This window comes from Corynebacterium canis, assembly GCF_030408595.1.
Taxonomy (GTDB): Bacteria; Actinomycetota; Actinomycetes; order Mycobacteriales; family Mycobacteriaceae; genus Corynebacterium; species Corynebacterium canis.
This window is the reverse complement of sequence record NZ_CP047080.1, coordinates 1,268,242-1,324,513: the sequence shown is the minus strand read 5'-3', so window position 1 is coordinate 1,324,513 and position 56,272 is coordinate 1,268,242. Positions and strand designations below refer to the sequence as shown.

The 56,272-nt window shown below is 60.7% G+C and carries 57 protein-coding genes and 1 riboswitch (2 of these 58 running past the window's edge); of the genes, 15 read left to right on the top strand and 42 right to left on the bottom strand.

Annotated features, from left to right (window positions below; translation table 11 throughout):
* The 3 genes from CCANI_RS05835 to CCANI_RS05825 all read right to left on the bottom strand — a co-directional run.
* A protein-coding gene (locus CCANI_RS05835) for a hypothetical protein (RefSeq protein ID WP_146323356.1) crosses the window boundary here: on the bottom strand, positions 1-1,605 show its start. 2,994 nt of this gene lie to the left of the window's left edge; the window shows 1,605 of its 4,599 coding nt (coding positions 1-1,605); it begins with the start codon at positions 1,603-1,605; its stop codon lies beyond the left edge, outside the window.
* 4 nt (positions 1,606-1,609) lie between these two features.
* Entirely contained in the window at positions 1,610-2,476 is an 867-nt protein-coding gene (locus tag CCANI_RS05830; RefSeq protein WP_146323355.1) for a DUF4132 domain-containing protein, read from the bottom strand.
* A gap of 188 nt (positions 2,477-2,664) precedes the next feature.
* A complete protein-coding gene (locus tag CCANI_RS05825; RefSeq protein WP_146323354.1) occupies positions 2,665-3,693 on the bottom strand; it encodes an ATP-dependent 6-phosphofructokinase in 1,029 nt (342 codons plus the stop codon).
* Positions 3,694-3,871: 178 nt separating this feature from the next.
* Here CCANI_RS05825 and CCANI_RS05820 point away from each other — a divergent pair, with 178 nt between their 5' ends.
* The gene (locus tag CCANI_RS05820; RefSeq protein ID WP_290211544.1) at positions 3,872-4,936 is read left to right on the top strand and encodes a serine hydrolase domain-containing protein; all 1,065 of its coding nucleotides are present in this window, start codon (positions 3,872-3,874) and stop codon (positions 4,934-4,936) included.
* 11 nt (positions 4,937-4,947) lie between these two features.
* Here the strand turns inward: CCANI_RS05820 and CCANI_RS05815 are convergent, their stop codons facing one another.
* The 7 genes from CCANI_RS05815 to CCANI_RS05785 are packed head-to-tail and all read right to left on the bottom strand — an operon-like array spanning position 4,948 to position 11,376.
* Positions 4,948-5,865, bottom strand: coding sequence for a sulfite exporter TauE/SafE family protein (locus CCANI_RS05815; protein ID WP_146323352.1), 918 nt, complete (start codon positions 5,863-5,865; stop codon positions 4,948-4,950).
* A gap of 14 nt (positions 5,866-5,879) precedes the next feature.
* Positions 5,880-6,581 (bottom strand): sirohydrochlorin chelatase, encoded by a 702-nt coding sequence (locus tag CCANI_RS05810; RefSeq protein WP_146323351.1) that lies wholly within the window; start codon positions 6,579-6,581, stop codon positions 5,880-5,882.
* Positions 6,582-7,778 carry a sulfate adenylyltransferase subunit 1 gene (locus CCANI_RS05805; protein ID WP_146323350.1) on the bottom strand — a complete coding sequence of 399 codons (1,197 nt, stop codon included), beginning with the start codon at positions 7,776-7,778 and terminating at the stop codon, positions 6,582-6,584. It lies immediately after the preceding gene.
* Complete coding sequence (gene cysD / locus CCANI_RS05800; RefSeq protein ID WP_146323349.1) at positions 7,778-8,695, bottom strand: sulfate adenylyltransferase subunit CysD; 918 nt, start codon at positions 8,693-8,695, stop codon at positions 7,778-7,780. Before cysD ends, CCANI_RS05805 begins: the two co-directional genes overlap by 1 nt.
* Complete coding sequence (locus CCANI_RS05795; protein WP_146323348.1) at positions 8,692-9,474, bottom strand: phosphoadenylyl-sulfate reductase; 783 nt, start codon at positions 9,472-9,474, stop codon at positions 8,692-8,694. The genes cysD and CCANI_RS05795 overlap by 4 nt, the downstream gene beginning before the upstream one ends.
* The gene (locus CCANI_RS05790; protein ID WP_146323347.1) at positions 9,449-9,697 is read right to left on the bottom strand and encodes a hypothetical protein; all 249 of its coding nucleotides are present in this window, start codon (positions 9,695-9,697) and stop codon (positions 9,449-9,451) included. Before CCANI_RS05790 ends, CCANI_RS05795 begins: the two co-directional genes overlap by 26 nt.
* Positions 9,694-11,376: a nitrite/sulfite reductase gene (locus tag CCANI_RS05785; protein ID WP_146323346.1), complete on the bottom strand. Its 1,683-nt coding sequence runs from the start codon at positions 11,374-11,376 to the stop codon at positions 9,694-9,696. Before CCANI_RS05785 ends, CCANI_RS05790 begins: the two co-directional genes overlap by 4 nt.
* Before the next feature lie 454 nt (positions 11,377-11,830).
* On the opposite strand from CCANI_RS05785, the gene CCANI_RS05780 reads away from it, so the two are divergent.
* The 3 genes from CCANI_RS05780 to CCANI_RS05770 all read left to right on the top strand — a co-directional run bounded on the left by CCANI_RS05780 (position 11,831) and on the right by CCANI_RS05770 (position 15,172).
* Positions 11,831-13,201, top strand: coding sequence for an FAD-dependent oxidoreductase (locus CCANI_RS05780; RefSeq protein WP_146323345.1), 1,371 nt, complete (start codon positions 11,831-11,833; stop codon positions 13,199-13,201).
* 39 nt (positions 13,202-13,240) lie between these two features.
* Complete coding sequence (locus CCANI_RS05775; protein WP_146323344.1) at positions 13,241-13,711, top strand: winged helix-turn-helix domain-containing protein; 471 nt, start codon at positions 13,241-13,243, stop codon at positions 13,709-13,711.
* Positions 13,712-13,840: 129 nt separating this feature from the next.
* On the top strand, positions 13,841-15,172 hold the full coding sequence (locus CCANI_RS05770) for an HNH endonuclease signature motif containing protein (RefSeq protein ID WP_186750027.1): 1,332 nt from the start codon (positions 13,841-13,843) through the stop codon (positions 15,170-15,172).
* 35 nt (positions 15,173-15,207) lie between these two features.
* Here the strand turns inward: CCANI_RS05770 and CCANI_RS05765 are convergent, their stop codons facing one another.
* From CCANI_RS05765 to CCANI_RS05745, 5 genes are read right to left on the bottom strand one after another with little or no spacing between them, the layout of a single operon-like run.
* Positions 15,208-16,557 carry a DHA2 family efflux MFS transporter permease subunit gene (locus CCANI_RS05765; RefSeq protein WP_146323401.1) on the bottom strand — a complete coding sequence of 450 codons (1,350 nt, stop codon included), beginning with the start codon at positions 16,555-16,557 and terminating at the stop codon, positions 15,208-15,210.
* 2 nt (positions 16,558-16,559) lie between these two features.
* Positions 16,560-17,735, bottom strand: coding sequence for an MFS transporter (locus CCANI_RS05760; RefSeq protein WP_146323341.1), 1,176 nt, complete (start codon positions 17,733-17,735; stop codon positions 16,560-16,562).
* A 39-nt stretch (positions 17,736-17,774) separates the two neighbouring features.
* Positions 17,775-18,836: an ABC transporter substrate-binding protein gene (locus tag CCANI_RS05755; RefSeq protein WP_146323340.1), complete on the bottom strand. Its 1,062-nt coding sequence runs from the start codon at positions 18,834-18,836 to the stop codon at positions 17,775-17,777.
* A 14-nt stretch (positions 18,837-18,850) separates the two neighbouring features.
* Entirely contained in the window at positions 18,851-19,612 is a 762-nt protein-coding gene (locus CCANI_RS05750) for an ABC transporter ATP-binding protein (RefSeq protein ID WP_146323339.1), read from the bottom strand.
* Positions 19,612-20,649, bottom strand: a complete 1,038-nt coding sequence (locus CCANI_RS05745; protein WP_425457306.1) for a FecCD family ABC transporter permease — start codon at positions 20,647-20,649, stop codon at positions 19,612-19,614. The genes CCANI_RS05750 and CCANI_RS05745 overlap by 1 nt, the downstream gene beginning before the upstream one ends.
* Positions 20,650-20,713: 64 nt before the next feature.
* Positions 20,714-20,892, bottom strand: a riboswitch (cobalamin riboswitch).
* Between the two features lie 51 nt (positions 20,893-20,943).
* Here CCANI_RS05745 and CCANI_RS05740 point away from each other — a divergent pair.
* The 4 genes from CCANI_RS05740 (at position 20,944) to CCANI_RS05725 (ending at position 23,340) form a co-directional block, all read left to right on the top strand.
* Complete coding sequence (locus CCANI_RS05740; protein WP_146323337.1) at positions 20,944-21,258, top strand: hypothetical protein; 315 nt, start codon at positions 20,944-20,946, stop codon at positions 21,256-21,258.
* A gap of 226 nt (positions 21,259-21,484) precedes the next feature.
* On the top strand, positions 21,485-22,687 hold the full coding sequence (locus tag CCANI_RS05735; protein ID WP_146323336.1) for an RtcB family protein: 1,203 nt from the start codon (positions 21,485-21,487) through the stop codon (positions 22,685-22,687).
* Positions 22,688-22,763: 76 nt separating this feature from the next.
* A complete protein-coding gene (locus CCANI_RS05730; RefSeq protein WP_146323335.1) occupies positions 22,764-22,964 on the top strand; it encodes a hypothetical protein in 201 nt (66 codons plus the stop codon).
* A gap of 202 nt (positions 22,965-23,166) precedes the next feature.
* Positions 23,167-23,340, top strand: coding sequence for a hypothetical protein (locus CCANI_RS05725; RefSeq protein ID WP_186750025.1), 174 nt, complete (start codon positions 23,167-23,169; stop codon positions 23,338-23,340).
* Between the two features lie 41 nt (positions 23,341-23,381).
* Here the strand turns inward: CCANI_RS05725 and gatA are convergent, their stop codons facing one another.
* Together gatA and gatC are read right to left on the bottom strand one after the other, a co-directional pair.
* Positions 23,382-24,863 carry an Asp-tRNA(Asn)/Glu-tRNA(Gln) amidotransferase subunit GatA gene (gene gatA / locus CCANI_RS05720; RefSeq protein ID WP_146323334.1) on the bottom strand — a complete coding sequence of 494 codons (1,482 nt, stop codon included), beginning with the start codon at positions 24,861-24,863 and terminating at the stop codon, positions 23,382-23,384.
* Complete coding sequence (gene gatC / locus CCANI_RS05715; protein ID WP_146323333.1) at positions 24,863-25,156, bottom strand: Asp-tRNA(Asn)/Glu-tRNA(Gln) amidotransferase subunit GatC; 294 nt, start codon at positions 25,154-25,156, stop codon at positions 24,863-24,865. The genes gatA and gatC overlap by 1 nt, the downstream gene beginning before the upstream one ends.
* Before the next feature lie 175 nt (positions 25,157-25,331).
* Here gatC and CCANI_RS05710 point away from each other — a divergent pair, with 175 nt between their 5' ends.
* The gene (locus tag CCANI_RS05710) at positions 25,332-25,991 is read left to right on the top strand and encodes an ACT domain-containing protein (RefSeq protein WP_146323332.1); all 660 of its coding nucleotides are present in this window, start codon (positions 25,332-25,334) and stop codon (positions 25,989-25,991) included.
* A gap of 79 nt (positions 25,992-26,070) precedes the next feature.
* Positions 26,071-27,066, top strand: a complete 996-nt coding sequence (gene galE, locus CCANI_RS05705; RefSeq protein ID WP_146323331.1) for a UDP-glucose 4-epimerase GalE — start codon at positions 26,071-26,073, stop codon at positions 27,064-27,066.
* Here galE and ligA read toward each other — a convergent pair.
* The gene (ligA, locus tag CCANI_RS05700; protein WP_146323330.1) at positions 27,063-29,099 is read right to left on the bottom strand and encodes an NAD-dependent DNA ligase LigA; all 2,037 of its coding nucleotides are present in this window, start codon (positions 29,097-29,099) and stop codon (positions 27,063-27,065) included. The genes galE and ligA overlap by 4 nt on opposite strands.
* Before the next feature lie 102 nt (positions 29,100-29,201).
* Between ligA and CCANI_RS05695 the strand changes: the two genes are divergently transcribed.
* On the top strand, positions 29,202-29,873 hold the full coding sequence (locus CCANI_RS05695; protein WP_146323329.1) for a 3'-5' exonuclease: 672 nt from the start codon (positions 29,202-29,204) through the stop codon (positions 29,871-29,873).
* Here CCANI_RS05695 and CCANI_RS05690 read toward each other — a convergent pair.
* Both CCANI_RS05690 and mnmA read right to left on the bottom strand, forming a co-directional pair.
* Positions 29,870-30,829 (bottom strand): uroporphyrinogen decarboxylase/cobalamine-independent methonine synthase family protein, encoded by a 960-nt coding sequence (locus CCANI_RS05690; RefSeq protein WP_146323328.1) that lies wholly within the window; start codon positions 30,827-30,829, stop codon positions 29,870-29,872. The genes CCANI_RS05695 and CCANI_RS05690 overlap by 4 nt on opposite strands.
* Entirely contained in the window at positions 30,823-31,920 is a 1,098-nt protein-coding gene (gene mnmA, locus CCANI_RS05685; protein WP_146323327.1) for a tRNA 2-thiouridine(34) synthase MnmA, read from the bottom strand. Before mnmA ends, CCANI_RS05690 begins: the two co-directional genes overlap by 7 nt.
* Before the next feature lie 149 nt (positions 31,921-32,069).
* Here mnmA and CCANI_RS05680 point away from each other — a divergent pair, with 149 nt between their 5' ends.
* Entirely contained in the window at positions 32,070-33,371 is a 1,302-nt protein-coding gene (locus CCANI_RS05680; RefSeq protein WP_146323326.1) for an MFS transporter, read from the top strand.
* On the opposite strand, the gene CCANI_RS05675 is transcribed toward CCANI_RS05680, so the two are convergent.
* The 5 genes from CCANI_RS05675 to CCANI_RS05655 form a co-directional block, all read right to left on the bottom strand.
* Positions 33,368-34,474 (bottom strand): cysteine desulfurase family protein, encoded by a 1,107-nt coding sequence (locus CCANI_RS05675; protein WP_146323325.1) that lies wholly within the window; start codon positions 34,472-34,474, stop codon positions 33,368-33,370. The genes CCANI_RS05680 and CCANI_RS05675 overlap by 4 nt on opposite strands.
* Positions 34,471-35,421 carry an electron transfer flavoprotein subunit alpha/FixB family protein gene (locus CCANI_RS05670; RefSeq protein ID WP_146323324.1) on the bottom strand — a complete coding sequence of 317 codons (951 nt, stop codon included), beginning with the start codon at positions 35,419-35,421 and terminating at the stop codon, positions 34,471-34,473. The genes CCANI_RS05675 and CCANI_RS05670 overlap by 4 nt, the downstream gene beginning before the upstream one ends.
* Before the next feature lie 14 nt (positions 35,422-35,435).
* On the bottom strand, positions 35,436-36,215 hold the full coding sequence (locus CCANI_RS05665) for an electron transfer flavoprotein subunit beta/FixA family protein (RefSeq protein WP_146323323.1): 780 nt from the start codon (positions 36,213-36,215) through the stop codon (positions 35,436-35,438).
* An 84-nt stretch (positions 36,216-36,299) separates the two neighbouring features.
* Positions 36,300-37,436 carry a THUMP-like domain-containing protein gene (locus CCANI_RS05660; protein WP_146323322.1) on the bottom strand — a complete coding sequence of 379 codons (1,137 nt, stop codon included), beginning with the start codon at positions 37,434-37,436 and terminating at the stop codon, positions 36,300-36,302.
* Complete coding sequence (locus tag CCANI_RS05655) at positions 37,426-38,262, bottom strand: ABC transporter ATP-binding protein (RefSeq protein WP_146323321.1); 837 nt, start codon at positions 38,260-38,262, stop codon at positions 37,426-37,428. Before CCANI_RS05655 ends, CCANI_RS05660 begins: the two co-directional genes overlap by 11 nt.
* Positions 38,263-38,391: 129 nt before the next feature.
* On the opposite strand from CCANI_RS05655, the gene CCANI_RS05650 reads away from it, so the two are divergent.
* On the top strand, positions 38,392-40,422 hold the full coding sequence (locus CCANI_RS05650) for an alpha-1,4-glucan--maltose-1-phosphate maltosyltransferase (protein ID WP_146323320.1): 2,031 nt from the start codon (positions 38,392-38,394) through the stop codon (positions 40,420-40,422).
* A 152-nt stretch (positions 40,423-40,574) separates the two neighbouring features.
* Complete coding sequence (gene glgB / locus CCANI_RS05645) at positions 40,575-42,758, top strand: 1,4-alpha-glucan branching protein GlgB (RefSeq protein WP_146323319.1); 2,184 nt, start codon at positions 40,575-40,577, stop codon at positions 42,756-42,758.
* Between the two features lie 41 nt (positions 42,759-42,799).
* On the opposite strand, the gene CCANI_RS05640 is transcribed toward glgB, so the two are convergent.
* The 3 genes from CCANI_RS05640 to CCANI_RS05630 form a co-directional block, all read right to left on the bottom strand.
* Positions 42,800-43,480, bottom strand: coding sequence for a CPBP family intramembrane glutamic endopeptidase (locus tag CCANI_RS05640; RefSeq protein WP_146323318.1), 681 nt, complete (start codon positions 43,478-43,480; stop codon positions 42,800-42,802).
* Positions 43,480-44,388 (bottom strand): tetratricopeptide repeat protein, encoded by a 909-nt coding sequence (locus tag CCANI_RS05635; RefSeq protein ID WP_146323317.1) that lies wholly within the window; start codon positions 44,386-44,388, stop codon positions 43,480-43,482. Before CCANI_RS05635 ends, CCANI_RS05640 begins: the two co-directional genes overlap by 1 nt.
* Before the next feature lie 68 nt (positions 44,389-44,456).
* Positions 44,457-44,753 (bottom strand): thiamine-binding protein, encoded by a 297-nt coding sequence (locus tag CCANI_RS05630; protein ID WP_146323316.1) that lies wholly within the window; start codon positions 44,751-44,753, stop codon positions 44,457-44,459.
* 62 nt (positions 44,754-44,815) lie between these two features.
* Here CCANI_RS05630 and mce point away from each other — a divergent pair, with 62 nt between their 5' ends.
* Positions 44,816-45,271, top strand: a complete 456-nt coding sequence (mce, locus tag CCANI_RS05625) for a methylmalonyl-CoA epimerase (RefSeq protein ID WP_146323315.1) — start codon at positions 44,816-44,818, stop codon at positions 45,269-45,271.
* Positions 45,272-45,274: 3 nt separating this feature from the next.
* On the opposite strand, the gene CCANI_RS05620 is transcribed toward mce, so the two are convergent.
* The 14 genes from CCANI_RS05620 to CCANI_RS05555 form a co-directional block, all read right to left on the bottom strand.
* Positions 45,275-45,556 (bottom strand): Rv1322 family protein, encoded by a 282-nt coding sequence (locus tag CCANI_RS05620; RefSeq protein ID WP_146323314.1) that lies wholly within the window; start codon positions 45,554-45,556, stop codon positions 45,275-45,277.
* Entirely contained in the window at positions 45,557-46,249 is a 693-nt protein-coding gene (gene nucS / locus CCANI_RS05615) for an endonuclease NucS (protein ID WP_146323313.1), read from the bottom strand. It lies immediately after the preceding gene.
* Between the two features lie 20 nt (positions 46,250-46,269).
* The gene (locus CCANI_RS05610) at positions 46,270-46,740 is read right to left on the bottom strand and encodes a DUF2550 domain-containing protein (RefSeq protein WP_246118151.1); all 471 of its coding nucleotides are present in this window, start codon (positions 46,738-46,740) and stop codon (positions 46,270-46,272) included.
* 243 nt (positions 46,741-46,983) lie between these two features.
* On the bottom strand, positions 46,984-47,355 hold the full coding sequence (locus CCANI_RS05605; protein WP_146323312.1) for a F0F1 ATP synthase subunit epsilon: 372 nt from the start codon (positions 47,353-47,355) through the stop codon (positions 46,984-46,986).
* A 13-nt stretch (positions 47,356-47,368) separates the two neighbouring features.
* Positions 47,369-48,814, bottom strand: a complete 1,446-nt coding sequence (gene atpD / locus CCANI_RS05600; RefSeq protein WP_146323311.1) for a F0F1 ATP synthase subunit beta — start codon at positions 48,812-48,814, stop codon at positions 47,369-47,371.
* A gap of 3 nt (positions 48,815-48,817) precedes the next feature.
* The gene (locus CCANI_RS05595) at positions 48,818-49,795 is read right to left on the bottom strand and encodes a F0F1 ATP synthase subunit gamma (RefSeq protein WP_146323310.1); all 978 of its coding nucleotides are present in this window, start codon (positions 49,793-49,795) and stop codon (positions 48,818-48,820) included.
* Positions 49,796-49,847: 52 nt separating this feature from the next.
* Complete coding sequence (gene atpA / locus CCANI_RS05590; protein WP_146323309.1) at positions 49,848-51,491, bottom strand: F0F1 ATP synthase subunit alpha; 1,644 nt, start codon at positions 51,489-51,491, stop codon at positions 49,848-49,850.
* Positions 51,492-51,551: 60 nt separating this feature from the next.
* Positions 51,552-52,370: a F0F1 ATP synthase subunit delta gene (locus CCANI_RS05585; RefSeq protein ID WP_146323308.1), complete on the bottom strand. Its 819-nt coding sequence runs from the start codon at positions 52,368-52,370 to the stop codon at positions 51,552-51,554.
* 5 nt (positions 52,371-52,375) lie between these two features.
* Positions 52,376-52,948, bottom strand: a complete 573-nt coding sequence (locus tag CCANI_RS05580; RefSeq protein ID WP_146323307.1) for a F0F1 ATP synthase subunit B — start codon at positions 52,946-52,948, stop codon at positions 52,376-52,378.
* A 29-nt stretch (positions 52,949-52,977) separates the two neighbouring features.
* Entirely contained in the window at positions 52,978-53,217 is a 240-nt protein-coding gene (locus CCANI_RS05575) for an ATP synthase F0 subunit C (RefSeq protein WP_027013285.1), read from the bottom strand.
* A 106-nt stretch (positions 53,218-53,323) separates the two neighbouring features.
* Positions 53,324-54,109, bottom strand: coding sequence for a F0F1 ATP synthase subunit A (gene atpB / locus CCANI_RS05570; protein ID WP_146323399.1), 786 nt, complete (start codon positions 54,107-54,109; stop codon positions 53,324-53,326).
* A 363-nt stretch (positions 54,110-54,472) separates the two neighbouring features.
* Complete coding sequence (locus CCANI_RS05565) at positions 54,473-54,901, bottom strand: Cg1360 family ATP-synthase-associated protein (protein WP_425457305.1); 429 nt, start codon at positions 54,899-54,901, stop codon at positions 54,473-54,475.
* A 12-nt stretch (positions 54,902-54,913) separates the two neighbouring features.
* Complete coding sequence (locus CCANI_RS05560; protein WP_146323305.1) at positions 54,914-56,086, bottom strand: MraY family glycosyltransferase; 1,173 nt, start codon at positions 56,084-56,086, stop codon at positions 54,914-54,916.
* Position 56,087: 1 nt separating this feature from the next.
* Positions 56,088-56,272, bottom strand: partial view of an L-threonylcarbamoyladenylate synthase gene (locus CCANI_RS05555; protein WP_146323304.1) — the final stretch only. 466 nt of this gene lie beyond the right edge of the window; the window shows 185 of its 651 coding nt (coding positions 467-651); its start codon lies off the right edge, out of view — the gene reads right to left on this strand; the stop codon is at positions 56,088-56,090.

The window sequence follows — 56,272 nt, the reverse complement described above, 5'->3', positions numbered from 1 at the left end:
CAGGCGTTCAACGGATTGTTCGTACGCGGGCCAGGTGTATTCCGCGAATGTGCCGCGACGAATGGCCGTTTGAAACTCAAGCGCCGCATCGAATGCAAACAGCTGCTCAACCGGTTTGCCGATGCGCTCCGCAAGTTCCGGCCTGGCGAAGTGCCGAACCACATCCAAATAGTCCTTATTATTGGGGATGCTGCCGCAAGTGCTGGCTCGTTGCGCCACCAACGCATCAACCTTTGCGGCCAAGAGTTCTACGGCACCCTCGTGGGCTAGGAACACATCAAGATACGCGTCTAGGTCGTTTGGCTTTATCGCATCGACCAGATGCTCACGCAATGCCGGATGCTTGGCCACAAATTTCAACGATCGCCGATGATTTTCAAAATCTGCCCCGAGCCACTTGCTCCAATCCGGCGTGTCACGCCAATATCCGGCTGTCACGCCACTTAGGTCGAATTCGACGCCGCGTTCAGCCAGCGCGTCCAGCAAGCTCAGCGGCGTACGATTCAGGCTCACCTTGAGCACTCGGGACTTCAAATACTCCGCCGCGAACTCTGCCTCCGCCACCAAGCGGCCGTCCTCTTCGGCGAGGGCGCCCCCATGCCATTTGATCAGCCGCATCAACCACGCGGCGTGGCGTTGGCGGTCTTCCCGCAACTCGGGAATACAACCCGACTCTTTCAGGAAGTCAATCCAAGCCGCCATGCTGTAGCTACGCGGGTAAATATGGAGCAATTTTTTCCGTGCCTGGGCGTGTTGCTTCGCATAGCGAACCAGCGAAGGCTCGATGTCCTCCCAAAAACGATCCGGCGCATTCACCGTCGCCTTCAGGTCAAGCACCGCATCGATGATTCGATCATCCACCTCGGCGGGCTTGAAACCAGCGGCCTTGCCCGCCCGGCGGAGATCACGAACCATATACGCATAGGGCTCCACACCTGCGCGCACACGCTCGGTATTAATGTCGAGCAAATATTCGAATGCTTCCTTGGGGTCGGCGAAGCGTTCGAGTGCGGCTTTGGTTTCATTGGTAAGTTCGCGCGCGGCGACAACCCCGGCAATGGCGAATTCTAGGAAGACCGCACGGTGCCGCTCCGCATCTATCGGAATGGCATACGCACGTTCGATATCACGAGCCTTAGTAAAGTATTGCCTCGCATATTGCTCGTTTTCCACACTTACGAACACACGGCTTAACTCCTCCAAAAGCGTGGGCACAAAGTGCGGTGCGGATGCCGTCAACGTCGCGGTCAGGGCGTCGAAACGCTCCTTTACGTTTTTCGCACGGTTGCGCGCATGGCGGCGAGCCCAATTCAAATCCCCCACCAAGTTCAAAGCGTGGCGGGCGTTTTCCGGGTCGTGGATGATCGGCCACGCCGGGAAACCCACCGCACGCTGCACGGATGCACCCACTACCTCGGTGGATTCGCGCTCGAGGCCAAGGGAGCTCACGGCCAATTCCTCGGCCACCGCCAGCTCGCTGGCAACAAGTCGAACAATTGGGCGACCGAAGTGGTTGAAGGTGACGGCGGCTAATTCGCTCGCCCGTTCCGGACAACCCTCGGATTTTGGCAGGATACCGCCCATTTCTAATACTGAATTCGCCATTTTTCTACTCCCCTTCTTGCTTTTCAACAGAGCGGCCTGCGTACACAAATTCGCACATACGAATGCCTTCGGACCAGGCGATCGGGCCCACATCTTCAGCTGCCAAACTCTGGTACCCCTTTGCGAACGTCAGCCGACCCAAAGAGGCGGAATCATCCATGCTCCACGCGCTAATCTCCAACGTTGCGGTAACGGTTTCCCCGTCCTCGCGCACGTCGATCGAAACTGAGTTCAAGGTGACCTTAAAGCCGGCGCCGCGACTTCTGCCGATCAGCGTCGCCGCGCGGGAATACTTTCCGTTCGAATATGCCGTGACGGCCGCCAGCCTGCCATCCGCGTCCGCAGGCTTTAAGTACACATCTCGGAACAGCTGGTCCAGGCCCTGCGTCACGCCGAGTTCCACCGCGAACTCGCGCCAATCCTCAAGGTCCTCCATGATCGCGGGATGCTGGATCAGCACGGTAGCGGAATCACTATACGGAATTGTGGTCGATTCCCCATCGAGGTCGACGATTTGGATGCCAGCGTCGTCCGCGGCGCGCAAAAAGCCCGTGACCTGGCCGTCCGACACAATCACGTCGTTGAGGAACTTCCGCCACGCCGGGTCCGGCCACACCGAACAAATCACGCTCAGCGGCACCGGCAAACTTTCCAAAAACCACCGCCGAACGAATTCCAAACACTGCTCCTCATGCTGCGCGAGGAATACCCTTAAGCCATCGAGCTGCTCGAATTGCTCGAGACGTTTCGCCTTTGCCGGGACCGTTTTGAGCAATTTCCCCTTGGCGTTGCGCGCAAGAATGTTCCCATCTTCGAGCTTAAAACTATATGTACCAGCGTCGATCCACCCTTCTTCAGTGGTATCAGCCACCGGTTTCTTACTTACTGCCACGATTTATAAAGCCTCTCAAAGCGCGAAGAATTTTCACCATTCAAGATAGCAACGCGGCTAAACAAAACTCCGGCCCAGCGTAAAATTCGAACAAATAGCCAAAGAAAAACACCCCCGGAAAATCCGCCTCAATGCGGGTTCTCGGAGGTGCTATAACAACCAAACAATTATCCGAACAATGCCTGCGCGGTGCGGTACCGGCCGTTAGGAACAACCTTCAACGTACCAACAGCTTCCTGCAGGTCAATCAACTCAATGTGCTCGCCGCGCAACGCAACACACTTACCAAAATCACCGTTTTCGCAGGCCCGCGCAGCGTGCACGCCGTAGCGGGTAGCCAGAACGCGGTCGTACGAGGTGGGGGTACCGCCGCGCTGAATGTGGCCGAGCGTGGTGGTGCGCACATCATGGCCAAGGCGCTGCTTAATTTCATCGCCAATAACCTGGCCGATGCCATTGAAGGTTTGGTGACCAAATTGGTCAACGCCGCCCTCATCGAATTGCATTGTGCCTTCCTTGGGCAGCGCGCCTTCCGCGACGACAATGATGCCGTACTTCTCCCCCATTTGGAAGCGACGCTCCATCGCCTTACAAATGTCGGCGATATCGAACGGAACCTCCGGAATCACGATGTAGTGCGCGCCACCGGCCATGCCGGCATGCAGTGCGATCCAACCGACGTGGCGGCCCATGACCTCCACGATCATCACACGGTTGTGGGATTCGGCGGTGGTGTGCAGACGATCGATCGCATCAGTAGCTACAGACACAGCGGTATCAAAACCGAAAGTGTAGTCCGTGCCATTGACGTCATTATCAATGGTCTTCGGCACGCCGACCACCGGAATGCCGTTATCGGACAACCACTTTGCACCCTTCAGGGTGCCCTCGCCGCCAATCGGAATCAGAGCGTCAATCTCGGCGTCGGCAAGGTTCGCCTTAATCTGGTCCAATCCTTGCTTGAACTTTTCAGGGTGCAGGCGACCCGTGCCCAGAATAGTGCCGCCGCGAAGAAGAATGCGGTCGATTCCTTCATCGTCATAGAGCTGAATGCGGCGATCTTCCATCAAGCCGACCCAGCCATCTTCATAACCAACAACCGTTGACCCATAAGAGGAGGCGGTACGGACAATACCACGGATAACAGCATTCAGTCCCGGGCAGTCGCCGCCGGAAGTCAGTGTGGCAATACGCATAGTTCCGATACTAGCCCGAACCCTTTGAGTCTGCCCGAACGGAAGTGATCCATATATCCGGCTTGTGGCGAATCCCTCATCGGTCACACGAAAACACAGGGAATCTAAATTTCCAAACTTCCAAAATTGCGGTAATCTCGTGGTTGATGCCCCAACCCTCCCGAAGAAAGCCGTACCCTTGCGAAAACACCGAAAGCTCAGCTATTTCCTCGGCGCAACTGCCGCTCTCATCATCACCAGCCTGCTAGCAATTACTGCCCTCGTAACGTACCGCCTTGATGCACTCAAACTCTCAAGCAAACAAACCGGCGATCCCGAACTCGCTAAAGTCTTGCAAGCAAACGCCAAAACCGGCACCCACCAGATAACTGCGCTTTGCGTCACCCCCAATGCCACCCGTGCCGCAGGTTTAGGTTTTACCGAGCATTCCCCTGTGGATATCGGCTCCATCACCAAGACTTTTACCGCCGAGCTCCTACGCAAATCCGAAAGCCTTACCGAGGAAACTACTATCGGCGAAGCTCTCCTCCCACACCACGAAACATTACGAATATCGCCACAAACCATCACGGAAAGCCCGCTCGCAAGCCGAACGTTAGGCGAACTTGCTCGCCATACCTCAGGGCTCCCCCGCCTCGCGGGTATCTCCGCAACCACTATTTATACTTCCGTATTCTTCAACACCAACCCCTATGCGGGGATTTCGCGTGAAGACGTCATCACCGCAGCATTGCAATCCCCACTCACCAATATCGGCACGGAAAACTATTCAAATGTAGGAATGGCACTGCTCGGCCAATTGCTCGCCCTAGACGCCGGCACCACCTACGCTGATTTATTGCAAACGTCGCTGCTCACCCCGCTGGGCATGAGCGAAACCGCGCTACTCGCCCACACCGACGACTACCCAACAGCCACCGGATACGACGAATTTGGTCGAGCCGCAGCAACTTGGGAAATGGATGGTTATCAGCCCGCCGGGGCGTTACGATCCACCGCCCGCGACATGCGCCGATGGATCGACTACCTAATCGAACACGGCACCCCCGATTACACATGGGCGCCAGCAAAGCAAGGCATGGTGTGGCACGACGGCGGTACCGGTGGTTTCCGTTCCATCTTGGTAATCCACCCCCAATCACGCCAAGGCGTATTCCTCGCCGCCGATACCGCCGCAGCCGAGCTGGAGCACGTGGCGTTCACCATCTTGGATAGTTGCACCGACCCCAGCGGGCGGACCTAGACCTACAGGCTCTAACGAGCTCCCTCCAATGCCGGCTCCTTGTCTGCCACCGGCACTTCGCCGCGACCGGTCTTGTGGGAACGCCACACGCCCAGCGCGCTCAGGCCCAGGCCGATCACCAACACGGCGCCGCGGATACCCCACACGGTCCCGTCGCTGAAGTCAGTAAGCGCAAGGAGTTTCGGTGAGTTCAGGAAGATCAACCCGGTGCCCACGATGCCACCAAGCAGGAAGGGGTTCAGTCGGCTGACCAGCCACGCCGCAATGGGTGCCACGATCACGCCACCGACCAGCAACCCGAGCACGGCCAGCCCGTGTTCCACCAGGTCATGCCACAAACCGAACACGAATCCGAGCGTCGCGGCCAGCGTCACCAGGAACTCCGCCGTGTTTACCGCACCGATCACGCGGCGTGGTTCGGTGCGCCCGAGGCTCATCAGCGTGGAGGAGGTCACGGGGCCCCAGCCTCCGCCACCGGAGGCATCGATAAAACCACCGAATACGCCGAGCCCCGCAAGGAACACGGGATTATATGGTTGTTTCATTGCCGGCGGGGTGGACCGCCCGCGCGAGAATTTCACCAGCAGCATAACGCCGATGGCCACGAGGATGCCTGCGGTAATCGGCGCCGCGGCTTTCGTGGAAATATTGCTCAGGATGGTGGCGCCTGCGAAAGCTCCGATCGCGCCTGGGATACCGAGGCGCAGCACCACGCCCCAGTCCACGTTTCCGAATTTCCAGTGCGAGGCCCCGGACGCCAAGGTCGTACCAAGTTCGGCCGTGTGTACGATTGCGCTCGCTTGTGCCGCACCGAGGCCGGCGAAGGCGATCAATACGGTGCTGGCGGTTACGCCGAAGCCCATGCCGAGGGCACCGTCGATAAGTTCGGCGGCAGCACCCGCCAATGCGATAAATAATAGTTTCCTCATGAGTTTCGCCCTCCTTATGCAGCTACATAAACACTTGTGCGATAACGCGCGGCGACGATGTCCGCCAGCGCGGTTTCCAGCGGCGCACTTACGGTGAGCCGCGTATCGGTGTCTGCGGCGATTTGATGCATCGCTTTTGTCACCTTGTCCAGCAATAACCCTTCCGTCACAAAGAGCGGAAGGACGTGCAGATCCGCGCAATCAACGGCGACATCCTGTACGCTTTTCCCGCAGGTTGCGGCCGTTGTATGCACCCGCCGACCCGTCAATTCGGCCACTTGTTCGGCCAGCGCCGCGACGCTGGAATTGGGCCGCGCCTGGCTCGTACCCACCGAATACAAAGCGACTTCGGCTGCGGGCGGCGCGTCGGCGATCACGCGTTGCGCAAGGATCGCCGCGATATCCGAACTGGTGCCAAGACCGCTTGTCAGTTCGAGGTGCATACCGCTGAGCGCGGCCGCCTCCGCCACCGCTGCCGGCGCATCCACCTTCGCGTGAAAGGCCCGCGTAAACAGCAGCGGAACCACGATGGCCCGCTCGTGCCCGGCCTCCGCAAGTTCGAACGCAACATCGGCCAATAGCGGCTCGTTCAAATCGAGGTACCCAGTGCGCGCTTCCACACCCAACAGGGCACCCGCGGCGGCAGTGAGCTTATCGACGCCGCGCGGGGCGGCGTGATGCCGCGACCCGTGCGCAAGCACAATCAATGCAACCATCTACGTCACCAACCCTGCGCCTAGGGTGTCGCCGGTGGCTTGGTCGATAATCAGCACCGCGCCCACGGCACCGCGGGCCGCGTATGGTTCCACCGGTAGTTCGGAGGCCAATTCGATTCGCACATCGGCGACGTCGTTGAGCCCCCACGAACCTTCGGCGATCCGGGCCCGCACCAGCGAGGTCCCGTACCGCACGCGCACCTGTTGACCTGCGCGAACCTCCTTATCGGCTAGGCCCACCACGGTGGCGCTAAAGCTCCGCACCGAGGCCGGACGCGCTTCGCCTGCGATCAAATCTCCGCGCGAAAGATCGATATCATCGGCCAGCAGCAGCACCACCGAATCGCCCGCCTGCGCCAGCTCGACCGGGCCATCCGAGGTGTCGATTCCACTGACCACGCTGGCGCGCCCGCCGCCCAAGCTGACGGTGTCGCCGACGCGGATCTTGCCCGCCGTGACGCGGCCGGCGTAGCCGCGATAATCCGTGGCGTGATCGCGGATCACGTATTGGATCGGGAACCGAAAATCCAGTTCCTGGGCGCGCCCGGAGGTCACGGAAATATTTTCTAATACCTCCAGTACCGTGGGGCCGTCGTACCACGGCATGTGTGCGCTCGGCTCCACCACGTTGTCACCCAGCAGCGCGGAAATCGGTATCACGTAGACCTCGTCAAAAGCCTCCGCAACCTCCACAAACTCTTGTTCGATTTTCCGGAAGGTGTCCGCGCGGAAATCCACGAGGTCGATCTTGTTTACCGCCAGCACCACGGTGCGCACGCCCAGCAATTCGGCGGCGCGCAGGTGGCGCAGCGTTTGCTCGACGATGCCATTGCGGGCATCCACCAAAAGCACCACTACCTGGGAGGTGGATACGCCGGTGACCGTATTGCGCGTATATTGCACATGGCCCGGAGTGTCCGCCAGAATAAACGTTCGCTTCGGGGTGGAAAAGTAGCGATAGGCCACGTCGATGGTAATGCCCTGCTCGCGCTCCGCACGCAGCCCATCCACCAGCAAGGACAGGTCCAGCTGGTCTAGGCCCTTTTCTTTGGAGGTGCGCTCCACTGCGGAAAGCTGGTCGGCGAGCACGCTCTTGGTATCGTGCAGCAAGCGTCCGACAAAGGTGGACTTGCCGTCGTCGACCGAACCTGCGGTGCACAGGCGCAGGGTTTCTCGGGTTTGTAATGCGCTGGTCATCAGAAGTAGCCCTCCTTTTTCCGGTCTTCCATTGCTGATTCGCTTAAACGATCGTCGGCGCGGGTGGCGCCGCGTTCGGTCAGGGTGGATGCCGCGATCTCGCGGATCACATCGTCTACGGTGGTGGCGTCCGATAGGACGGCGCCGGTACACGACATGTCCCCAACGGTGCGATAGCGCACCCGTTTGATCTCCACCGCCTCTCCTTGGCGCGGGCCGCCCCAATCGCCGGGGGCCAACCACATGCCGTCGCGTTGGAAGACTTCCCGCTCGTGCGCGAAATAGATCGGCGGTAGCTCAATGTTTCGAGCGCCGATGTATTCCCACACGTCGGCCTCCGTCCAGTTAGAGATGGGAAACACACGAATGTTCTCCCCCGGCAGATGCCCACCGTTATATAAACTCCACAACTCCGGTCGTTGCCGTCGGGGATCCCAACCGCCGAAGGAATCCCGCACCGAAAACACGCGTTCCTTGGCGCGGGCGCGCTCTTCATCGCGCCGGGCGCCGCCCAGGACGGCGTCGTAACGCGCCTCGTTGATGGTGTCTACCAGCGGAACCGTCTGCAGGGGGTTGCGGGTGCCGTCGGGGCGTTCCACCACATCGCCGCGGTCGATCCAATCCTGGACGTGCGCCACCCGCAGCCGCGCACCGGTGTCGGCTACCAGGCGATCACGGAACTCAATCACCTCCGGAAAGTTATGGCCGGTATCCACGTGCAAAAGTTCGAAAGGCACGGCAGCCGGAGCGAATGCGCGGCGCGCCAATTCGAACACCACAACGGAGTCTTTACCGCCGGAAAAGAGCAGCGCCGGGCGGTCGAACTGCCCCGCTACCTCGCGCAAGATATGGATGGATTCGTTTTCCAAATCCTTGAGGTGTGGGGACAGGGCAGTCGTTGTAAGGGCAGTAGTCATGTATGTAATCCGCATTCTGTTTTGGCGTGCCCGGCCCAGCGGCCAGCACGGGGGTCTTCTCCTTCGGCCACCGGCAAGGTGCAGGTGGCGCACCCGATGGACGGGTAGCCCTGGTGGGTTAACGGGTGTTCGATCAATTGGTTTTCGGCGATAAAACGTTCGGTGTCTTCGAGTGACCAGGTCACCAGTGGGGAAATCTTTAAACGCCCGGTAGCGTCCAACGCCAAGGCGGGTGTATTGGTGCGCGTCGGGCCGTCGGCACGCCGCAATCCTGTGATCCAGCCAACATAGGGGCTGAGGCTTACCGCCAGCGGCTCGACCTTCCGCATCCGACAACATGCGGCCGGGTTGCGCTGAAACAGGTCCTTTCCGTAGGCGGCGTCCTGGTGCGCGACGTCGAGAAGCGGGCGCGCAGTGACCAAACGCTGCGGGTAACGCTGCTCCACCTGCGCGGCCACGGACAACGTCTCGGCGAAGTGGTAGCCGGTGTCCAGGAACAGGAAATCCGCGTTCGGCAGGTGCCGCGCCGCCAGCTCCGCAAGCACCGTATTTTCCATGGAAAGGGTGACCACAATCTGCCCGGACGCGTGCTCGTGGGCCCATTCCAGAATCGTGCCGGCGTCGGCGTGATAGAGCTGGTCAGCATAGGTTTCCACGAGTTGCGCATTGTGTCGCTTCACGGCGTCCAACAGCGGCTCGGTGGTCCGCGGGCCCTCGGGGCTGACCTCTGGGTCGCGGAAGATTGACACTGTGTTAAAAGGCAACATGATGGTGTCCATGGGTTTCTAGGCTGGTTCGCAACGCTTGCGCCGTGGAGGCACTGGGCGCGGGGGCATTATCGGGGTCGTCTTGGCCGTAGAACATGACGGAGAACACGCGGCGGCATTCCCCGCAGTTCCAGGCGAACTCGTTTTCTACATCTGGAAAGAGTTCGGTGCCCGCGCAATATGGGCAGTATTGCGGGAAGTTGCGGTTGGCGTTTGGCTTGCGGCGCAGGCTCATTGCAGGTCCTCCTCCGCAGCACGCAGCACCCACTCGCGGAAGTGTTCGCCCTCGGCGCGCTGCTCCTTGTACTTGCCGACGACGCGCACCACATAGTCGCCGAGTTCCTTCGACGTGACCTTGTGTCCACGCAGCTTACGGCCGAAATCGGGGTCGAAACCAAGGGCGCCGCCGAGGTGCACCTGGAAGCCTTCCACCTTATTGCCTTCATCATCGGTGACCAGCTGGCCCTTCAAACCGATGTCCGCCACCTGGGTGCGGGCGCAGGAGTTGGGGCAACCATTAAGGCTGATGCGCAGCGGCACATCGAGGTCGCCGAGGCGTTGCTCCAGATCGTCCACCAGCTCAATCGCACGTGCTTTCGTGGTGACCAGCGCGAGCTTGCAAAACTCCAGGCCCGTGCACGATATAACGCCGCGCCGGAACTCGCTGGGCTTGGTGTACAGGCCGACCTCTTCCAGTGCCCCCGAAAGCGGCTCTACCTGCGACTCCTCCACGTCCAGGAAGAGCAATTCCTTATCGACGGTCGTGCGGAGGCGGGAAACGTTGTGGCGTTCCGCGGCGTCGGCAATCGCGATGAGCTGCTCGCCCGTTGCGTGGCCAACGGTCGGCTTCACGCCCACGTAAAACCTGCCGTCCTTTTGCTTATGGACGCCGATGTGGTCCCGGTTTCCGGGATTGACCGGCGCCGCGGGGCCATCGGCCAGCTTGTAGCCGAGGTAATCCTCTTCCAGGATTTGCCGGAATTTTTCCACGCCCCACGCTGCCACCAGGAACTTCAGGCGGGCGCGGTTACGGAGGCGTCGATACCCGTAATCCCTGAACACACGTACGGTATTTACCCAGACTTCGGGCACTTGTTCGAGGGAAACCCAGACTCCGAGGCGCTGCGCAAGCATCGGGTTCGTAGACAAACCGCCGCCCACGTACACATCGAAACCGGGGCCGTGCTCAGGGTGATTCACGCCGATAAACGCGAGATCCTGAATCTCGTGGGTGACGTCCTGGCGCGGGGAGCCCGAGATAGCCGACTTGAATTTACGCGGCAGGTTATGGAACTCCTCGCGCTCCAGCCAATTATCCACCAGGTCCTGGATCGCCGGGGTTCCGTCGATGATCTCATCGGCCGCAATGCCAGCCACCGGCGAACCGAGAATCACGCGGGGAACGTCGCCGCAGCCCAACAGCGTGGACAGGCCCGCGTTATCCAGCTTGTCCCAGATGGCGGGCATATCCTCGATGCGAATCCAGTGCAGCTGAATGTTCTGGCGATCCGTAAAATCCGCGGTGCCGCGCGCGTACTCCGCGGAAATCTCGCCCACCACACGCAGCTGCTCCGTGGACACCACGCCGCCATCGAAACGCACGCGCAGCATGAAATACTTGTCCTGCAGCTCCGCATTGGTCATCGAACTGGTGAACTCGCCGCCCAGGTTTTGCTTGCGCTGCGTGTACAGGCCCACCCATTTAAAGCGCGGGGCGAGGTCCTCGGCGGAAATGGAATCAAAGCCCTGCTGCGAATACAGCTCGATAATGCGCTGCTTGCAGGACAGGCCGGGGTCTTCCTGCTTGATGCGTTCATCGTCGTTTAATGGATCGGTGCCATCGACTAGCCACTGGCCATCGGGTTTCTTCGCCCGCGGGGGGCGCTTCTTGGTCGCGGTAGTTGGTGGAGTCATAATAAAAATCCTTGAAACGTAGTTCGGGCTGGTCCTTCGTGAAAACGTAGTGCTGAACAGTAAAACATACAGCTCGGTCTGTTTCAATGACCCTTGGTGCTTTGAGCGCAATTCAGCTGGTATAAAAAGGCGGTGAAATGGGTGAATTGGTTAAATTCATGGAACGTCGAAATGGCGCGCGGGGAGGCGAAACGTGCTGCTGTTTGGCGTTGTAAAAGCGGGATGCGACAAGGGCGCATACCGGCTGGTCTATAGCGCTTAGACATTTCCCCCTAGCTAATTATATTCAATAGTTTGTTTGGCGACATTTAACCGGCGGTGGCTGCGGAAAGGTGTTTTCGGTGTCAGGTGGCGCCTTGACAAGTTTCGCCTGGGCATTAACCTAGTAGACTGCTTAGTCTGTTAGGTGCAGACTGGCCTGCTCATTGCCAGAATTTTGAAAGGCTTTCAACGCATGACCCAGACCCCGAACCGCCCGCTGCGCGTAGCCGTGATTGGCGCGGGCCCCGCAGGCATCTACGCCTCCGACATTTTGATCAAATCCGCGGTTGATGTCCGCGTTGACCTCTTCGAACAAATGCCCGCTCCGTTCGGCCTGATTCGGTACGGCGTGGCCCCGGATCACCCGCGCATCAAGGGCATTGTGAAGTCCCTCCACAACGTATTGGACAAGCCGGAGGTGCGGCTGCTGGCCAATATCACCGTCGGGCGCGACATTAGCGTAGCTGAACTGCAGGAATACTACGATGCGCTGGTGTTTTCCACGGGTGCCGTGGGCGATCGCGACCTGGACATTCCCGGCGCGGACCTGCCGGAATCCTATGGCGCGGGCGAGTTCGTCGGCTTCTACGACGGCAACCCACGATTCGAACGTTCGTGGGATCTTTCCGCCAAGCAAGTCGCGGTGATTGGCGTGGGCAACGTGGGCCTCGACATTGCGCGCATACTTGCGAAAACCGGCGACGAGCTCTTGGTGACGGAAATCCCCGACAATGTCTACCAGAGCCTCAAAAACAACCAAGCCGAGGAAGTACACGTGTTCGGTCGCCGGGGCCCGGCGCAGGTGAAATTCACGCCGCAAGAGCTCAAGGAACTCGACCACTCCCCCACGATCAATGTGGTGGTCGACCCCGAGGACATCGATTACGACGCCGCCTCCGAAGAAGCCCGGCGCGCGTCCAAATCGCAGGATTTGGTATGCACCATCCTCGAGCAATACGCCATTCGTGACCCCAAGCAAGCGCCCCACACGCTCCACATACATTTGTTCGAAAACCCCGTGGAAATCCTGGAAAAGGATGGCCACGTTGTGGGGCTGCGCACGGAGCGTACCGCCTTGGACGGCCAAGGCGGCGTGGTCAATACCGGTAAATTTACGGATTGGCCGGTGCAGGCGGTATACCGCGCCGTGGGCTACCGCTCCGACGCTATAACCGGACTCCCGTTCGATGAGGAAAACGCCGTTATTCCGAACGATGGCGGCCACGTTCTTAACCTCGACGGCAGCATCGTGCCCGGCATCTACGCCACCGGCTGGATCAAGCGCGGGCCGGTGGGGCTGATCGGAAACACGAAGTCCGACGCCAAGGAGACCATCGATATGCTGCTTACCGACGCCGCTGAGGGGAGGCTCCCAGCGCCGGTGCACGCGGACGTCGTCACGCTGCTTGACGAACGTAATATCGAGTACACAACGTGGGACGGTTGGCACCTGCTGGACGCCGAGGAACGCCGCAGCGGCGAATCGGAAGGGCGCGAACGCAAAAAGATTGTCGAATGGGAAGACATGGTGCGCGTCGCCCGTTCCGTCCCCGTAGTGAGCTAGAACAACTGTACGGACGGCAAGCGCTGCTACGGTGAGGGTATGCCGCATTCAACGCCCACCACCGCCGAACTTGCCGCCCGCCTCACCGCCCTAGAGGAACGCGTGAGCGAACTCGAACACGGCGCAACTACCGAAAAGACTATCGACGCCGCGGCTGCCGGAACCGTGCACTTTTCCGGCGAGGTCGCGCTGCCGATGGGGGAAGTCAAATATCAATGGGTGCGGCCGGTTGACCTGCTAATAGAGACGGCCTGGGAGGATTCCTTCAGCCGCATTTCAGCCCTCGCTCACCCGCTGCGCGCGCAAATTTTGCGGCACTTGTTGCGGCAAGCGGCGTCGGTAGCCGAACTGGTGAGCGCAGAGGTGGTGTCCTCGGCAGGCACCGCCTACCACCATATTTCGGCGCTGGAAACCGCAGGTTGGGTGGTGAAACAGCGCGGCGTATACAGCATTCCGCCGGCGCGGATCGTTCCGCTACTCTGTTTAATTGCCTGCGGCGAAAACCACTGAAAACGGTTTCGGTTGCGTGCGAATAAAACTGTGATGAAGTGCACAGACGTGGCGGTTGTCGGTCGTGCTGCATGAAGGTAGTATGAGTGATAACAATATCGGGAACTTAGGGAAATATCGGAGGGGGCCATGGACACCATCACTCGGGAGGAACGTCTTGCCCTCATGGGTCCGCGCGGTGAATACTACGGCGTGAACAACCCCGACGGTGACCCGCTCACCATGGCCTTCCATCGCGGCATGCTACGCCGCCACCTGCAGCACCACATTGATCCGGCCCGCGAAGACGTTAATGCGCATTGCTCCAAATATGCCGTTATCTATAACACCACTCCCCACGTGCAGCGCGGATGGCTCTACAGCGTTGAAACCCTGCAGCGGCTGCCGCGGCTCACGCAACACGCGCTCACGCTCGGCCACCTTGATTACCCACGGCTGCGAGCGATCGAAACGGCGACGTGCTACATGCCCGAAGAGAACGAAGAAGCGTGGCGGAAACTCGATGAATTCCTAGTCACAGCGCTGACCGCGTCACGGCCGAACCAAGCTGTGCCCAGTGCCGCGCGGATCCGAAAAATCACCCAAGAGTTCATTAAAAAGCTGCAGCTCAGCGGCAAGGTGGACCAAGGGCTAACGCCGAATTCCAGCATCAGCATTCTGCCGTCCTATATCCCCGGCTACTCAAACTTCAACCTCGAGGCGCCCACGGAATCAGTGGAAGCCGTGGCGCAGGCCATCGATGCGCTGGCGAAAAAGCACAATATCACCCATGCGGAAGCCTTCACCCTGCCGTTCTTGAAGGAAGGCGGGTTGGAGCTGCCCAAAACCTGGACCGTGCACTTCTTTGGTACCGGGCCCGAGCCGAAAGGGTTCCAGCCGGACTACATTGAAAACATCGGCACGCTCACGCCGGAGCAGCGCGAACTCTTCGGGCGGGGCTACAAGTACTTTGACCTTGAACACATCGCGCTCATGCTGTTCAACTTTTACACTCCCCCGCAGGAACTCAAAGAAGCCGTCATGCTGCGGGACGGCCACTGCCGCTACCCTGATTGCAACGTGGCCGCAACGGATTGCCAGGTGGATCACGTGATTCGGTGGCAGGACGGCGGGTTGACCACGTACTCGAACCTGCAATGCCTGTGCGCCAACCACCACAACTCCAAAACCGACAATCGCAGCATCTGCAGCATGACCAGCGACGGCACCGTCACCTGGGTTATCGCCGGGGAAACGATAGTAACGGCCCCCGAAGGCAGAATCGCCGGCGTGATCGGCAGCCCACTAGGTAACCTGACCCTGCGGGCGGGGTTCACCTTCCCCATACCGATTCGAAAACCCACGCGAGACGGCTTGGGCAATTGGGGCATGACCCTCAACTCGGTGCTGGAAAAACGGCGCGCGCCGAAACCGCCATCTAAACCTGCCGAACCGCAGCCACCCCCAGATGAACAATTCTGAGAGGTAAGAGCCCCAAAACCCACAGGTCGCGGGGCCTACTTCTCATGCCGGAACCGAGAAACCGCCGCTAAGCCGAACCCCAGCGCGATCACCGCTGGGATCACGGCATTCCCCATCGCGGTGGCAATATCCGTCATCGCGGCACCGATCTGCATGGCCGCACCAATAACCGCCGCGCCGACCACCGACCCAACCTGGCGCGTGCTGTTATACACGCCCGACGCCGCACCCACGCTTTTCATGGGCAAATCGCGCATCGCCGTCGCAGAATTCGGGGACCACACGAGGCCATTGCCAAAACCCATGAACGTGATCGGCAGCAGCATCCACCACAGGCTGATCCCATCGCGCATCACCACGACCAGCAGCAGAATCGCCACCGTCATAAACGCGAACCCGCTCATCGAAAGAATGCGCGGATCCAGCCGATCGGAAAGCCTACCCACGAACGGCGCCAGCAGCCCCGAAATCACCGCCATTGGCACCAGCATGAAACCAGCGCGTTCGGCGCTCAGCCCGTGCCCCTCCTGCAGGAAAATCATGACGGGCAGCATTGTCCCGCTTACCGCAAAGCCCATCATGGCGATGGAAAACGCGCCGATGGAAAAGTTTCTGTTTCGGAAAATCTCCAGCGGAATCAGCGGCGCCGCAACCGTTTGCTGCAGCCTAATAAACACCGCGATAAAGATGCAACCCACCGCGAGCACCCCCCAAATCCATATCGGCCAACCGCGATCCGGCCCCTCTTGCACGGCGAACACCAAACCGAACATACCGACGATCGATACGATAACGCTTGCGAAGTCAATCTTGCGCGCCAGCCGAGGCATGGGCGGCACCCACACGGCGACCATCGCCAGTGAAAGTATGCCCAGCGGAACATTAATGAAAAATACCCACTGCCAGCCGATTGAGTCAACGATAATTCCACCGAGGATAGGTCCGGTGAGCGTTGCCAACCCCGCGACAGCGCCCCATATACCCATCGCAGCCCCGCGACGATCGCGTGCGAACACACGGTTAATTACGCTCATTGTTTGCGGCGCCATTATCGACGCCCCGAGCCCCTGCGCCGCGCGCGCCACAATCAACGCAACAATATTTGAGGCTAGCCCGCAGGCAAGGGAACTTAAGGTGAATATCACCATGCCAACCAAATAGACGTTTCGTTGCCCAAATCGATCACCTAGGCGACCGGTGACCAGCAGTGGTACGGCGAACATCAAGAGGTAGATGGAGGTAACCCAAACAACTTGGTTAATGCTGGCACCAAGCTCGGTCTGGAATTGTGGGGTCGCCACTGCCACCACTGTCTGATCCAGCAGGATCATAAAAAACCCGATGCACAGCGCAGCTAATGCGCGCCACGCTTGCCGTTCTGGCATATTCACGCTGGCTCCGCAAACAACTTGCCCCGCAGCGCCAAATATATGGACGCCACTACCCACGCCACCGCTAGGATCACGGCCATGGTGTAAATGGAAACCTGCGTGAGCAATATGGTGGTTATGGCGAAGCCCACGGGGCTCGCCATCTGCCCGATTGCGCTAAACAGGGAAAACGCGCGACCCCGAAGATTATCTGCAATTGATTCAGTGACCACGATCATTTGCAGTGGGCCGACAATACCGCCAGCTACGCCAGCCACGGCCATGCCGAGCAACACGATCCAGGAATATTGCAAGAACCCGAGGCAAATAAAGCCCAAGGTAAACAGCATCATGGTGGAGAACCACACCATCCGGCGATTATCCGAACCAATGGCCGCGATAATGCTCCCGCCGATGATCATGCCGACCGCATAGGCTGAATGCACAAAGCCCATCATGGTGGGGTTATCGATCGCCTGGAAATGCGCCGGAACCAGCAGCATGAGGTATGGGGTAACCAACACCGCGGAAATAGCAAGGGCTACCGCAAGCAAGCGAATCACTGGGATTCTGAGCACCGTCAGCCACGCTTTGATGCTCGAATCCTCCTCCATGACTTCCGCGCCTGGGTCCTTGGTAAGGCGCATCAACGCCGTCAACAACGCGGCAAGCAGCGAACAGCCTGCGGTAATCCACAGCACCTGGTTGATCGGAAGGTTCGCAAGTAAGATTCCGGCCAGCGAAGGGCCCAAAAACATGGCGATGCCCATCAGTGTTTGATTAATGCCGGAAAGCATATCCAGAGACTTGCCGGACGTGTAGGCAACGTCACCGGCGAGGGCGGCGCGGGCGGCCATGCCCGGGACGTCGCCAATCGCGCCAAGGATGCCGATCACAATAAACCAGCCGAGATTCAAACCAGCCCACGTATCAACGGCGATCAATGCCACCACGGACAAACCGCTGATCACATCGGAAATCACGCTCATGGGCTTACGGCCCACGCGGTCAATCAAATGGCCACCGTAAAAGGCGAATAGCAGCGACGGGACGGCAATGGCAGTCGCCACGACGCCCGCCGCCGCAGGGTCCCCAGTTCGTTGCAGCACCAGCCACGGCCACACGACCATGGCCACGCTATTGCCAAGCAATGATGTTCCCGCAGAAGCGAGATACAGCCAAGCAGTTTTCATGACAATACTTCCTTTCACTGCCTGGCTTACATTTCCAGATTACTGGAAATATTCCAAACCAGGCACACTCGCCGGAAGCTCCAATGCGGGCTTAATATCAGACTTCGGGGCGAGGTTGAATTTTTCCATGCCCTTGCGCACGTGCTCGGCCGCATCAATGTTCAATGGGCCCGAGGTCCACATCGCGTACGGGAGGTTGATAAAGCGGTTTTCCTTCACGGCCGGAAGGTCCTTGGTCACCGGGTTTTCCTTGAGGATCTTCACCTTCTCATCGAACTCCTGGCCGGGGTACTCAACGAACACGAATACGTCGGGCTTGGTGGAGGTCAGGTGCTCCCAGCCGACCGTCGTCCAGGTATCCTCAACGTCCTCCGCAGCGTTTTTGGCGCCAGCGGCTTCGAGGATCGCCTGCGGGGCGCCGAACTTACCGGAGGTAAAGATGGTGTCCTCGGCGGAGTCGAATACAAAAGCGACCGGCTTGGTGGTGGGCTGCTCGGCGGCTTGCAAGGTGGCGAGGCGGTCCTGCTGGTCCTTGACCACCTTGTCAGCGGTATCTTTATGGCCAGTAATTTCGCCGATATTTGCCATGTCGATTTCCACGGCCTTCCACGGGTCCACGATACCACGCTTAGTGGTGCCCTCTTGGCGGCAGGACTCGGTGAGGATATAGGAATCAATACCCTGTTCCTTCAGCGAATCCGGGGTGAGGTTCTTGCCTTCATTGAAACCGTAGTTCCAGCCAGCGACGAAAATATCGGGCTGCTTGCTCACAACCTCTTCGAGGGAGGGGTATTGCTTGGCCACATCTTCGAGGCCAGCGATAACGTCCTTGCCGTACTTTGCGCCGAGGATATCCACGTCGCGCTGGACCGAACTGACGTACTTGATATTGTCTTGGGCGCCAGCGGACAACACGATGGAAATGATATTTCCATCGTTAACGAACAGGTTATCGGCCTTTTCAAAGGTGACTTCCTGGCCGCAGTTTTCTACGGTAACCCCACCAGCCGCGGCGGCAGACGTACTGGGGGACGTGGACTCGCCGCAAGCCGACAGCAGCAATGCGGAGCTGGCAAGCAATGCCAAAGTGTACTTCTTCATGGGTTTCTCCTTATTTAGAGTGAATCGACGATGAGATGCGTGCGCGTAGCCTCGGGAAGTTTCGCGAGCATCGCCTGCACATCAAAAACGCGACGCAGGTTTTCTGGGACCAGCACTTCCTCCGGCGCACCCGCCGCAAGCATGGTGCCCTGGTGAAGCACCACAACCTGGTCGAAGTGAGAGACGGCAAGGTCTAGGTCATGAATCGTGGCCAAAATGGTGCGGCCGGATTCGCGCAGCACCTTCAGCAAATGCAACTGGTGGTGCACGTCTAGGTGGTTGGTGGGTTCATCAAGCAGCACCAGGTCCGTGCCCTGTGCGAACCCACGTGCTAAAAGGGCGCGGCGGCGTTGGCCACCTGACAGCTGATCGCAAGGGCGATCGGCCAAGTCCGCAACACCCACCAATTCCAGGGATTCCGCAACAATGCGGCGCTCCTCTCTGCCGCCCAGCTGCCAGGACTTCAAGTGGGGCAGGCGCCCCAGAGCCACCATTTCGGAAACAGTCAGATCTCCGGGTGGGGATTCCTCCTGCCCCACGAGCGTCATTTGGCGGGCACGGTGACGCGGGCGCATGGCGTGGACGGGCGCGCCGTCGAGAAGCACGGAGCCGGCGTGCAGGGAGGTAATGCCCGCGAGCCCGCGCAATAATGTGGATTTGCCTGCGCCGTTGACGCCGACGAGGGCGGTCATGGTGCCGCGTTCCACGGTGAAGGTGATGCCGCGGACGATGGTGGCCTTGCCGATGCCGCACGCGACGTCATCAATTACGAACATCAGTTCTGACCTCCGAAGTGGTAGCGGCCGCGGCCCATCAACACAAGGAACAATGGCGCACCCAAGACGCCGGTGACCACACCCAATGGAATCTCCTGCGGCGGTGCGGAAATACGTGCGATCACATCCACCCACAGCAAGAAGAGTGCGCCCGTGGCCATGGAAATAGGAAGCAGCCGCCAATGCAGGGAACCGACCATCATGCGCGCTAGGTGCGGAATCACCAAACCAACGAAGCCGATGCCGCCCGCCACGGCGACCATCGCGCCGACCAAAAGCGCCTGGATAAAGAACAACGCTTGGCGTAGCACACCCACTCGAACGCCAAGGGCGGCGGCGGTGTCAGGGCCTGCGGCGAGGGCGTCTAATTGATTGGAGAGCAGCATCAATGCGATCCCTCCGATAATCACAATGGCGAACGGCAACGCAAGCTTGTTCCATTGCGCACCGGCCACGGAACCGAGCATCCAGAACATGACGCCTTGGGCGGCGCGGGCGTCCGGACCCTTGAACACAAGGAAGCTCGCCATGGCCGAAAACGCCGAGGAAAGGACCACACCTGAAAGGATCAAGCGCAGCGGGGTTAAGCCTCCTTGGGCCATCGTGATGGCATACACGGTGGCGGTGGCGACGAGGGCGCCGATTAATGCGCCACCCGAAAGTGCGTACAAGCCAAGCGAGGACAGCATGCCGAACGTTAAGACGGCAGTGGCGCCGACGCTGGCACCCGCGGAAACGCCGAGCAAGTACGGGTCCGCAAGCGGGTTTCGCACGAGCGTTTGCATAGCGACGCCCGCGAGCGCAAGGCCCGCGCCCACGATCAGCGCGAGCAGCCCGCGAGGCACACGCAACTCCCACACAATGGAATCAATTGCCTGGTCAGGACCTTTTCCGCCATTGAGACGGGCCCATACCACGTCCCACACCGCCTCACTGGCGTAATCCACAGAACCAAACGTCAATGAGATGACAAAGCTCACCGCGATCAAAACCAGCAGCAGCACGAACAGCGCCACCGTGAACAGACTTCGACGCAGACCTGTCCCGGACAAACGGAACTCCTTCAACATTGCTCCGACACGTCGAACGCGGACGTGGCGAAGACTCAGCGAAGAGCCGGCAGGTTTTCGGACTCGTTGGATCACCCCACCCCCAAAGCACCTTCCCAGCCTTCACAAGGCCAGTGGTATATCCCATTTTGGGGGTAGTACCCAATCACCGCTGCGCGCCAGTTTCGGATTCACACCGAGATTCCCTTGACCAGCTCACTGACGGTAAGAATTGTATCCCACCGCAAGTTCAAACGAGCAAAACAGGTAAATTAGTGCGATATGAAGTTCAAAAATGCATCCGAAGTACGTACCGCACCTGTAGTAGCCACGGGCCTGATCGGGGGTTGGCTCACCGCCCGCGAAACCGGCGTCCGACCGATCGGTGGCGCACTCCTCACCGCCGCGGGCATTTGGGCCGCACGCAGCTGGTATGACAAGGGCGGCCTGCCGCTGGCAACCGGGTTGACCGCCGCGTATATTGCGGCTTTCGGCGTGTCCCACCCGCTGGCCAAAAAGATTGGTGCATGGCCCTCCGTGCTCGCCGTGACCAGCGGAGTTGCCGGCGCCGCGCACTTGCTTTCCGACGCCCGCTAGCACCCCCGTTCGTGGGCAGGAAATTCTCCATGTGCTATTGATTGTTTTGGTCAGAAACCCGCTACAGAAACGAAAGGACGTGTCATGCAACGCTTCAATCAGCTGCCATCGCGTCATTTCCTGTGGGGTTGTTGACCAACGAGCTCGTTAACGCCTCGCAGTCAGGATTCATTTCTGGCGGGGGCGATTTTTTATGTCCCCGCCGCAATTAGTAAAGGGGAAACCCATGGCTCGAAACCTGCGATCCCGTATCGCAGACATCAATAATCACCGGCCAAAGGTACATATTTTCGCCAGCGAAATCGAGGAATCTACCGTCGCGCAGGCGCAAGATACCGCCAAACTTCCGTTCGTATACCCGCACGTAGCGCTCATGCCCGACGCACACACCGGCCTCGGATCTTCCGTAGGCACTGTGTTCGGAACGATCGGCGCCGTGATCCCCGCCGCCGTCGGCGTGGATATCGGCTGCGGCATGATCGGCGTGCGCACCCAATTCCGCGCCGCCGACCTGGAAGGCAAGGAGCTGACCAAGCTGCGCGATGCGATCATCCGCGCGATCCCGCTCTCCCCCGGGAAATACAATCGGTGGCAGCTGGAACCCTCGGCGGACGAACGCTGCCGCGAATTGGACGCCCTGGCACGGGAAAACGACGTGAACCTGAAGCATTCACCGAACTGGCGGCAGCAGCTGGGATCCCTCGGCGGCGGGAATCATTTCATCGAACTCTGCCTCGACGAGGAAGACATGGTGTGGATGTTCCTGCACTCCGGCTCCCGCGGCGTGGGAAACAAAATCGCCCGCGCACACATCGATATCGCGCAGGCCAATATGGTGAAATGGTGGGTTCCATTGCCCAATCCGGACCTCGCCTACTTCGTCGAAGGCACCCCAGAATTCGACTCCTACCTGCGAGATCTCCACTGGGCGCAGCACTTCGCATTCCTGAACCGTGAAGAAATGATGGATCGGTTCTCCCGCTGCCTCGCCGCCTTTATGGGGCAGGCCGTGGTGGAACAGCAGCGCATCAATTGCCACCACAACTACACGGTAAAGGAACACCATTTCGGGCGCGACGTGTGGCTAACCCGCAAGGGAGCCATCCGGGCGGACGAGGGTGCCTTGGCGCTGATTCCCGGATCCATGGGAACCGCATCCTACGTGGTGGAGGGCAAGGGCTTCGCGCCCGCGCTAAACTCGGCGCCGCATGGGGCGGGGCGTCGATACTCGCGGACCGAAGCGCGCCGGCGTTTTACCGAGGCGGACCTCGCCGCGCGCATGGAAGGCATCGTGTATCGGCCCGGCGATGCGTGGGTGGACGAAATCCCCGACGCGTACAAGGATATCGACCAAGTCATGGCCGATTCGAAAGAGCTTGTGGAAATCAAACACAAGCTGCGCCAGGTGCTGAATGTGAAAGGCACCTAATTGGATAGTTTTGCTCCCATTATTTCAGGATCGGCTAGCATGAAATTAGCAAACCGATCCGAAAAGGGAGACAACCATGCCAAATGAAGCACATCCTGTGGGCGTTGCGGTCCCGTCCAGCATCGATCTTATGAATATCGGATCGTACGGCGTGGGCGAATTGTTTTCACCGGGGAGATTCGCCCACGGGGTGCAGGTCCTCTCCGATCTTATGCCGCTATTTTCCTATAGCGTGGCCGCGCAATTCCTCGTTCCGCTGGATTACGTCATATCCTAGCCCCAAAAAATGGGGGCGAAACGTTGTTGTGCGGAATTCGAATACGTAAGGAGACACGACATAGACACAGAGAGGATTTATATTTCCGATTGTAGATTTGGGCGATCGAACCCTAGAATCAATAATCGCCAGCCCTTGATGTAGGGAGGGCGCCTGAAACTTTTGCACGATTTTCACTGAATACGAGAAAAGGAAAAGCCACATGACCCCACCCACCAGCTCTGACATTGTGAACGATTCCGTCGCTGGGTCCGCCGCGTTCATCGGCTCCGATTTCTACACCGGTTCGACCATCTTCAACAGCCTGCCCGGGATGCTTTCCTACAATGTTACGGCCCAGTTGGACCAGTTCTTCTCCCTGCTTGGACTGTCATAACTGAATACTCGTACAAAGGGGCCCACAGCGGGCCCCTTTTCTTATTGGCCAGCCTCGAACGCCGCGCCGACGCGGTAGAGGCGGTCATCGGCAAACGCGGGGGCCATGATTTGCAGGCCCACCGGAAGCTGCGTGTCCGGCGCGAGGCCCGCGGGCAGCGACATGCCGCACAGGCCGGCGAGGTTCAGCGGCAGCGTGCACAGGTCAAAGTTGTACATCGCCAGCGGATCGGACACCTTTTCGCCCAGCTTAAAGGCCGTGGTGGGAGTAGTCGGGGAAATCAGCACATCGCAATGCTCGTACGCATTTGCAAAGTCTCGGGCGATCAGCGTGCGGACGCGCTGCGCCTGCAGATAGTAGGCATCGTAATAGCCAACCGAAAGCGCGTACGTACCCAGGATAATGCGGCGCTTCACCTCCGGACCGAACCCAGCGGCGCGCGTCATAGCCATCACTTCGTCGGCGGAACGCGAACCATCGTCGCCGACCCGCAGGCCATAGCGCATACCATCGAATCGAGCCAGGTTCGAGGAAACCTCGCACGGCAAGATGAGGTAGTACGCCGCCAGCGCGTCGTCGAAATGCGGGCAATCAACTTCCACGACTTCGGCGCCCTGCTGCTCCAGCTGGGCGACCGCCCTGTGAAATTGTTCGAGGACGCCAGGCTGATAGCCTTCACGGTCGAATTGCTTGACCACGCCGACGCGCACGCCGCGCAGATCCCCGCTCGCGCCCTCCTTCGCCGCGGCCACGACGGGGGCGACTGGGCGGTCCACACTCGTGGCGTCGAAACGGTCATAACCAGCGATAACCTCGTGGAGCAAGGCGGTATCAAGGACGGTGCGCGCGGTCGGGCCGCCCTGGTCAAGGGAGGAAGCGCAGGCGACCAAACCGTAGCGGGAAACGGTTCCATACGTCGGCTTTACGCCCACCGTATTGGTCAGCGCGGCCGGCTGCCGGATCGAACCGCCGGTGTCCGTGCCTATCGCCAAGGGTGCCTCGCCGGAGGCCAAGGCTGCCGCGGAACCGCCGCCCGAACCGCCCGCGGTGCGCTGCAAATCCCACGGGTTGCGGGTGGGGCCATAGGCAGAGTTTTCGGTTGACGAACCCATAGCGAACTCGTCCATGTTTGTCTTGCCCAAAATGGGGATGCCGGCTTCGCGGATACGTTTGGTTACGGTGGCGTCGTACGGCGCAATATAGCCCTCAAGGATTTTCGAAGCACACGTGGTGGGCGCGTCCGTGGTAGTAAACACGTCCTTCAGCGCCAGCGGAACCCCGGCCAGCGGGGACGCTGGTGCCTCACCAGCGGCCAAACGCGTATCGACGTCGCGGGCAGCGGCCAACGCTTCCGCCGCACCGACGTGCAAAAACGCGTGAATATCGGCGTCGATCTCGGCGATGCGGTCGAGATGCGCCTGGGTTACCTCCACGGAGCTGACCTCGCCGGTGTGGATCTTTGCGGCGAGTTCGGCGGCGGTAAGGTGCGTGAGTTCATTGGAACCGACAAGGTAATTGGTCATTATTCCCCCAAGATTTGCGGTACGACGAAACGTTGCTCGGCCACTTCCGGGGCCTGATCGAGAGCTTGTTCGGGAGTGAGGGTGGGTTCCACGACGTCGGCACGCATGGTGGTGTGGATTGAGTGCGGGTGGCTCATCGGCTCCACCCCTTCAGCTGCGACCTGCCCCACAGCGCTCACATGGGCGATAATGCCATCGATCTGATCTGCGAATTGGTCGAGTTCTTCCGCAGTGAGAGCAAGGCGAGCCAAGCGGGCGAGGTGGGCGACCTCATCGCGGGAAATTTCAGGCACGGGTATCCCCTTCTTGATTAGGGTGTCTGATTCACTCAGCTTAACGCAAGCGTTGGCGGCGTCGGCCATAAGGGCCCGCGCCGTCGAATTATGCGCGGGAACTATTCTGACCTGCAAAGCGTTCAAGAACATAAAGGTAATTCGTCCATGCTCGGCCAAAGGAGAGTACTGAACCATGTCCTACCTGATCCGCGTTGTCCTACCGGATGTGCCGGGAAGCCTCGGCCTATTAGCAGATGCGTTCGGAGTGGTAGAGGGCAATATTCAATCGGTAGACGTGGTGCACCACGCGCCGGACGGCACGGTGATCGATGACATTGTGGTTACACTGCCCACCAGCAAACTCCCCGATAGTTTGATTACGGCGGCGCAGCAGCTCCCCGGGGTGGAGGTGGATTCCATTCGCCCGTTTACCGGCACCGTGGATAGGCGCGGGCAAATCGAAATGCTGGCCGCAGTGGCCACGCATCGGCGCGATGTGCGGCGCGCAATGCAGGAGCTGGTGACCGTGATCCCGCGGACCATGACCTCCGGCTGGGGGATCGTACTAGACGTTGCGGATGGGTCGAGTCGGATCGCGGCCTCCCCCGCCGCGCCGGCGGACGATGGGTCCTCGCCCGCGATTCATATCGATGCCGCCTGCGTGTTAACCCCCGAGCATGATCCGTGGGTTCCCGCGGGCTGGGCCATGTTGGATTCGGCATTGGCCGCGACCCCGATCGATGGCACTTCCCTGGTGCTGGTGATTGGGCGGCCGGGCGGACCGGACTTCCTCGCCAGCGAAGTCGAACACTTGGGCGATGTGGGGACGATCATCGGATCGATATTAAACTAGCACTCTTCATACCTTTCGCGCTGTCTGTGAGTAACATCGGAATTGTTTGAAGTCCCCACATAGTGCGAAGGAGCACCGAATGAAGGTCCTCGTCACCGGCGGCGCCGGATTCATTGGCAGTACCGTTATTTCCCGCCTGTTGGACAGCGGGCACGAAGCCGTCATCCTTGATAATTATTCGACGGGGAGACGAGAGTTCACCGCAGACCGCATTGCCTACGAGGGTGACTTCGCAGACCGCCAACTTCTTGACCAGATTTTTGACGAGCACCCGGATATTTCCGCCGTGCTGCACTGCGCGGCGCTGATCGTGGTGCCGGATTCCGTGACCGACCCCATCAACTACTACCGGAACAATGTTTCGAAAACCCTGGAGTTGATGGATTATCTGAACACCCGCGGCTGCCATCGCATGGTGTTTTCTGGGTCCGCGTCCATCTACGCCCTCACCGAGGATTTCACCGTTGATGAGGACTGCCCCTTCAACCCCTTGAGCCCCTACGCGCGCACCAAGGCCGTGCTTGAGGGCATGATGGCCGATGTCGCCGCCGCCACCGATCTGAATATCGTGTCGCTGCGCTACTTCAACCCGATCGGCGCGGACCCGCAGATGCGCACCGGCCTGCAGCTGGAACGGCCCTCCCACGCGCTCGGCAAATTGATCGAGGCCAAGGAGACCGGCGAACCGTTTAATATTACGGGCGTGGATTGGCCCACGCGCGACGGTTCCGGGATCCGCGACTATGTTCACGTGTGGGACCTCGCCGCCGCCCACGTCACGGCGCTCGAACGTTTCGACGATATCCTTGGGGGCGGTTCGTACCTGCCCATCAACCTCGGCACCGGCAAAGGCACCACGGTCCGCGAGTTGGTCGCCGCGTTTAACGAGGTCACGGGCACGCCGCTCAAGACTATCGACGCCCCGCCCCGCCCCGGCGATGCTGCCGGCGCCTACACCCGCAGCACTCGGGCGAAAGAACTCCTCGATTGGGAGGCCGAACACACCATCGAGGAGGGCATTGCCGACACCCTGAAATGGTTTGAGGTGCGCGGCAATATCCTAAAGGAGTTCTAGAATTCGCCGGTCTCCAAGAGCTGCACAAAGGCGGCTTCGTCGAGAATCGGCAACCCTAGCTCACGCGCCTTCGTTTCCTTCGAGCCCGCGTTCGCACCGGCCACGACCACATCCGTCTTTTTGGATACCGAGCCTGATGCCTTGCCACCACGCTCCAGGATCGCGGCCTTTGCGGAATCGCGGGTGAAACCTTCCAGCGAACCAGTAACCACGACGGTCTTCCCGGCCAAGGTTTGGGGGATCTCCTCCTTGGCCTCGTCGACCGTGCGCACCCCGGCCGCAGCCCATTGGTCGACGATATTGCGGTGCCAATCGACCTCGAACCAATCTTTGAATGATTGCGCGATGATGGCGCCGACGCCATCGGTTTCGGCGATTTCTTCTACGGACGCCGAGAGCAGGGCGTCGATAGACCCGTAACGGGCGGTAAGCGCACGGGACGCCGTGGAGCCGACGTGGCGGATGGACAGGCCCACGAGGACGCGCCACAGGTCCACGCTCTTCGATTCCTCGAGGTTTTTGAGCAGCTTTTTTCCATTGGCGTTTACCTTGCCGGCCTTTGTGGTGTACACGCTGGACTTCAGCAGCGCGGTCTCGTCGAGATCGAACAAATCCGCCTCGTCGGTAAGGACGCCGCAATCCACCAAATCCGCCGCACCCTTCTCGCCGAGCGCCTCGATATCGAAGGCGCCGCGGCCCGCTAGGTGCGTGAGGCGGCGCTTAATTTGGCTGGGACAGAAGCGGGAATTGCTGCACCGCCAGTCCACATCCCCCTCTTTTGCCGGTGCGAGCTTGGTGCCGCATTCCGGGCATACCTCCGGAAAAACGAATTCACGTTCGGTACCGTCGCGGAGTTCCACCACGGGGCCGAGGACCTCGGGAATAATCTCGCCAGCCTTGCGGATCACCACAGTGTCGCCGATCAGAACACCCTTGCGTTTTACTTCGGTGGGATTGTGCAGCGTGGCCATGGAAACGGTGGAACCCGCAACGAACACAGGTTCCATAACGGCCTGGGGTGTAACGCGGCCGGTGCGGCCCACCTGAACGCGGATATCCAGCAGCTTGGTGGTCACCTCCTCCGGCGGGTACTTGTACGCGATCGCCCACCGCGGCGCGCGCGAGGTAGCGCCCAATGCACGCTGCTCCGCGATGGAATTCACCTTGATGACCAATCCATCCATTTCGTGCGGCGGATCGTGGCGGTGCTTCTCCCAATACTTGACGCGCTGCTGCACCTCCTTTGGTGTGGTTACCACACGAACATCCTCGGAAACGGGCAAGCCCCACGCTTTCAGCGCCTGATACGCCTCGGACAGGCTCGCCGGGCGGAAGCCCTCGGCGGCGCCGATCCCATGGCAGATCATGCGCAACTTTCGCCTGCGCACCGCCTCCACGTTCTTTTGGCGCAACGAACCGGCGGCGGCGTTACGCGGATTGGCAAAGGGTTTGCCGCCTTCCTCGATGCGGCGGGCGTTCACCTCGCTGAAATCCGCCACGGCGATATATACCTCGCCGCGCACCTCCAGCAGCTCGGGGATGGGAAATGCATCATTGGGAATCAGTTCGTGCGGCAAGCCGTGGATCACGCGGGCGTTTTCGGTGACGTCTTCGCCCACGCGGCCGTCGCCACGCGTAGCGGCGCGTTCGAGGGAACCGTTGCGGTACACGAGGTCCAGCGACAGGCCATCGATTTTCAGCTCGGTAATATATTCGGCGGCCGGGGTACGCTCCAACCATTCCGCGAGCTCGATGCCGTCGAACACATTATCTAAACTCAGCATGCGTTCCAGGTGCTCAACATTGGCAAAGCTCGACGCCACGCTCGGCGGCGCGCCCACCTCCATCGTCGGGCTATCCGGGACCGCCAATTCTGGGTGCTCGGCCTCCAAATCCTTGAGCTGCTGAAACAACACGTCAAAGTCAGCATCGGGGATGATCGGCTGGCCGTTGTAGTACAAATCGCGGTGATGGCGCACCTGCTGGGCAAGGTCATCCCACTGGCGCCGCAACTCGGTTGAAATGGCAGTCATGGAACCCAAGTGTAGTCAGCCACCCCAACAGCTACTCCCCTGGGTGCACGTGGTTTCGAATACCAGCTACGGGTGTTTGGACGGATGGATAAGGTAGGTGGCATGGCGCACTTTGATACCTCCGCAATGCTCAGCTTTGACCTCGAAACCACCTCCGCAAACCCCGCGGAAGCCCGCATAGTCACCTCCGCAATGGTGAAAATCCAGGGCCGTAACGTCGATTCCGTGGAATTGCTTGCCGACCCCGGCGTGGAAATCCCCGCAGAGGCCACGCAAGTCCACGGCATTACCACCGAATACGCGCGCGAACACGGCAAACCGCACGACGAAGTACTCCAAGAAACGATCAATAATATTAAGCAAGGCTGGGCGGACGGGCTCACACTCATCGTGTTTAACGCCGCGTACGACCTTTCCGTGCTGCGGGCGCTCACCAAGGATTTCCTGGTCACAGGCGCGGTGTATGACCCCTTTGTGATCGACCGCGCCAAGGACCCCTACCGCAAGGGGCGGCGCACGCTCACCGACCTGTGCGAGTTTTATAAGGTGCGGCTCGATAACGCCCACGAGGCGACTTCCGACGCCCTCGCCGCGGCCCGCATCGCGTGGAAGCAAACCAAACTGTGGCCCGAGCTGACGAACATGAATACGGACCAATTGATGGAGGCACAGGCGGTGTGGCACCACCAGCGGCAAACGGATTTTCGGCGTTACCTGCAGGGCCAGGGCAAAGACCCGAGCTCGGTCAATACCGCGTGGCCGATGATGAGCTAAAGGTCCCCGGCGTCCCGCACCAGCATTCCATGCACCGTGCGGGCGGTCCCCAGCGCCGCCGCCGCGGCAAGCAGGGAACGCGAGTTCGTTGGGTGGATATCGACGGCCGTGGTAAGCAACGTCCGCTCCAAACCCAACGTGTCCCACAATGCGGCGATGCGCTGGGCGATGGCGCGGGCATCGGATTGCAGCGGCAGGCAAAGACCAATGCGGGTGCCCTCGCTTACCGCCTGGCCAAGGGCATCAAGCTGCGCGGTTGTTTTGATCGTGGGCAGGGACACGCTGATCGCTCCGATGCCGCTGGCGCGGGCCGCCTGCCACACGGGGGCGGCGTTGGCGAGGTTCAGGCGGACGGACTCGGCACCCGAGATCGCCTGCGAAAAATCGTGCAAACGTGCGCCGAGGTCGGGGACGGGGATCGCGGGGATCACATCGAACTCCGAGGTCCCCGGCAGGTTGCCGGAGGCCAGGGTTGGCAGCAGCGGTTCGTCGATCTGCAGGTGAATGGGGCAATCGAAACGGGCCCGCAAGTCTTCGCAATGGCGCGCGATGGAATGGCACAGGATTTCGGTGATATCGCGGAGCGCGCCACCATCGGTGACCGCCCTATGCCCGGATGTCAGTTCGATCGATGCGGCGAGCGACCACGGGCCAACCACCTGTGTTTTCAGCGCGTCCAGGCGGGGCCAGACGTCTTGGCAGGTATCCAGGTCCGCAGCCATGCGATCCCACACGCGGCGGGTGGTACGTTGCGGGCGCGGGGTAAGCACCCACGCGCGGGTGCGGGCGTCGATGGGAAGCTCTGGGGTGAGGGCCAGCGTGCGCCCCACGGCATCAGAACCCAGGCCACGCTCCGGTAATTGTGGCAGAAACACTAATTCCGATTCACCCGCGATCACATCGGCAGCAGCCGCGATATCCGTGCCGGGCATCTCCCCCAAACCGAACGCTACCACGAATGCTCAGTCCCACAGATCGTCCCAGAACCCAATACGATATCGCCGGCGGCATCAGGCAGGTACAGCACGGCGGCCTGGCCGCGCGCCACACCGGATAAAGGTTCGTGCAGGTAGAGGGTCATGGCGTCATCTTCAACCACCGCACGGCACGATACCAAGCCGCCGTGAGCCCGCACCTGCACATCGCAATCGAACTCACCTGCCATGGCGGGGTGAAGGAACTTTAGGCGATCCGCATGGATCACGCGCACTGCTAGGCGCTCCCGCGGGCCGACGGTGACGGTGGCGGTTGCGGCGTCGATATCCGTGACATAGCGGGGACGGCCATCGGCGGCTGGGTTGCGCAGGTCAAGCCCCTTTCGCTGGCCGATTGTGAATTCGTGAATCCCGCGGTGCTCACGCAATGCATTGCCATCTTGGTCCACGATCAGCCCGGGGCGCAGGCCGATATGGCGGCCCAAAAACGCCTGCGTATTGCCGTCCGGAATAAAGCAAATATCGTACGAATCGGGTTTCGAAGCCACCGAAAACCCGAGCGCCGCGGCCTCCGCACGGATCTGCGGTTTGCGGGTGTCGCCGACCGGGAACATGCAGCGGGAAATCTCCTCGGCGCCCAGCACGCCAAGCACATAGGATTGGTCCTTTTCCGGATCTATGGCGCGCCGCAGATAACCGTCGCCGCCGTCGACCGGTTGCGTAAGGCGCGCGTAATGGCCGGTGGCCACGGCGTCGAAACCCAAGGCCACACCGCGCTCAAGCAAGGCTGTAAACTTGATTTTCTCGTTGCAGCGCAGGCACGGGTTGGGGGTTTCGCCGGCCTCGTACGAAGCGATGAAATCATCGATCACATCTTCGGTAAAGCGGTCGGAAAAGTCCCATACATAGAACGGAATTCCGAGGTGATCGCACACCCGGCGGGCGTCCGCGGAATCCTCCAAGGAGCAGCAGCCGCGCGAGGATTCCCGCACCGCCTGCGGGTCGCGCGCCAACGCCAGGTGGACGCCGACAACGTCGTGCCCTGCCGCCACGGCGCGGGCTGCCGCCACCGCGGAATCCACGCCGCCGCTCATCGCAGCGAGTACGCGCATGTGTATGTGCCTCCTTGATTGGGTGAGTGGATTGCAGTGTATCCCCCCGTTCGTGTCCATTACAACCAAACGGGCTGCGTTTCTGTTCCCGATTGAGTCGTTTATCACCAGTAAGTGTAATTTCCACACTTTTATGCCATAGTTAAAGAATGACGACTCGTAACGAACGTTTGGATGAACTCCCCGTCTCCCGAAAGCATTATCGCTTCCTCGGCATCTCCGGTATCGGCTGGGCGCTGGACGCCATGGATATCGGCCTTATCTCCTTTATTATGGCCTCGCTCACGCTGCATTGGGGCCTCACCAAAACCGAGGCTTCGGTCCTAGGTTCGATCGGCTTCGTGGGCATGGCGTTGGGCGCAACCCTCGGCGGCTTGCTGGCAGACCGCTTCGGCCGCCGCAATATTTTCGCCTTCTCCATGCTGGTGTACGGCCTGGCCACCGGCGCATCCGCGCTATCCACCGGGCTGATCATGCTCCTCGCGCTGCGGTTTATCGTGGGCCTCGGTCTCGGCGCCGAACTCCCGGTCGCATCCACATATGTGTCCGAATTCTCGCCGCGGCGGGTGCGCGGGCGCATGGTGGTCATCCTCGAGGCCTTCTGGGCGGTCGGCTGGATCATGGCGGCGATCATCGGCACCACCGTGGTGACCAGCGGCGAAAACGGCTGGCGCTGGGCCCTCGCCCTCGGCGCTGTACCGGCCATATATTCGATGATCGTGCGGCGCAAACTACCGGAATCCGTGCGTTTCCTCGAGCTCAAGGGCCGCCACGAGGAGGCCGAAGCGGTCGTCCGCTCCTTCGAAGAGGCCGCGCCAAAAGCTACCGTCCCGCGTGACGACGTCCCGGCTACCGCACCCAGCGACGCGCGCTCCATCTGGGCCGCCGAACTACGCGGCCGCACCGCATCCCTGTGGACCATCTGGTTCTGCATCAACCTGGCCTACTACGGTGCCTTTATTTGGATCCCCTCGATCCTGGTTTCCCAGGGCCATGACCTGGTAAAATCCTTTAGCTACACGCTGATTATCACCCTGGCGCAGCTACCCGGCTACGCCTGCGCCGCGTACCTTATTGAGCGTTGGGGCCGCCGCCGGACACTGGCCGTGTTCCTCCTCGGATCCGCCATCGCCGCCGGGTTCTTCGGCTTCGCGCAGGGCGATACCGCCATCCTCGTCTCTGGGTGTTTATTGTCCTTCTTCAACCTTGGCGCCTGGGGCGCGCTGTATGCCATCGGGCCGGAGCTCTACCCCACCGCACTGCGTGGTTCCGGCACCGGATCCGCGGCTGGATTCGGGCGCATCGCCTCCATTATCGCGCCGCTGATCGTGCCCCCGCTGCTGGCGTTCGGGGGCCTGCCCAGCCTGTTTGCGCTCTTCGGCACGGCCTTTGCCATCGCCACGATCGCGGCCTGGCTGTTGCCGGAAAACAAGGATCTCGCGTTGGCCTAGGCCATCCCCGCAAGCCGCGCACGTTCGACCACTTGAGCGACGTGCGCGGTGACGGCGTCGATATCCTCCGGCGTAGTGGTACGCCCCAGCGTAAACCGCAATGCGCTCCGTGCATCCCGCTCGCTGACCCCTTGGGCGAGCAATGCCTCGCTCGCGCGATTCACGCCGTGGGCGCACGCCGAACCAGTCGAACATTCGATCCCCAGCGAATCGAAGAGCATGATCAGGCTATCGCCCTCCGCGCCCGGGAACGACAAAAACAAATGCCCCGGCAGCGAGTCTGCGGGCGTGTGCACCAGGACGTTGTCCACGGTGGCGAGGATGCGCTCGCGCAATGCATCGCGCAGCGCGGCCAACCGAACCCGCTCATCAAACATTTCTTCGCAGGCCTCGGCCAGCGCCGCGGCGGTGGCCACCGCGCCCGCAACATCCACGGTGCCGGGGCGCAGACCGCGTTCTTGGCCGCCGCCGGTAAGCACCGCACGCGGCGCCGGAGACCTGCGGGCCAGCAATAATCCCACCCCGCGCGGGCCGCCGAACTTATGCGCGCTCGCCGCGAGGGTGGTCGCCCCGCTTTCGCGGAACGAGACGGGAAGATGGCCGATCACCTGCACCGCATCGACATGAACGGGCGTGTCACCGGCGGCCTGGATAATGCGCTCGATCGGCTGGATCGCGCCGGTTTCATTATTGGCCCACATGCAACAGGCCACGGCCGCCGGGGCGGCGAGCGGCGCGGTATCGGACACCACGCCATCGGGGCCGACGGGCAGCCAATCGAGCGTGGCATCTAACGCCCGGACGGTTTCTAAAACGGCCGGGTGTTCGATCGGGCTGCAGACGATGCGGCGGGAGTCGGAGGCGGCGAATAAACCACGCACGGCAAGGTTGTCGGCCTCGGTGCCGGAGGCGGTAAAGATCACCTCCACGCGGTCGCAATCCAACAGCTCGGCGATCTGCTCGCGGGCCTCCTCGAGGGCGCGGCGCGCGGCCCGCCCGGAGGCGTATTGGCCGCCCGGGTTCAGGTATGACGACGCCTCCAACCACGCCTGGCGGGCAACCTCCCGCAGCGGCGTGGTGGCGGCGTGGTCCAGGTAGGTCATCGGCGCTTGAGTTCCTCGATCAAAGCCGGGACGATCTCGTGCAGATCGCCAACCACACCGAGATCGGCGATATCGAAGATAGGTGCGTCCTCATCGTTATTGATCGCGATTATGGTCTTGGCGGTCTGCATGCCCGACTTGTGCTGAATCGCACCGGAAATACCGAGGCCGATATAAAGGTCCGGGGACACCGTCACGCCGGTCTGGCCGATCTGGTACGCGCCCGGATAGTAGCCGTTATCCACCGCGTCGCGGGTGGCGCCCACGGCACCGCCGAGGGTATCGGCAAGGGCCTCCACCACATCGTGGAACCCTTCCTCAGAGCCGACGCCCCGGCCGCCGGCGACCACGACCTTCGCCTGGGTCAAGTCCGGGCGGCTGCCGCGCACGGCGGGAACGAACGAGGTGACGGTGGCATCCTTAGCCGTAACGGCGGGAAGTTCAAGGCTCACCACTTGACCAGCGGCGGGTGCCGGGGCGGCATCCACGGCACCGGGGCGCAGGGTGTAAATCGGGCACGTACCGCCCACGGCTGCGGAAACGGCGATGGTGTCACCGAAGATAGACATCTGGGCGGTGCGATCGGCGTTGACGCCGACCACATTGCACAGCACGCCGCTGGCGAGGCGGGCCGCCAACCGACCGGCGACCTCATTGCCCGTCACATTGGCGGCGAGCAGGATGGGCGCGGGGTTGGTTGAGGCGAGCAGCGTCAGGGCGTCGACAAGCGGCAACACCACGCGGGTGGACACGGCGTCGGACTCGGCGGCAACGATCTGGTCGGCGCCCAGCTCGGTAAGCGCGGGGGCCAGCGCGGCGGCGGTACCGGGAGTGCCCACCACCACGGCGGATACGGCGCCGAAAACCTTAGCTGCGGTAATGAGTTCACCGGTCACGGCATCCAATTCGCCGCCAACGTGTTCGACCGCAATATATGCGAAAGACATTTCTACAAACGCTCCTAGATCAATTTCTTAGCGGCGAGGAATTCAACAATTTCGGGGGCGCGATTGCCGCGAATAATATCGCCGCGGGAACGCTCCGGACGCGTCTCGGCGGCCTGCACTGCCGTGGCGGCGTGGGCCAAGCCAACCTGCTCGGGGGCGACGCCGATATCCGCCAAGGTCAGCGTGCGCACCTCCGCCTTTTTCGCCGCCATCAACCCCTTGAAATTGGGGAAGCGCGGCTTGGTGGACTGCTCGGTCACGGAAACGATCGCGGGCAGCGGGGCGGTCACATGGTATTCGCCCTCGTGGGCTTCGCGCACACCTTCCAATTGCGTACCCTCCAGGGTCAGCGAACGTAGGTTCGTCAGCGCGGGGAGTTGGCGGTATTCGGCGAGCATGCCGGGCAGCGCGCCTGTTGCGCCATCGGAGGAAGCGTTGCCGGTGATGATCAGCTGCACGTCATCCAGCGCATTGATCGCATTATTGAGCGCCCACGCTGTACCGATCAGGTCGGATCCCGCGAGGCTGGGGTCGGTGAGCAGCACGGCTTCGTCGGCACCCATAGCGAGCGCCTTGCGCAGCGCGGTATCGGCACGCTCGGGGCCGGCGGTCAGCGCCACCACGCGGAAGCCTTCGCGCGCCTCCCGCAATTGGAGCGCCTGTTCGACCGCATATTCATTTATTTCGTCGATAACTTCGTCCACACCCTCACGGTGCAGAGTAAAATCCGGATTCAGCGTCTTTATCGACCACGTGTCCGGAACATTTTTCACCAAAACCACAATCGTGGACATGAAGTTGGGCACCTTTCTGTTCGCGCAAACGCAACACATCATAGTCGCCGCAAGCATAAAGCGCACGACAAACTAAGGCTACACTTACCCGAGTAATCGTGGCTCGCACACGAACGCGCACCTCCGCGACCCGATGCGCGTGCACACCACCGCCAGCGGGCGGCTGCCGGAAAGCTTGCATTCGCGGCGCAGCCGGTCGGGGTCAATATCCACCCCGCGCACCAGGATTTCCAGGCTGCCGCAATCCCACGCCCGCAACCGCTGCTTCAAACGTTTCAGCGAGACCTCCTCGAGGATTCGGAAGCCGCTATAGCCATGCGGAATGCGATTGCCGGTTAAGTATGCGATGCGCTCGTCGAGCATCCACAGGCCCTCACGCTTGGCAAAGTGCCGCACCAAGCCGGCGCGGACGATGGCGCCGTCGGGGTCGATGATATATTCGCCGGGTTCCGCGGCACCGACATCAGAGTCGAACGTATCATCGATTACATCGGTGGTTTGGGAATGCACCACAACTGCTTCTCGACGCCGCCCCTCCCCCAACGCCGCGCTATACAAACAGGCTTCCTTTACCCCGCCCGCCACGCTCACAACACTGACCAATCCCTGCCATTCGGAAAAATCCAAACCCGGCGCGCACTTCACCGCCACGTTCGAATGCGGCCAGGCGGCAAGGAGCTTTGGCAGCGGCGGAATCAATTGCTCCGGGGACACGATGCGACGGCCTCCGCTCCGGCGCGCAGGGTCGGCAACAATGGCGTCGATGGCGGTCAATGCGGGAGCCAGGGCGTCGGCAAGCACGTACGGCGCGGGGACATTATGGCGCGCCATAAGCAGCCGGGAGGCATCAATATCCGCGCCGAAATAGCTCATACCGGCACCGAGGATCGCGTGGCCCTCCGTGCCAATCGAGCAGGTCACGTCCGCAATCCGGGCCTGTCCAAGCATCCGGCGGAGGCGCTGCGCACGCACCTGCGCCACCTGCAGCGGTGTGGCCTGTTGCGCCGAATCGCGGCACATTAACCAGTGTTGCGGCAGCTTCGACGCGGCGCTGCGGCGGGCCTGCACCAGCTCCGCAACCGCCCGGCCAAACTCGCCGAAACGCGCGCGCAATGCGGCGGTATCGGCGACCAAGGTCGCGGGCGTCAGCGGCAGGTTTACCTCGGCAATTTCGTCCGTGTGTTCGGCGAGGAAACGGACCTCCGCTGGGCTAAGACTCACCCTTCGCCTTCCGATGCACGCCGCCCGGCCGCAAGCGCCGCGCGAAATAGCGGCCGTCGATCTTGTCAATGCGGATCGGCTGATGGAACGCGCGGGTTAAGTTTTCGCTGGTCAGCACGTCGTCGATAAGGCCCTGGGCGACCACCTCGCCCTCGTCGAGGAGCATGGCATGTGTGAAACCATCCGGAATCTCCTCTACATGGTGTGTGATCATCACTATCGCCGGGGCATCAGGATCCATAGCAAGGTTTCCCAAATGGCCGACCAAGTCCTCGCGGCCGCCTAAGTCAAGCCCCGCGCCGGGTTCATCGAGGATTAACAGTTCCGGGTTGGTCATCAGCGCGCGCGCCACCAACACGCGCTTGCGCTCGCCTTCGCTCAGCGTTCCCCAATTCCGATGCCGCAGGTGCAATGCGCCCACTTGTTCGAGAATTTCATTGGCTTGATCGAAGTCCATTTCCTCATAGTCTTCGCGCCAGCGGCCGAGGATCGCATACCCCGCGGACACCACCAAATCACCCACTTGTTCGTTGGGCGGGATGCGATTGCCCAGAGCCGAGGACGACATGCCGATCATGGTGCGAAGGTCCCGCATATCGGTTTTTCCGAGCCGTTCGCCCATGATGTATGCAAGGCCACCCGACGGATATTCCTCCGCCGCAGCGAGGCGCACAAGCGTAGTTTTGCCGGCGCCATTGGGGCCGATAATTACCCAACGTTCGTCTAACTCAACCTGCCAGTTCACCGGCCCAACCAGCGTTTTGCCGCCTCGAACAAAAGTTACATTTCGGAAATCTACAAGGAGATCAGGATCAATATCATTCACACCTCTATCATGGCTGAACTCGTGTGAGTTTTCACTGAGCCCTGTAGAAACCGTGTTGCCTCAACTAGGCTGGCAAAGGTACAGCTGACCTGCATTGGTCAGAAACGTAAATTGAAAGCGAAGTGAGCAGTGACTGGACGACTAGGAATTGATGACGTTCGCCCACAGGTTTCGGGAGGGGCTCACCCCTCCAAAGCTGTTGTCGGGGAGGTTATCCCAGTGTTCGCTGTGGTGTGGCGTGAGGGGCACGACGCGCTCTCGGCGACCGTGAACATTAAGGGACCAAAAACTTCTTCCGTGGCGCCCACGACGCGCCGCATCACCATGCAACGCAGCGAGCACGATCCCGATCAGGTAAACGCGATTTTCGTGCCCGATGTGCCGGGAGATTGGACCGTGCGCGTGGATGCGTGGTCGGACCCGATGGCAACGTGGCGGCACGCGGTGTCCGCAAAAATCGAAGCCGGGCAAAATGCCGAACAACTCGCCAACGACCTCGAACACGGCGCACGTTTGTTCGAACGTGCGGCTCAGGGGGTACCAAAGGCGCAACGCCCGCGGCTGCTCAAAGTTGCGGAGTCTTTGCGCGGTAACGGGGACCTGCGCGCCCGCGTGGCCCCCGGCATGTCTCGCGATACCTTGCAGCTTTTGGAGCTGCACCCGCTCCGCGAACTCCTTACGCGCGGCAAGACGCGCAAGGTCAAGGTGGAGCGCCGCGAGGCCTTGGTGAATTCGTGGTACGAGCTGTTCCCGCGCTCGACGGGCGGCTGGGATGAGCACGGCAACCCCGTTCATGGCACCTTCCAAACCACCGCGGACGCCCTCGAGCGGGTGGCGCGCATGGGCTTTGACACGGTGTACTTCCCGCCGATCCACCCGATCGGCGAGGTGAACCGGAAGGGCCGCAACAACACCTTGGATCCGACGCCGGAGGACGTCGGATCGCCGTGGGCCATCGGCTCGAAGGACGGTGGGCACGACGCGGTGCACCCGCGCCTGGGCACCCTCAAGGATTTTGATGCGTTGATCAAGCGCGCCAAGCAGCTGGGCTTGGAGGTGGCGCTGGACCTCGCGCTGCAATGCGCCCCGGATCACCCGTGGGCAGAAAAGCACCCCGAGTGGTTTACCGTATTGCCCGATGGGCATATCGCCTATGCGGAGAATCCCCCGAAGCTGTACCAAGATATCTACCCGCTGAATTTTGATAACGATACCGAGGGCATCTACAACGAGATCCTGCGCGTGGTGCTGTTCTGGATCAAGCGGGGTGTAAAGACCTTCCGTGTGGATAACCCGCACACCAAGCCCGCGAATTTCTGGGAGTGGCTGATCGCCACCGTGCACGAGACGCACCCCGATGTGATTTTCCTCGCAGAAGCATTTACGCGGCGGCCGCGCCTCTACGGTTTGGCCAAGCTCGGTTTCTCGCAGAGCTACACCTATTTCACGTGGCAAACCTCCAAGTACGAATTGGAACAATTCGGCAAGGAAATTGCCACCATGGCGGACGTGTCCCGTCCGAATATCTTTGTGAATACCCCGGATATTCTGCACGCATCGCTGCAGTACGGTGGGCGCGGCATGTTTGCTATCCGCTCGGTGCTGGCGGCCACGATGTCGCCGCTGTGGGGCGTGTACTCGGGCTACGAGCTCTACGAGCATGAGGCCGTGGCCCCCGGCAGCGAGGAGTACAACAACAGCGAGAAGTACGAGCTGCGCCCGCGGAACTATGAGCAGGCATTGGACAACGGCGATTCCTTGGAGCCGTTTATCACCATGCTGAACAAGATTCGCCGCGAGAACCCCTCGCTGCAGCAGCTGCGCAACCTGCACTTCCACAATGTGGATAATGATCAGCTGATCGCATACTCCAAGGTAGATGCCTTGACGGGCAACGCCGTGCTGGTGGTGGTCAACCTCGATCCCAATAACGCGCAGGAGGGGACGGTGCACCTGGATCTGGCGCAGCTTGGCCTCGCCGGCTCCGTCGGTTTCGACGTGCACGACCAGATCACCGGGGCGTCGTACACTTGGGGTGAGCACAACTACGTCCGGCTGGAGCCTTGGCGGGACGTGGCCCATATCTTTGTTCTTCCTGAAGTACCGTCCCAGCGTCGGGAAAAGCTTGCTTGGCGTGAGGTTTCTGAGTATCACGACTAGCAACAGGCCTGCGAAGGTGATTGAGTTCACCCTCTGCGAGCCCCCTGCACCCGCTTTGTTCGGTAGCGTCGAAGTATAGAGCGCTGCTTGAATGTAATGCGGGTGCTTTTAATTTTTTAAGTCAACATTTGTACGTTTTGAAGGGTCTCCACATGACTGACTCGAAGGTCTCCAGTGCCCTCGCGATCCCCCGCGAGGATCTGAACCGTCTGCGCAATTGCCAGCATCACGACCCCCACGGTTTCTATGGCTGGCACGGCAATGTCGTACGCACCCGCCAACTCGGAGCCGAAAAGGTGGAATTGCTGGTCGATGGCAATGAAATCCCCATGCAGCCGATCGGCGATGATATTTTCGCCGTGGAGGTTGCGGGCGAGCCCCGCGACTACCGCCTCCGCATCACCTGGCCCGGCTTTGAGCCCCGCGTCACCGCCGACCCCTACGCGTTCCTGCCCACCCTCGGCGAGACTGATATTTATCTGATCGCAGAGGGCCGCCACGAACGCCTCTGGGAGGTCTTGGGCTCGCACCTGAAAACCTATACCACCGAGCTGGGCGAGGTGGCGGGTACGTCGTTCGCGGTGTGGGCTCCGAACGCTATCGGCGTTGCGGTGATCGGCGATTTTTGCGGTTGGAATTCCTCCCAGTTCCCCATGCGTTCGCTGGGCAGCTGCGGTATCTGGGAATTGTTCCTGCCGGGCATCGGCGAAGGCGAAGTGTACAAGTATGCGATTCAGACGCAGGAGGGCCACCGCCGCGATAAGGCCGACCCGCTGGCGCGCCTTGCGGAGACCCCGCCGGCGACCGGTTCGGTGATCACGTCTTCCAACTACGAGTGGAACGATGCAGCGTGGCTGGAGCAGCGCGAGCAGGCGAATCCGGACATCGAACCGATGAGCGTGTACGAGGTACACTTAGGCTCCTGGAAGCAGGGCTTGGGCTATACGGACCTGGCCACGGAGCTGGTCAATTACGTGGCGGACATGGGTTATACGCACGTGGAGTTCATGCCCGTCGCCGAACACCCATTCGGCGGCTCGTGGGGTTATCAGGTTTCCGGTTATTTCGCCCCGAGTTCGCGCTGGGGTACCCCGGACGAGTTCCGCGCATTGGTGGATGCGTTCCATGCCCGCGGCATCGGCGTGATCATGGACTGGGTGCCGGCGCACTTCCCCAAGGACGATTGGGCGTTGGGGCGTTTCGACGGCCGCGCGCTGTACGAACACCCGGACTGGCGCCGTGGCGAGCAGAAAGACTGGGGAACATTCGTCTTTGATTTCGGCCGCCACGAGGTGCGCAATTTCCTGGTAGCAAATGCGCTGTATTGGTGCCAAGAGTTCCATATCGACGGCCTGCGTGTCGACGCCGTGGCTTCGATGCTGTACCTGGACTACTCCCGCAACGACGGTGAGTGGGAGCCGAATCAATACGGTGGCCGCGAGCATTTGGAGGCGGTGCAATTCCTGCAGGAGGTCAATGCGACGGTGCAGCGCGAGCACCCCGGTGTGCTGACCATCGCCGAGGAATCCACCTCGTGGCCGGGCGTGACCTCCCGCACGGAGGACAGCGGTTTGGGCTTCTCCTTTAAGTGGAACATGGGTTGGATGAACGATACCTTGGAGTATTTCTCCAAGGATCCTGTGCACCGCGAGTACCACCATAACGAGATCACCTTCTCCATGGTGTACGCGTATTCGGAGAAGTTCGTGCTGCCCATTTCGCACGATGAGGTGGTGCATGGCAAGGGCTCGCTGTGGAACCGAATGCCGGGCGATACCTGGAACAAGGCCGCCGGCCTGCGCGCGTTCTTGGCGTATATGTGGGCGCACCCCGGCAAGAACCTGCTGTTCCAGGGCCAGGAGTTCGGCCAGATTCAGGAATGGTCGGAGTCTCGTTCCTTGGATTGGGGGGATATGGAAGGCTGGGAGGGCGAGTACCACACCGGCATCCATACGCTGGTGCGCAACCTGAACAAGCTGTACAAGGAGTCCCCCGCCCTGTACACACAGGATTACGATTACGCGGGCTTCTCGTGGGCCAAGTCTGACGACGCCGCGCACAATATCCTCGCCTTCCACCGGTACGGTTCCCAGGGCGAAAAGCTGTTCTGCGTGTTTAATTTCGGCGGTAGCTCGCAAACGGCCTACCGGCTGGGTGTGCCCGCCGAAGGCACGTGGCGCATGATATTGAACACGGACGATTCCTTGTACGAGGGCGCCGGCAACCCCCTGCCGAGCGCGGTGGAGACCTCAAAGGAAAGCTGGGACGGCTACGAGCGTTCCCTGACCCTGCACATTCCCGCAATGAGTGCGCAGTGGTACCTGTTTGAGGGATAATCCCCTTGCGCAAAAAGCCCCGGTGATCCGGGGCTTTTGTGTTAGGCGAACATGGCCACGCCCATGCCGATGGTGACCAGCAGGTTATTAAAGCTGTGGAAGATCACGCTGGCCCATAGCGAGCCGTGCCAGCGGACCAATATGGCGCACCAGATTCCCAGCAGAAACGTCCAGATCATCACGGGCGGGGCCATGTGCACAAGGGCGAACACCAGTGCGCTTGCCCCGATGGAAATCGCGGGTATGTTCAACCGCTTATCCAGCCACCCCATAAGGAAACGCCGAAACACGATTTCCTCCCATATCGGGCCCGCGATCACGACGATAAACGAGAGCACCACGAAGCCCAGCAGCATATAGCTATCGGGCACGAGCTCTTGCAATCCGTTCTGCTGGTCGCTCGTCGGCTCCACGCCCACCGCCGCACCGATGGCGGCCGCAAGCAGCAGCGAAACCAACAGCAGCACGGGGGCCTGCCACACAAGGTGCCAACCGCGCCGGCCCAGCGGGATAAAACCGAAATCGCGCAGCGTCCAGCCGCGGCGCCGGAAATCCCACACCACAAACACGATCAGCGCCAATCCGATCCCGGCACCCAAAAGCGCCACGGCGATCGAATGTATAAGCAGGTATGTGATCAGGCCCGCCACGGTGACCGCGGAGGGCACCACAAACCCAAGACCAAACATACGGGCGAGGTCTAGCCCGGTGACTGGTCGCATCAAAACAGCACGCTCGCCATCCGACCACGCGCCGCCACAACGCGCGGATCCGTCGGCTCAAACAACGCAAATAGCTCCAGCAACCGCGCTCGCACTCGCTCCTTATCGCGGGGCAGGCAGGCGATCAGGCGCGCAAACGCGGCCTCAATATTGCCCTCGGCAACCTGCAGATCCGCCGCCGCCAATTGCTTGTCCACGTCCTGGGGATCCTGATCCGCCACCGTAATGGTATCGATGCTGCGCGGGGTCTGCGCCAACCTACCCAAGAAGATCGCCTGCAACCGGGCGGCCTTGGCCTCGGCGTTTGCGGGTTCGTGGGCCAAGATATCGTCATAGACCGCCACGGCGGCGGCAAAGTCGCCCGCATTGAGTGCGTCAGTCGCGGCGTCGAAACGCGGGTCCGGTGCGGCGGCAGAACGGGCGGCACTACCATCGGCGGCAACCGTACCCGCGGGCAGCCCGGTCAATTTACCCGCCACCGCGGCAACCACGGCGGCCGTCCACTGTTGCAACGCCTCCATGGGCTGGCCACCCTGGAAATCGGCGAGAGGACGCCCCTCCGCAAGGGCGAGCACCGTCGGCACCCCCGTAACCCCGAACGCCTGTGCAATCTCCGGAGTGGTGTCCGCATCCACATACGCAAAAATCCAATGCAAACCCGCTTGCGAAGCCAAGGTGGAAAGATCCGCCCGCAATTGCTCGGATTGCTCGCTGCGCGCGGAACCGACCTGCACCACCACCGGAACCTGCAACGAGCGGCGCAGCACTTCCTCCTCAAAGTTCTCCACGGTGACTGTCAGCACCGGCGGCAAACCCCCCTCCGGCGCCCGCTGCGCTCGGGCTTCCGCACGCGCTTTCACCTCCCCGAGATCAATGGCACCACCGACGAAACGATCGGGAGTAGTCACTTATGTCACGCCTTCCTTAATTTTCAACGTAGGTCTACCTGCGATGGTATCAGCGCCGCGCACACGCCCTAGAGGTGGCGCTCTAAAGATGCTACCTTTTGCGTGAGCTGGCCCGTATAACCTGGGCGAATATCCGCCTTCAGCACCAGGCTCACGCGCGGGGAGACGGCCAGGACTGCTTCCGTGGCGCGGTGCACAACGTCCATAACCTCCTCCCACTCCCCCTCGATCAGCGTAAACATGGCATTGGTTTCGTTCGGCAAACCCGAGTCACGCACCACGCGCACGGCCGCCGCAACGGCCTCGGACATCTCCGCATGGGCGTTCGGAACTTCGGTCGGGGCAACAGAAAAAGCTACGATCATGCGGCCAGCTTAGCGCGCCATTTTCCCTGCGCGGTCGGGGGCGCGAGTCTACACTGGACACCATGAGCGATTTTTCCAGTATTGAGATTCCCCACGAGTACGTTACCTGCCTCGACCACGTAGGCATCGCCGTTCCGGATCTCGACGCCGCGGTCGAATTCTACCGCTCCAACTTCGGCTGGGTAAACCACCACCAGGAAACCAACGAAGAACAAGGCGTGGTTGAGGCCATGATCGGGCCGAAAGACGCCACCGAGCGCGACGGCCTCATTCAGCTGCTGGCACCGCTGAATGAAGACTCCACCATTGCGAAGTTCATTGATAAAAAGGGCCCCGGCCTCCAACAAATGTGCGTACGCACCAACGATATCGACGCACTCAGCGAACACCTGCGCGGATTGGGCACGCGCCTGCTGTACCCCGAACCCAAGACAGGCACCGGCGGCGCCCGCATTAACTTCGTGCACCCCAAGGACGCCGGCGGCGTGCTCCTGGAAATCACCCAGCCCGCAGACTAGCCGCTAACGCCGCTCCCAGCAGGCGGCGTGCCAATGCCTGCGCTCCTCCGCATGATCCTGCGGCCACGCCACCACGTGCGAAACCCCCGGCGGAATGTCCTGATTGCAGCCCGGGCACACGTAAAACTTTACGGCGGCCGCGGCCCCCATGCGGCGCACTAGGTACGGCGCACCGAACGTCCAGCTGGGGCCCTGCTGCACCTGCGTGCCAAAGAACCCCGCCCCGTCGCGCGGCAACGCCCGGGGCGGTTTTTTGTGTTCTTTTCGGTGGTTGCGACGCGGCATTTAAAACAACCTAAGCTCGTTCGACTCGATGCCGCGCAACGCCTGATAATCCAAAGTGACGCAGCGAATCCCCCGGTCCTCGGCGAGGGTGCGGGCCTGCGGCTTGATTTCCTGGGCTGCAAACACGCCTTGCACGGGGCTAAGCAGCTCATCGCGATTCAATAGCTCAAGGTAGCGAGACAACTGTTCGACGCCGTCGATGCCGCCGCGGCGCTTGATTTCCACCGCAACCGTCGCCCCCGCGGCGTCGCGACACAAAATATCAACCGGGCCAATCGGCGTGGGATACTCGCGGCGGATCAGGCTATAACCATCGCCCAAAGTTTCAATATGGTCGGCGAGCAATTCCTGCAGGTGCGCCTCCACACCGTCCTTGACCAGGCCTGGGTCCTCGCCGAAATCGTAATAGAAATCCGAATGCACGGCCTCGATGGTGATGCGAAGCTGCTCCCCCTTTTTGTTTTCCACCACCCACAGACGGACCCCCAGCGCCTCACCGTCCTCGTTGCGGATCTCCTGCTCACTAAGGGTGCACGGCGGCGTCATCCAATTCAGCGGCTTGTAGGCGCGATCGTCCGCATGGATGGAAACGGAACCATCAGCTTTGACCATGAGCAGCCGGTCCGCCATGGGCAAATGAGCTTCCAGACGGCCAACATAATCAACAGAACACCGAGCAATGACGAGACGCATTCCTCAACTGTAGCCCAAGGTTATGTAGCATTTCGCTTTTGGGTGAGGTGGCGAATCGCCTCCCGCGGATCAACCCGCTCCAACCGTAAACTCGGCGCAGACTCTAACCACGCGGTAAACGCCATTTCGCTGCGCGCGTCCATGGCGATCTCATATTCGGTATCCCCCACGACAATATTGACGATCTTCGTGCCAGGCTCCATAAACTCACCCTCATTGGTGGTGGGCTGGCGGCTATTGACCAGCTGGGTGTGTTGACGGCTAATTGCGATGGTGGCCACAGGTGACAATGATCTCAGCTTGTAATACTCCACACAGGAACCGTTATAGCGGATCAACCCGTGACGCCAACCATGCGCGCCGTGAGCAGGCATACTGCGCAGAATGACCAGGCTCCCGCTGCTGCGCAACATGTAGAAGCGCCATACGGCGAGCATCACCACCGTCCAGGCCACAATAGCGAGGCCGTACCAGATAAATTCCACGTACACACACCACCAATCTGACGTGCGGTGGGCGACCCCGAACCACCACCGCAGTATTTTTGAATCATCATACCCCTTGTGCACAAGCAAGAATATTCCGTGCGGAGCTGAAAATGAGCACAGAATTGAAAAACCTGCATATGCGGGCATTGGTGAGGTAGTAACTATGCTTTTGTATACAAAGGACCACCCGCATTTGCGGGTGGTCCTTCGTTCAGCAGAAAGAGACGGGTGCGCCTACCGGAAGCCTTAGGCCTCCTTATCGCGGCGTAATGCGCGCAGTTCAGCTTCGGCGCGGGCCTTAATCTCGGGATCGTCCGAGTTCAGATTAGCCTCAGCTGCAGCAGTATCCACTTCACTGGCCCACACGGCATAGTGGGCCAGAATGGTCACCTTGTCCTTGGAAACGGACAGGAAACCACCCGGAGCGGCGGCGACGAGCTTGTCGCCGTCGACGGGACGGATCACCACTACGCCGTTTTCGGCCAATTGGCCGAGCATGGGCTCGTGGCCGGGCAGCACGCCGATCTCACCCTCGGTGGTCTGGGCCGTAACGATGGTGGCCTTGCCGGACCACAACAGACGTTCCACAGAGACCAGTTCAGCGGTGATTTCAGCCATGTGTCTCGCCCCTTTACTTTCCAGTCATCTTCTTGTAGGCGGCCTCAACATCGTCCAAACCACCCAGGCCGTTGAACGCCTGCTCTGGGTAGTGGTCGAAATCGCCATTGCAGATACGCTCGAAAGCTTCGATGGTGTGCTCCAGCGGGACATAGGACCCGGGGATGCCGGTGAACTTTTCCGCGACGAAGAAGTTCTGGCCAAGGAAGCGCTCCAGGCGGCGGGCGCGCTGCACGGTGATCTTGTCCTCTTCAGACAGCTCGTCCATACCGAGGATGGCGATGATGTCCTGGAGTTCCTTATTCTTCTGCAGAATGTGGATCACGCGCTGCGCAACATTGTAGTGACGCTCGCCGACGATGCCCGGCTCGAGGATACGAGAGGTGGAGGTCAGCGGGTTCACGGCCGGGTAAATACCCTTCGAGGCGATGCCACGGTCCAATTCGGTGGTGGCGTCGAGGTGCGCGAAGGTGGTGGCCGGCGCGGGGTCGGTGTAGTCGTCGGCGGGAACGTACACGGCCTGCAGGGAGGTAATGGACTTACCCTTGGTGGAGGTAATGCGCTCCTGCAGGATACCCATCTCATCGGCCAGCGTCGGCTGGTAACCCACGGCGGAGGGCATGCGGCCCAGCAGCGTGGATACCTCGGAACCGGCCTGGGTGAAACGGAAGATATTGTCGATGAACAACAGCACGTCCTGGTGCTGCACGTCGCGGAAGTACTCGGCCATGGTCAGGCCGGACAGGGCGACGCGCATACGAACTCCCGGCGGCTCGTCCATCTGGCCGAACACCAGCGCGGTGTCTTGCAGCACGCCCATCTCTTCCATTTCGAGGAAGAGGTCGGTGCCTTCACGGGTACGCTCGCCCACGCCAGCGAACACCGAGGTGCCGGAGAACTCGCGGGCGATACGGGTGATCATCTCCTGGATCAGCACGGTCTTGCCCACACCGGCACCACCGAACAGACCAATCTTGCCGCCCTTCACATAGGGGGTGAGCAAATCGATGACCTTAATACCCGTTTCGAGGATTTCGGTCTTGCCTTCGAGCTGGTCGAACGGCGGCGGATCGCGGTGGATGCCCCACTGCTCACCGTCGCGGCCCAGGCCGGGCTCGTCGAGGCAATCACCCAGCGCGTTGAAGACGTGGCCCTTGACTACGTCGCCGACCGGAACGGAGATCGGCTGGCCGGAGTCCACGACCACGGCGCCACGGACAAGACCATCGGTGGGTGCCATGGAGATGGCGCGCACGAGGTTATCGCCAAGGTGCTGTGCAACTTCGAGGGTAATGGTTTTGGCGACTGCTTCGAGGGTGACCTCGACAGTCAATGCGTTAAACAGGGCCGGCAGCTCGCCGCGCGGGAATTCCACGTCGACGACCGGACCGATGACACGCACGACACGGCCGGCGCCTACCGCCGACTGTGCGTTCTGCTCATTGAGAGCTGTAGTCATAATCTAGTCACTTTCTCCGCTTTCGGCGAGCGCACCGGCGCCACCGACGATCTCTGTGATTTCCTGGGTAATCTGTGCCTGGCGGGCCTGGTTGGCCACACGAGACAGGTCCTTGACCAACGCGGTCGCGTTATCGGTTGCGGACTTCATAGCGTTGCGACGTGATGCGGATTCCGAAGCGGCAGCCTCCAGCAACATGGCATAGAGGGTGCGGGAAATGTACTGCGGCAGCAGCGCGGCGAGCAGGGTATCTGCATCTGGTTCGAACTCGTAGTCCGCAGATACTTCACCCTTGTCGTCGAGGATGCCGTCGCCCATTTCCATCTCATCGAGCTCGATGACCGGCTCGATGGGGAGCACCTGGTGGGCACGCGCGGTTTGGGTCAGCATGGACTCAAACTCGGTGTACACCACGTGAAGCTGGTCGATTCCTTGCACCGGTTCGCCTTCTTCCACATTGAGGCCGTCGCGGTACTGTGCGGTACCGGAGGAGCCTGCAACGAAGGCGTCGATGAGGTGGCGGCGCAAGTCATGCGTCTCTTTGTAGCTCGGGTCTTGGGAGAAGCCGGTCCACTGCCCCACGATTTCCTCACCGCGGAACTTGTAGTAGCCGACGCCCTTGTTTCCGGCGACGTAGAGGACAACGTCGTAGCCTTTTTCCTCAAGGAGGTTTTTCAGCTCGGTGGTCTTCTTAAAGACGTTGTAGTTGTAGCCACCAGCCATACCACGGTCGCTCGTAACCACCAGGATTGCGGCGCGGTTAGCGTTTTCCCGCTCGCGAAGCATCGGGTGATCGAGGGAGCTTGCGGACGCCAAACGTTCGATCACATCGTGGATCTCGTTGGCGTACGGAAGCGAAGCCTCAACCCGCGCCTGGGCCTTGGTGATTCGCGAGGTGGCGATCAGTTCCTGGGCTTTGGTGATCTTCTTGGTTGAGTTCACCGACTTGATGCGGTTACGCAATTCGCGAAGACTTGCCACGAATCATCGCCTCCCTTCTTTTCCTTGGACGGTCATAGTGCTTGTCACAGCCCTACTTCTTGGCGGTCTTACGGGAAACCGTGATCTGAGACTTCTTCAGCTCCGATTCCTTCAACGGGTCCACCTCGGGCTCGTTGATCACCGGGGAACCGTCCGTGGTCTGGAAGGTGTGCTTGAAATCGGTGGTGGCCGCCAGCAACGCCTTCTGGGAATCCTCAGAGAACGCGGCACCGCCTGCGATTTGCTCGTACACGGCGGCAGCGTTTGCATGCAGGTACTCGTGCAGCTCGGCTTCGAAGCGACGGATGTCTTCGACGGGAACGGAGTCGAATTCACCTTCGCCGGCGAGCCAGATGGAAACCATCTGGTCTTCCACAGCCATCGGGCTGTTTTCGGGCTGCTTGAGCAATTCCACGAGGCGCTGACCGCGCTGAAGCTGCGCCTTGGAGGCGGGGTCCAGGTCGGATGCGAAGGCGGCGAACGCTTCGAGGTCACGGTAGGCGGCGAGGTCCAGACGCAGCGAACCCGACACCTTCTTCATGCCCTTGGTTTGCGCGGCGCCACCGACACGGGACACGGAAACACCGACGTTGATTGCGGGGCGAACACCCTGGTTGAACAGGTCGGACTCGAGGAACACCTGACCGTCGGTGATGGAGATCACGTTGGTCGGGATGAACGCGGAGACGTCATTTGCCTTGGTCTCAATGATCGGCAGTGCGGTCATGGAGCCAGCGCCCATGTCGTCGGACAGCTTAGCGGCACGTTCTAGGAGGCGAGAGTGCAGGTAGAACACGTCACCGGGGTATGCTTCACGTCCCGGCGGGCGGCGCAGCAACAGGGAGATCGCACGGTAGGCCTCGGCCTGCTTGGTCAGGTCATCGTAGATCACCAAGACGTGCTTGCCTTGGTACATCCAGTGCTGGCCCAGCGCGGCACCGGCAAAGGGAGCCAACCACTTAAAGCCGGCGGAGTCAGAGGCTGGGGCAGCCACGATGGTGGTGTAATCCAGTGCGCCGTGCTCTTCGAGGGTACGGCGGACCGCTGCGATGGTGGAACCCTTTTGGCCGATGGCTACGTAGATGCAGCGCACCTGCTTGGTGGGGTCACCGGAATCCCAGTTGGCCTTCTGGTTAAGGATGGTGTCCAGGCAGACCGCGGTTTTACCGGTCTTGCGGTCACCGATGATCAGCTGGCGCTGACCGCGGCCGATGGGGGTCATGGCGTCGATAGCCTTGATGCCCGTCTGCATCGGCTCACCCACGGGCTGACGCTGCAGCACGGAAGGTGCCTGCAATTCCAGTACGCGGTCTTCTTCTTTTTCAATAGCACCCAGGCCGTCAATCGGCTGGCCCAGGGGGTTAATTACGCGGCCGAGGAATGCATCTCCGACCGGGATGGACAGGACCTCACCTGTCCGCTTAACTTCGTCGCCCTCTTTCAGAGTCTCGTAGTTACCCAGCACCACCACACCGATTTTGTCGGTGTCAAGGTTCTGCGCGACGCCAATGACGCCGTTCGGGAACTCGAGGAGCTCATTCGCCATAACCGACGGGAGGCCCGTGACTTGGGCAATACCGTCAGCTGCCGAAATGACCAGGCCGACCTCCTCGCGGGAGGCCTCCGGGGAGTAGCTCGAGGTGTAGTTCGCAATCGCGCTACGGATCTCATCGGAGGAGATCGTCAGCTCCGCCATGTTCTTCCTGCTCTCGGTTGTTTCTTCCAGCAATTGTTGTCTAGTGATATCAGTCGTGCCTTAAACAAGGTGGGTACGCAGTCGCTCGAGTTTGCCCGAGGTGCTGCCATCGATTACCTCATCGCCGACGCGGACGACCATTCCACCGAGGAGGCTGGGATCGACCTCAGCGTGGATGCTCATCTCTCGACCGTAAATGCGGCCCAACTTCTGGGCCAGTGCCTGTTCCTGCACCTCATTCAGCGCAACAGCGCTCACCACATGCGCCACGGCCTTACCGTTGATATCTGCAGCGGCTGCAGCAAGGTTTGCCATGTCGTCGATGGGGTTGCTGTCTGGGCGGCCAATAACTTGGAGCGCTAGGGTTTCGGTGATGGAATTCACCTTGCCGTAGAGCACATTGGCCAATAGTTGACGCTTTGCAGCCGGGGTAGCAGTACGGTCGCCCAGCAACCGGGTGAGTTGCTTTTCGCCGTCCAGAATGCGGCTCAGGCGGAAGAGTTCGTCTTCGACCTGCGCCAACTGGTTCTGCTGTTCCGCTGCCCGCAGCAGGGCACGACGGCCCAACTGCACGAGGCCGGCGCGCAATTCGCGCGGCGTGGACCAGACCTGGGCCGCGGCGTCGGTAAGCGTACGGAGGGTGGTTTCGGTAACCTTCCCACCAAAGACTGCCGTCACCAGGCCAGAGCGCTGCTCGGGTGTGGCTGAGTTGTCAGCCACTGCGACACGCAGGGCGCGGTCACCGTCGAGGACCTCGACGACGTCGAACAGTTCAGTACCAGTCTGTGCGGCGACAGCGACTGCATTGGTGCCCCCAGACAAGGTGGCGTCTAGAGTGCGCGTTGCGTTCGCCAGTGCTTCGCGGCTCGCTGCGTGCATGTCGCTCACTTTCCTGCGTAGTTCACGGTGTCGAGGTCGGACAGGAAGCTATCGATCGTGCGGGAACGCTTGACAGCATCGGAGAGTTGCTCCCCGAGCAGGCGCTCTGCCAGGTTGATCGAATTCTGCCCCATCTCGCGGCGCAGCTCAGCCACGACCTGCTCGCGCTGGGCGGCAAGCTGCTTTTCACCGGACTCGATGATGCGGTTGCTTTCTTCGGTGGCCTGGGCCTTCATTTCCTCGATGATCTGCTTGCCCTTGTCCCGGGCTTCTTCGCGGATCTGAGCGGCTTCGGCGCGTGCCTCCGCGAGCTGGGCATTGTACTTCTCTAGAGCTGCCTTGGCTTCCACCTGTGCAGCTTCAGCCCGCTGAATGCCACCCTTAATCCGGTCCTCACGCTCGGTAAGGACTTCCTGGAACTTCGGAAGGATGAACTTCCAGAAGAGGATGCCGACGACGAGGAGCGGAATGACGGACCAGACGAGGTCGTACGTGGCAGGCAGCAGCGGGTTAATCGGCTCTTCCAGGGGAAGGACCTCACCGCCTCCCGCCGCGAGGTAGTTAATGACGTTCGTCATGAGTCTCCAGCTTTCGTTGTCTTATGGGATTAGAGGATGAAGCCAGCGACCAGACCGATGAGGGCAAGAGCCTCGACGAAGGCGATACCCAGGAACATGGTGGTGCGCAGCTGGCCGGCCATCTCGGGCTGGCGTGCCATGCCCTCGAGCGCCTTACCAACAAGGATGCCGATACCAAGGCCGGGGCCGATGGTTGCAAGGCCGTAACCGATGGTGTCGATGGAGCCGGAGATACCAGCGGCGTCCTGAGCGAGGATGACTTCGTTCATGAGAGTGTCGTTCCCTTTCTAGCTGCCCAGGCAATTGACGAAGTGTCTGGGCGAAAATTTGGTGTGGATTTGTGGTTGACTGTGGTCCGCCATGCGGCGGGCTGGGTCAGTGTTCGTCAGCGTGCAGCGACAATTCGATGTACACGGCCGAAAGCAGGGAGAAAATATAGGCCTGCAGGAAAATGACCAGGAGTTCGAACAGCGTGAACGCGACCGCGGCGATAATGGTCACACCGGACAGTGCCGTCCAACCGTTCAGCTGCCAGAAGAAGAAGTTCGTGGCAGAGAACAACAGCACAAGAATGATGTGGCCAGCGAGCATATTGGCCATGAGACGCAGTGTCAGCGTGGCCGGTCGCATAATGAACGTCGAGAAGAACTCGAGCGGCACCACCAGCAGGTGCAATGCTGGCGGCAGGTTCGGGATGACCACCGAAGACTTCACATACTTGAAAAAGCCGTACCGCTTCGTACCGGCGTAAATGAAGGTGAGGTAGCCAAAGATCGCCAGCGCCAAGGGCATGCCCACACGCGCGTTCGGCGAAACATTAAGTCCCGGAATGACCGAGGGCAGGTTCATCGCAAAAACCAAGAAGAACATGGTGGCCAGCACCGGCAGGAACCGGCGGCCTTCCTTCTTCCCTAGGATTTCTTCGGCGATGTGCACTCGGACGAAATCAAGAGCAATCTCGGCGACATTCTGGAGGCCGGAAGGAACCAGCTTCGGGCTCCGCATTGCCACCAAGAAGAAGAGCGCCACGAGAACCGCCATCAGGAGGCGGACGAACATCAGACGGTCGATAGTGAACCAGCCGTTCGCAACGTCTGCGAACCACAAGGCATCCGGGAAAAATTCGTGTTCCAGGGAGGGTGCGTGGAACTCACCCCGCATGGACAGTGTTGTAACGCTCAGCGTTCTCTCCCGTGTTCGGGCCGTACAGGTTTCCCGTACGGTGCGATGGACGTCTGAAAAACTACCTAGACCGCCACGGACTCCGTCGCACATCATCGCAGCGGCCATTGGGGAAAAATGCCAGATCATTTTCACAGGTTTTGTAAACCTGCGCCTTAGCTAGACACCCTTGCCCGCTCGATAGAATAACAGGTCAGTTTGGGTTTTTCCGAAGTATCACGGGGGGTAGCCGCTACCCCTTGCCATAGCACTTTAAGTAAGTGCCCTGAACTGCGCAAACAAAATTTTGTAAGGTACGTCACACCACACTCGGTGTGTCACGGACGGGGGTAGCGTAGCGACTCAGTTTTCGGGCTGCACGTACGTAACTTTTGCGGTAATTACGCCCCAGACTTCGCAGGTAAGCACCGCGAGCAAAGCCAACACCGTGGTTACCAGCAGTGCCCACTTGTGGTAAAACCCAAGGTCCTGAATTAGATACAGAACGATAATCAAAACAATGACTTTAACGAGCCAGCCGCCGAGCACCACCGCCCCCGTCGTTGTCGGCGATGTATCCGAGGTCACTAAAACGCTGAGAACTGTCAGCAGCATAAAACCGCCCCCAATTGCGGCTCCCAGCAGCACGCCCCACACGCCCGCCAGGTCGGCCACCCAACCCCAGAGCGCCAGCGAGCACAGTGCGATCACGAGCAGCGCGTAAGCCCCGTACCTAAGCGCACGTATGAGCGGTCGCCGGGGGTCGTCGTATTCCGAAGGTGTTGCAGTCACAGCTTCCATATCCTACCGTGCGTGCGCCGCGTGTTTTCGGTGGGCCACCGCCGCGTTTCGACGCCGCGCATCCAACGCCGGCCGCACCGTCAGCGCCGCGGCGATCAGCAAACCCATGCCAACGCCAATAAAGGCGAAGCCGGAGGGAAACACCGTAAAGGACACCGCCCCGAAGGCCACCACGGACACCCAGGTGTACAGCACCAAAACGACCCTGCGGTGCGTGTGCCCCAGCTCCAGCAGACGATGGTGCAGGTGCATCTTATCGGCGCTAAACGGCGAACGGCCCTTGGATACCCGCCGCACCACGGCCATGACCAAATCGAGCACGGGTACGAAGATCGCGGCCGCCACCACGATAAACGGCGACATCACGGCGATAAAATCCGCGGTCCCATACAGGCTCATATTGATCTTCCCGGAGGCCGAGGTAGAAGCCGCCGCCAGCAATAGCCCAATAAGCATGGACCCGGAATCCCCCATAAAAATCCGCGAGGGTTCGAAATTATGTGGCAAAAAGCCCAGGCACATTCCCACCAGCGCCGCCGCGATAATCGCCGGCGGATAGGCGGACACGGTACCGCCCTGATCGTGCAGCACCGTCAGCGAAAACACCAGGATGGCCAGCCCCGCGATCATGCCCAATCCGGCCGCCAGCCCGTCCAAGCCGTCCACAAAGTTCATGGCATTGATCAGCATCACCGTAAACACGGAGGTGACTATGGAGCCCTGCACCTGATCCAACACCACAGTGGTCCCATCGCCGAACGGCACATACAGCAGCGTCCATGACAGCCCCACCATGCTCATGATCACCGCCCCCAGCACCTGCCCGATAAGCTTGGTCAGGGCGTCGATCTCAATCAGATCGTCGATCACGCCCACGATCACGATCACCACCGCGCCCCACATCACCGCATCCATTTCCGGGGTGATGGGCTTAAAGCCGCGGGTCAGCGCCGGCAATTGGTGCGCCAACCACACCGCGCACGTAAAGCCCAGAAACATCGCCGCCCCGCCCAGCCGCGGCTTGGGTTGGGTGTGCACATCCCGATCCCGAATCTCCGCCATCTGCCCGCTGCGCATCACCCAATGCCGGATCAGCCCGGTGGCCAGATAGGTGATCGTGGCGGCGGCGAGCAGCACAAGGCCCAGCTCCCGCAATGGCACGCCCGCGACACCCATGTCAGCGCAACACGTCCACGTCGATGCCCAACACCTCGGCGATGCGTTCCGCCGGGATGGCCCCCTCCCGCAGCAGCTTCGGGTTCGGCCCGGAAAGGTCCACGATCGTGGAAGCCTTCCCCACCGGGCACTCCCCGCCGTCGAGATAGGCGGCGGCCCCGGCACCGAGCTGCGCCTTGGCGTCCG

What these genes read in the sequence shown, in the direction of transcription:
- nucS (WP_146323313.1), bottom strand. Translation starts at nt 46,249, where the DNA reads ATGCGTCTCGTCATTGCTCGGTGTTCTGTTGATTATGTTGGCCGTCTG.
- glgB (WP_146323319.1), top strand. Translation starts at nt 40,575, where the DNA reads ATGACTGACTCGAAGGTCTCCAGTGCCCTCGCGATCCCCCGCGAGGAT.
- CCANI_RS05620 (WP_146323314.1), bottom strand. Translation starts at nt 45,556, where the DNA reads ATGCCGCGTCGCAACCACCGAAAAGAACACAAAAAACCGCCCCGGGCG.
- CCANI_RS05730 (WP_146323335.1), top strand. Translation starts at nt 22,764, where the DNA reads ATGCCAAATGAAGCACATCCTGTGGGCGTTGCGGTCCCGTCCAGCATC.
- atpB (WP_146323399.1), bottom strand. Translation starts at nt 54,109, where the DNA reads ATGCGGGGTGAGTTCCACGCACCCTCCCTGGAACACGAATTTTTCCCG.
- gatA (WP_146323334.1), bottom strand. Translation starts at nt 24,863, where the DNA reads ATGACCAATTACCTTGTCGGTTCCAATGAACTCACGCACCTTACCGCC.
- CCANI_RS05815 (WP_146323352.1), bottom strand. Translation starts at nt 5,865, where the DNA reads ATGAGGAAACTATTATTTATCGCATTGGCGGGTGCTGCCGCCGAACTT.
- CCANI_RS05560 (WP_146323305.1), bottom strand. Translation starts at nt 56,086, where the DNA reads ATGGGTGTCGCGGGCGTGCCATTGCGGGAGCTGGGCCTTGTGCTGCTC.
- CCANI_RS05785 (WP_146323346.1), bottom strand. Translation starts at nt 11,376, where the DNA reads ATGACTCCACCAACTACCGCGACCAAGAAGCGCCCCCCGCGGGCGAAG.
- atpA (WP_146323309.1), bottom strand. Translation starts at nt 51,491, where the DNA reads ATGGCGGAGCTGACGATCTCCTCCGATGAGATCCGTAGCGCGATTGCG.
- mce (WP_146323315.1), top strand. Translation starts at nt 44,816, where the DNA reads ATGAGCGATTTTTCCAGTATTGAGATTCCCCACGAGTACGTTACCTGC.
- CCANI_RS05605 (WP_146323312.1), bottom strand. Translation starts at nt 47,355, where the DNA reads ATGGCTGAAATCACCGCTGAACTGGTCTCTGTGGAACGTCTGTTGTGG.
- CCANI_RS05795 (WP_146323348.1), bottom strand. Translation starts at nt 9,474, where the DNA reads ATGGACACCATCATGTTGCCTTTTAACACAGTGTCAATCTTCCGCGAC.
- CCANI_RS05750 (WP_146323339.1), bottom strand. Translation starts at nt 19,612, where the DNA reads ATGTTCGTAATTGATGACGTCGCGTGCGGCATCGGCAAGGCCACCATC.
- CCANI_RS05755 (WP_146323340.1), bottom strand. Translation starts at nt 18,836, where the DNA reads ATGAAGAAGTACACTTTGGCATTGCTTGCCAGCTCCGCATTGCTGCTG.
- CCANI_RS05670 (WP_146323324.1), bottom strand. Translation starts at nt 35,421, where the DNA reads ATGTCTTTCGCATATATTGCGGTCGAACACGTTGGCGGCGAATTGGAT.
- CCANI_RS05770 (WP_186750027.1), top strand. Translation starts at nt 13,841, where the DNA reads ATGGACACCATCACTCGGGAGGAACGTCTTGCCCTCATGGGTCCGCGC.
- CCANI_RS05630 (WP_146323316.1), bottom strand. Translation starts at nt 44,753, where the DNA reads ATGATCGTAGCTTTTTCTGTTGCCCCGACCGAAGTTCCGAACGCCCAT.
- CCANI_RS05725 (WP_186750025.1), top strand. Translation starts at nt 23,167, where the DNA reads ATGACCCCACCCACCAGCTCTGACATTGTGAACGATTCCGTCGCTGGG.
- CCANI_RS05760 (WP_146323341.1), bottom strand. Translation starts at nt 17,735, where the DNA reads ATGAAAACTGCTTGGCTGTATCTCGCTTCTGCGGGAACATCATTGCTT.
- CCANI_RS05695 (WP_146323329.1), top strand. Translation starts at nt 29,202, where the DNA reads ATGGCGCACTTTGATACCTCCGCAATGCTCAGCTTTGACCTCGAAACC.
- CCANI_RS05580 (WP_146323307.1), bottom strand. Translation starts at nt 52,948, where the DNA reads ATGACGAACGTCATTAACTACCTCGCGGCGGGAGGCGGTGAGGTCCTT.
- CCANI_RS05805 (WP_146323350.1), bottom strand. Translation starts at nt 7,778, where the DNA reads ATGACCAGCGCATTACAAACCCGAGAAACCCTGCGCCTGTGCACCGCA.
- CCANI_RS05665 (WP_146323323.1), bottom strand. Translation starts at nt 36,215, where the DNA reads ATGTCCACGATTGTGGTTTTGGTGAAAAATGTTCCGGACACGTGGTCG.
- CCANI_RS05585 (WP_146323308.1), bottom strand. Translation starts at nt 52,370, where the DNA reads ATGCACGCAGCGAGCCGCGAAGCACTGGCGAACGCAACGCGCACTCTA.
- cysD (WP_146323349.1), bottom strand. Translation starts at nt 8,695, where the DNA reads ATGACTACTGCCCTTACAACGACTGCCCTGTCCCCACACCTCAAGGAT.
- atpD (WP_146323311.1), bottom strand. Translation starts at nt 48,814, where the DNA reads ATGACTACAGCTCTCAATGAGCAGAACGCACAGTCGGCGGTAGGCGCC.
- CCANI_RS05775 (WP_146323344.1), top strand. Translation starts at nt 13,241, where the DNA reads ATGCCGCATTCAACGCCCACCACCGCCGAACTTGCCGCCCGCCTCACC.
- CCANI_RS05735 (WP_146323336.1), top strand. Translation starts at nt 21,485, where the DNA reads ATGGCTCGAAACCTGCGATCCCGTATCGCAGACATCAATAATCACCGG.
- CCANI_RS05825 (WP_146323354.1), bottom strand. Translation starts at nt 3,693, where the DNA reads ATGCGTATTGCCACACTGACTTCCGGCGGCGACTGCCCGGGACTGAAT.
- CCANI_RS05575 (WP_027013285.1), bottom strand. Translation starts at nt 53,217, where the DNA reads ATGAACGAAGTCATCCTCGCTCAGGACGCCGCTGGTATCTCCGGCTCC.
- CCANI_RS05810 (WP_146323351.1), bottom strand. Translation starts at nt 6,581, where the DNA reads ATGGTTGCATTGATTGTGCTTGCGCACGGGTCGCGGCATCACGCCGCC.
- galE (WP_146323331.1), top strand. Translation starts at nt 26,071, where the DNA reads ATGAAGGTCCTCGTCACCGGCGGCGCCGGATTCATTGGCAGTACCGTT.
- ligA (WP_146323330.1), bottom strand. Translation starts at nt 29,099, where the DNA reads ATGACTGCCATTTCAACCGAGTTGCGGCGCCAGTGGGATGACCTTGCC.
- CCANI_RS05790 (WP_146323347.1), bottom strand. Translation starts at nt 9,697, where the DNA reads ATGAGCCTGCGCCGCAAGCCAAACGCCAACCGCAACTTCCCGCAATAC.
- CCANI_RS05640 (WP_146323318.1), bottom strand. Translation starts at nt 43,480, where the DNA reads ATGCGACCAGTCACCGGGCTAGACCTCGCCCGTATGTTTGGTCTTGGG.
- CCANI_RS05710 (WP_146323332.1), top strand. Translation starts at nt 25,332, where the DNA reads ATGTCCTACCTGATCCGCGTTGTCCTACCGGATGTGCCGGGAAGCCTC.
- mnmA (WP_146323327.1), bottom strand. Translation starts at nt 31,920, where the DNA reads ATGCGCGTACTCGCTGCGATGAGCGGCGGCGTGGATTCCGCGGTGGCG.
- CCANI_RS05765 (WP_146323401.1), bottom strand. Translation starts at nt 16,557, where the DNA reads ATGCCAGAACGGCAAGCGTGGCGCGCATTAGCTGCGCTGTGCATCGGG.
- CCANI_RS05740 (WP_146323337.1), top strand. Translation starts at nt 20,944, where the DNA reads ATGAAGTTCAAAAATGCATCCGAAGTACGTACCGCACCTGTAGTAGCC.
- CCANI_RS05675 (WP_146323325.1), bottom strand. Translation starts at nt 34,474, where the DNA reads ATGACCTACCTGGACCACGCCGCCACCACGCCGCTGCGGGAGGTTGCC.
- CCANI_RS05780 (WP_146323345.1), top strand. Translation starts at nt 11,831, where the DNA reads ATGACCCAGACCCCGAACCGCCCGCTGCGCGTAGCCGTGATTGGCGCG.
- CCANI_RS05680 (WP_146323326.1), top strand. Translation starts at nt 32,070, where the DNA reads ATGACGACTCGTAACGAACGTTTGGATGAACTCCCCGTCTCCCGAAAG.